The sequence below is a fragment of the Bacteroidales bacterium genome (assembly GCA_016707785.1).
In the GTDB taxonomy this organism is placed as follows: Bacteria; Bacteroidota; Bacteroidia; order Bacteroidales; family UBA4417; genus UBA4417.
The window spans coordinates 57,672-113,921 of sequence record JADJGZ010000057.1; the positions used below are offsets into that span (position 1 = coordinate 57,672).

A 56,250-nucleotide genomic window follows, 5' to 3' on the forward strand; every position below is an offset into this window, starting at 1 on the left:
GAAGTAGCCATGTATATCCTGAATTATATTGTTTCTAATTACGGAATCGATCCAACCATTACCAATGATATAAATAATAAACAAATCTGGTTTATGCCTTTGGTAAACCCAAATGGACATAAGATTGTGACTGATGAAGCAGACCTCTGGTGGAGGAAAAATATCCGGGACAATAATGCAAACGGCTTGCTTGATTCCGGTACCTCTGACGGTGTTGACTTAAACCGGAATTATGGCTGGGAATGGGGAGGAGAAGGAACCTCCACATCACCCACTGATATTACCTACTGCGGCCCTTCACCTTCCTCGGAACCTGAAACCATGTCAATGAAAAACTTAATGGACCAGCACCATTTTGTTGCAGGTATTACCTATCACAGCTACAGCGAACTGGTTTTGTTTCCTTATGGCTATGTTACGGAAGCCTTTGCTCCCGATCACTCAAGTTTGCAGGCACTGGCTGTAAGCATGGCAAACACCATTCCTTCTTCAAGTGGCGGATATTATACTCCTGATAAATCTTCAGGCCTCTACCCTGCTTCAGGGGTCACCGATGATTATGCCTATGGACAACGTGGCATTTTCTGTTATACCATTGAACTTGGAACCACCTTTATCCCTTCCGCCAGCCAGATCCCGGGAATTTGCTCAGGTAACCTTCAGGCTGCCCTCATCCTTCTTCACAGGGTGGATAAATCAACCCTTACAGGACTTGTAAAGGATGCCAATACATTTCTCCCGATAGAAGCAGAAGTGTTTGTTCAGGGAATTGACAATACAGGCGCATTCAGGGTTCCCTATACATCTGATGAAGCCTTCGGACGATATTACCGCATGCTGCCTGATGGCAACTACACAGTGACCTTTTCCTGCTTCGGTTATATCCCTCAGACCTTCAACAATGTGAATATTAATAACCTGGGACAAACCCTGCTGAATGTTAACCTGGTACCTGCACAGACGGTTACCGTCACCGGGACTGTCACCGACCTGGCAACAGGTTTACCTATACCGGGAACTACTATAGAAGTGGTGAACACTCCTTTGATTACTGCCACTTCCGGCACTGCTGGCGAGTATTCAATTGGCAATGTGCCGGAAGGAACGTTTAGTTTCCGTGTCAGTAAAATTGGTTATGCTACCATCACTCAGAACCTTACAGTGTCAGCTGCCAGCCATATCTTCAATTTCCAGCTGCAGGAAAGCGCTGCGTGGAGTTTCGAAACCGGGGTTTTTGAACCTCAGTGGACTTTTGGTGGCAATTTACCCTGGACCATTTCAACTGAAAGCCCTTATGACGGAAACTATTGCTCAAAGTCAGGAAATATTGCAGATAGTCAAAGCTCCGAAATGAGCCTGGAACTCTACCTCACTTCAGCCGGTACCGTTTCGTTTTTCAGAAAGGTTTCCTCAGAAAGCGGATACGATTACCTGAAGTTTTATATCGATAATGTACAGCAGGGACAATGGTCGGGGGCTGTTGCCTGGAGCGAAGTGAGCTATTCCGTAGCTGCCGGTTTGCATACCTTTAAATGGATTTATTCAAAAGATGGAAATACCGTTAGCGGAAGCGATTGCGCCTGGGTTGACAATATTCTCTTTCCACCTTATGCACCCATACCGGACCCTGCAAATATTGTGTTAAGCCCTTCTCAATTCACAAAAACCGTTGGACTGAATGGCACTGTCACCGATCTGTTAAGCATCTCCAATTCCGGGGAAACCGACCTTGCATTTACTGCCCAGGTTGAATATGCAGGAATGGCTGGTCGTTCCCAGGCAACAGTTTATCCATTAAATGCAAACTATAATACCGGAACCACAACCACATCTGCAAAAACCCAAACCAGCCTCGTGAAAGGATATCCAACAACTGAAGCAGGATGGATGAAATTTGACGTCAGTTCAATTCCTGACGGATCAACCATTAACTCAGTGGAATTCCATGGGTATGTGAATGCCACAAATTATCCATACTGGAATATCAATCCTGTAAGTGCTGATCCTTTAACCGCAACATCATCGGCTTTATATACTGATATTATGGCTGAATCAGCTACCGGTTATTACCTCTACCGTTCTGAAACCAGCACTTATGCTGCTGGTTGGAAAGTACACACTTTAGGTGGCAATGTAAATGCGAATCTTCAAACATCACTCGCACAGGACTGGTTTACCATTGGCATTATGGACAGGGATAACAGTGCTTCTTACTATATTGGATTCGATGGTTGGAATCAGACCAACAAACCCTACCTGGTGGTGGATTACACCTTTGTTCCAAGCTATACCTGGCTTAAAGTGAATGGATCGGGCACCACTTCCGGCACAGTGACACCGGGTAATAGTCAGTCGATCCCCTTAAATTTTGAAGCCGGTTTGCTTGCAGCAGGCACTTATAATGCCAATATCCGTATTACCAGCAACGACCCTGATCAGACTCAGGTACTGGTACCCTGTATCCTGAATATTTCAGCTGAAAGGAGCCTGCAAATCACGGTTTTACTTGAAGGTTTATATAATGGTGACGGGACCATGCGTAAGGCCCAGGATCTGAGTGGAGACCATTTCCCCGGGACTGTCGCTGATAAAGTGAATGTTGAATTACATGATGCCGCTAACTATTCAAGCATTGTATATTCCTCTGCCAATGTGGATCTGAATACCAATGGTGCTATCAGCCTGAGTATCCCTGCCACTCACAGCGGCTCCTATTATGTAACCGTGAAGCATAGAAACAGTGTCGAAATCACTACTGCAAACCCGGTTTCCTTTTCCGGGAGTTCGATTACCTACGATTTCAGCACTGCAGCTTCCCAGGCATTCGGGAACAACCTCAAACCTGCATCGGGAAAATACCTGATCTTTTGTGGTGATGCGAACCAGGATGGAGTCGTTGATTCAGCAGATATGACCGGACTTCAATCGGATGCCTCCGGTTTCATCTCAGGTTATCAGAATAATGACATCAATGGCGACGGAATCATTGATTCTGCTGACATGATATTAATGGATAATAATGCGAAAAATGCTGTAGGAGTGATACACCCTTAGTAGAAGTTTATTTTGTATAGAGGTTAATCATCCTTCTGGCATTCAGGTTTCCCAGCTTTTCTGCCATCAACCAATCCCGTAATGCTCCTTTTCGGTCACCGAGGGAGTATTTACAGGAACCTCTTCCTAGATAGGCATCGGCAAAAGCAGGATCAATAGTCAGGGCCGAATCAAAATCCCTTTTTGCTATTTTATAATTCCCAAGCAACGCATAAATATTGCCCCGGTTATTCAAGGCCTTGCTATAAAACGGGTCAAGGTTGATCGCGAGTGTATAAGAATCAATGGCTCCCTGTAAATCCTTTTGCCGGTATAATTCATTCCCCCGGTTAAAGTACTGCATTGCAGCATTCCTGTTTAACTGGGTCCCTTTTTCTTCTGCTTTTTCAACTTGCTTTTTATCCTTCCTCCCCTGCTTAATTTCAGATAGCGCCTGGGCGGCAATGATATCCTTCCCATGGGTTCTGGCCATCACTTCATCCAGGCATATCCCGGCGGAAAGAATGTCTCCACCCTGGAGAAAAAACATCCCAATGTTCCGGAAAAAATCCGTTGAATCATCCCTTCCTTTGCTTAACCAATCAGGGAAAGCCCTCCGGGCAGGATTCCCGGCAGCATATCTTTCAGGGGTGATTTGTTGAAACCTGAATGCTCCCAGGAATGTTGAAGGAATCAATTCAGGTATATCCCTGGCATACTCCTTTTCAGCCCATACCACAAATAGCCCATCAAGGTAAATCAATTTCCAGTCAGGCATTTGATAAAGCTGATGGGTCCATGGGTAGTATTTCAGGTAATTATAGACTATAAGCCGGGGATGATGTTTATTGATCAGTTTACCCAGCTTATTATTCCAACTTTCCATCAGTTCGAGATAGAGGGATTCATTCATCACCTCCAGCCGACCATCAATAAAAACCGGCTGGGAAAGTTTCCAGGATAACCAGCCACCTGTTCCAAGACTGTTCAGCAATTTCCCGTTTAATTTGTTTTTAAGAAGAAATTCTGAAGCATTCTCCGGCAGCTGATATTTGTTGATGCCAATTCCTGCTTTGTTATTGGTATGATCTGATTCATAGAAGGAGCCATTCAAGACCCGAAAGATTCCGGATCCAGACATAAATATCACGATCAAACCAACCGAAAAAACTAATGTTCCGGATCTGTAAAACCTCCATTTCACTGGTTGTTTCTTCGAAAAATATACGGATTCAAGATCCCTTAAAGATTCTCCCAGCACCGGGAAATTCATTATGGCAAAAAAGGGTATATTCCTAACCACCACAAGTGAAAGATATGTCGAAAGAAGCAATAATAACCATTCATGCAATCTCCTTTTTCTGTAGGTAAGCATATACAGAATAAAAGTTGCTGCCAGGAATACAAGGAACAGCATCTCAACAGCAGTATGCTTGTCTATAGCAAAAAAGGACTTGAATTCTGCAATATGCTGATGATAGATATTACTACTATTGAACCGGCTTAATAGACTAAATGGGAAAAACACACCATTGATGTGACCGGGATTCAGGAAGCAGGCTGCAAAAGCAATGAACATCCATAAGAACAGTAGCCAGTCCGGTTTCCTGTTTTTCCACCACAGACTGATGAAAAATATGCAAATGCCAGCCAATCCAAGAATAAAAAGCGAATGCACCTGGACCCAAACCAACATAATCAATGGCAGGAAAAATAAACGTTTCTTACCACGATGATAATATTGCTCAAGGATCAGCAGGATCAGGGAAAGGAATAGAAAACTGAAGATTTCCGGCCGAAGGATCAGCCTGGATTCAATGATCAGGAAAAAGAACAGCAATAATACAATGGATAATAATTCAGGAAGGTTGAAGTTCCGATATCGTATTAATGTAACACTGGCGAGAAATAAACCACAGACTATGAGCAGCAAACTCAATCCCTCATAACCAAGAACCCGGTAACAAGCATAAATGAAAACCTGGAAAGCCCAATGTGGATCTATATACCTGTTTTCACTTACGGTATAAGTGCTTTGGTCAACCGTTGGAACCTGAGCATTTTCAAGTATCCACCGGCCATATTTCAGGTGAAACCCAAGGTCGGGATCGGATAATTGCCTTGTTGATAAAATGATCACAAAAAGTATCACTATCCACAGGACTATTACCTTAAAAAATTTCATAAACTTTTAATGAAAGGCCTCGGAGAATTATTCCAATATTCAGTTACATCATTACTTACCATTTTGTTAAATCCGAGCGATAGTAAGATATTACTTTGGAAATCATCACATACCAAGCGCGCTTTTCTAATATTGATCTATCTTTTCACCAATTTGCGTTGCACAACACTATCAGTGCCAATGAATTCTATAACATACGCCGGCTCACCAGGCTTCTCTTCAAATTCCCTGAAAAGTATTTCAATTTTCAAAACATTAAGATTGGGGAAAGAGGCGGGGGGGGGGGGGGGGGCGGGGGTTCTCGGCGGCGGTCTGGAGCCTCTTCGTTTATTATTTACCCTTCCAAAGGCATGATAGTATTTAAGTTATAATAAAACGGGGCGGGGTAAATACCGTTTACTTCAGGAGTTAATTCGGGAGCATGGCATAGTTCGTTTTCCGGGTTTGGGGTGGGTTGGGGTAGCGGGGGGGGGCAACATCGTTAAAAAGCATCTTTGGTCTCTTTTACCTGTGAACCCTCTGAAATTACTATATTTTTCTATATTTGTTCATACCAGAACCCTAAACCCCTTCCCATGAAAAGATTTCTACTTCTCCTGGCTTTCAGCTATTTAATTTTCCCACTTTTTGCAGATGAACTGGTGCTTATCAGGATCAGGGATCATCAGAAACTTGAAGCACTCAGCAACGATGGCCGGCTTACCTTAAACTATTCTGGTCAGGGGTTTGTAATTGCCACACTTCATCAATCCTTTGAAAACGATTACATCTTACTTGAACCTACCGCATGGGAAAAGGGACAGGCCTACTTCCTCATCATTGCTCAGGAAGGCAATAACCGGGAGTACCGAAGCCAGGTAGAAAACATGGCAACCATTTTATTCCAGGATCCTGAAATAATGTTCATAAAAGCAAATGAACAACAGTTGCAGCAGTTGGAACCCCCTGTAAATGGGAGTCTGACCAGGATATTGAACCATAAGGTGACTCTTCCAAAAGAAACCAAAATGCAGGCATCAGCTGGTAAATCAACTGATCCATTCATTGTTGCCCGCATGGCTGAGGTGAATACCACCCTGATTCAGTCGAATATCCAACACCTGCAGGATTACGGGACCCGGAATGCCTATACGGCCCAATCGGTGCAAGCTCAGAACTGGATCAAGTTACAATTCGAAAATATGGGACTTAGCACTACCCTCTTCGATTTTACTATGCCCTCAGGCAGTGCCAGTGATAATGTAATCGCTACAAAAACCGGTACCCTTTATCCCAATGAATATGTGGTGATTGGCGGACATTACGATTCCTATACCGGTTCGAGCAGTGCCCCTGGTGCTGATGATAATGCAAGTGGAACCTGCGGAGTGCTGGAGGTTGCAAGGATCTTAGCCCCTTACACTTTCGACCGCACCATCATTTTCTGTGCTTTCTCGGGAGAAGAATATGGCCTTTATGGCAGTGCAGCTTATGCAACCTATTGTGACAATCTCAACATGGATATCATCGGTTACCTCAACATGGATATGGTAGGCTATCTTGAACCTTCCGGAAGCATCCATACCGACATGATTGCGCCTACCTCAGCACAATGGCTGGTTGATTTTTATACTACTGTTGTAAGTCTTTACCTGCCCACATTTACAGTCACTCCGGGAACCCTGACCGGAGGGGATAGCGACCATACCTCTTTCAACAACCATGGATATATGGGGATCTTTCCGTTTGAAGATAGCCAGAACTATAGTCCATACATACATACCGCCAATGATGTGATGGGAACCAGTGTGAATAGTATGGAGCAAGTAGGCGTTTTTACAAAGGCCATGGTAGCTACAACCATCAGCCTTGCCAACCTGGTGCCTCCACAGGCTGTTAGAATTCACGGGACAGTCACGGATTTCGTAACAGGCGCTCCTATCGCGGGAGCCACTGTTCAGGTGGTAAATACTTCCATTACTCCGGCGGTAACAAATGCAGCAGGAGGGTATACCTTTATCAATGTTGAAACCGGTTTCCAGACATTGCGTGTGAGTAAAATCGGTTATGCAACTGTGCAACAAACCGTTACAATTACTACTACAGATACAATTTTTAATTTCCAGTTACAGGAAAGCCCTGCCTGGAGTTTTGAAACCGGGGTTTTTGAATCCTTCTGGACTTTCGCAGGAAATTCCCCATGGACCATTTCAACAGAAGCACCCTATGATGGGCTTTATTGCTCAAAATCAGGTGTGATTGATCACAGCCAGTCGTCGGAAATGAGCCTACCGCTGAATGTCACATCAGCAGGCTATATATCATTTTTCAGGAAAGTTTCTTCCGAAAGCGGGTACGACTACCTAAAGTTTTATATCGATGGGGTGCAGCAGGGACAATGGTCGGGGACGGTAGCCTGGGGAGAAGTAAATTATGCCGTAACTGCAGGTTTACATACCTTCAAGTGGGTTTATTCAAAAGATGGTTCAGCAGTATCAGGCAGTGATTGTGCCTGGGTTGATTATATCATTTTCCCACCTTATGGACCCATTCCCGAACCTGCAAATATCGTGGTAAATCCCTCGCTGTTCAATATCAGTGTAGGATTAAACGGTGTGCATAATGACGGCCTCATGATTACCAATACAGGGGAATCCGACCTTACCTTCACTGCCACGGTTGAATACAGTGCTTCTCCCGGTAAATCATCGGCAACGGTTTATCCCTTAAATGCCAATTACAATACCGGGTCTACAACCAGTTCTGCCTTTACAGAAACAAGCCTGGTAAAGGGTTATCCTACCACCCAGGCCGGATGGATGAAATTTGATGTCAGTTCGATTCCTGATGGTTCCACCATTAACTCAGTAGAGTTTCACGGGTATGTGAATGCAACAAATTATCCTTATTGGAATATAAACCCTGTCACTGCAAACCCGCTTACTGCTACTCCATCTGCCTTGTATACTGATATTATGGCTGAATCCGCCGCCGGATATTACCTCTACCGCAGCGAAACCAGTACATATGCGCCGGGGTGGAAGACCCATATCCTGGGAGGTGCTGTAAATGCCAATCTACAGTCTGCATTGTCACAGGATGGCTTTACAATTGGGATCATGGATCGCGATAATAGTTCTACCTATTTCATCGGATTCGATGGCTGGAACCAGGCTAATAAACCCTACCTGGTGGTAGATTATACCTATGTTCCTGCTTATACCTGGCTGAAAGTGAATGGACTGGGAACAACCTCCGGAACCATACTTCCCGGGAATAACTTACAGATTCCTGTAGATTTCGACGCAAGTTCTCTGGCGGCTGGAACCTATACTGCCAATATCAGGATCAGCAGCAATGACCCTGATCAGTCCATCATACTGATTCCATGTACATTAACCATTTCTGCAGACCGCAATCTGCAAATTAGCCTTTTTCTTGAGGAGCTTTACCAGGGTGGAGGTTTGATGAGAAAAGCCCAGGATGCTTCGGGAGATCATTTTAATGGGACTGTTGCTGACCAGGTAAACATAGAATTACATGATGCCCTGGATTATAGCAACATCGTCTATACAGCAGGAAATGTAGATCTCAACACCAATGGCACACTTAACCTTCAAATCCCTGCAATCCATTCAGGTTCCTATTTTATAACCGTAAAACATCGGAATAGTATTGAAACAACTACCTCATCCCCTGTAAATTTCTCAGGAAGCACTATCATTTATGATTTTAGTACCGCAATTACCCAGGCTTATGGCAATAATCTGCTGCTATCAGGAGGAAAATTCCTGCTCTATGGAGGTGATGTAAACCAGGATGGAAATGTAGATTCAGGAGATGTGATCGTTTTATTGAATGACGCTTCTGCATTTACAAATGGGTATATTTCGAGCGATGTCAATGGCGATGGACTGATTGATGCTTCTGATATGATTATAGTAGATAATAATGCCAGCCGATTAATTCAGGCTATTTTACCGTAAAAGCAAGATTATTTACTATTTTTACATTTGCATCACTACTGTGATCATGAACTTGTTGTATTTTCTACAATCAACGGTAGAACTATTATTTTATTAACGCTATAAAATTTCAACTATGAAAGCAAATCTTCATTTTACAACCCTATTTATTTTTTGTCTGATTTTCATGGATCTCCATGCCAATAGCTGTGCTAGCGGATTATTTCATGACGATTTCACCTATTCAACAAATTGGCAAACCCAGGGAAATGGACAGATTTATATTGCCGATAGTGCCTGCCGGTTGGAGAATGCCTACTGTGGATCTTATAACAGGGTTTATAGTGTACTTAACAGATCTGTATCAGAAACTTACTGGAAGGCAGAGTGTGATTTTACTATCCTGACAGAAAACCCGGATGGTAATGGAACCGGATGTGTGGTAATGGCCTTAACAGCCGGAACTCTCGATTTCATGTCTTATGACATCACTCAGAACTATGAAGAAACTTACCAGGATGGGATAGCAGTAATTCTGATGTCGGATGGCTCAGATGACAACGATATCGATCATTGGTATTTTTTGATCGAAGGGAAAAAAGGCATAATACGTTCCTTTGATTTATCGTCTGTTATCTATGCAAATAGTGCCCAGTCACGATACTATGTGAGATTGGAAAGACTGAACATCGGCACAACTCAATTAAGCATCTTTTCAGATCCCGGTTTTACCCAGCACATTCCCGGTTCACCAGTAAATTTTGACATTGACCCCTCTATTTGCCGGCTCAATACCTTGCAACATGGAACCATCACACCCGGAATGTATTCAAGGTTAATCAATGCTACTTTCGATAATGACCTGGTTTGCGATGACCAGCTTAATGTTGGGACAGAAACCTTTTTAAGCAGCTTTAATTCCATAAATGTTTTTCCAAATCCGGGAACAACTGTCATTCGGTTGCAAACAGATAAAGGTGATGCCATTCCTGCAGGGACCCCATATAGGATTATCAGCCTGCTTGGCAAAGAAGTAAGCTCCAGGATCATGGGTATCGGGAACCAGGTAGATATCTCCGGTTTATCACAAGGCTTGTTCTTCCTGATCATTCAACACTCCCGCCGGACTTTCAGTATCCCGTTTGAAAAGACTTTTCCATAAAAGCGGATTAGATCTCTTTATTTTTTGACATTATCAAATCGCATATTTGTCCGACTTCCTGATTTCGGACAAATTCGAGTTTGTTAGTTTGTATTTATTAATTTAATTTTGTGTATATGTTTATTCTTCCTCCAAAACCCTTCATTTTTCATAGTAAAGTATATCGTTTATAGTTTGGCCCCGGAAAAATTGGTTTTTCTGGCCTTATTATAATTTTATATCTATCCATCAAACTTGTATTACATGAAACAACTCATCATTTCACTTGGGTTACTTCTGATTCTATCCCAAAATGTTAAATCCCAGGTATCTATTAATGCAGACGGTACTTCACCAGACAACTCAGCCATGCTGGACGTCAAATCAACCAGCCAGGGATTATTGATTCCCCGAATGACTATGGCTCAGCGAAATGCTATTGTTAGCCCTGCAACAGGTTTGATGGTTTATCAAACTGACAATCTTCCAGGATTCTTTATAATTCAGGAACAGCCTTCTACACCAGGGTGGGTGAGACAGGCTCTGGTTGGGGACTGACTGGCAATAGCAGGACTATGCTAGTACCAATTTATTGGAACGACAGATAACTTCACTTTTGATTTAGGGTTAATAACCAGAAACGGGTGGAATCGATTAAGCGCTCGATACCTCTCTGGGACCTCAATACGAATTTCAACCACAAATGGCAATAACAACGTTGCAATCGGGATCAATACCCTTTAAATTGTACCTGGTTAGAACAATTTCATCAATCGGACGCAAATACTTTAAGTCACAACAAGTCAGGTTCAAATACACTGCCCGGTTCGGCGGCTCTTAAATTAATACAAAGGATATAATAATACGGGCATCAGGGTAAGTTCTCTGCAGTCAAATACAACCAGGAACTTCAGAATAGTGCTATTGGAACCAATAACTCTTGAAAATAATACTACTGGTTAGAATAAATACAGCGATAGGAAATCATTCACTTTATTCCAACACAACTGGAAGAGATAATATGGCTTGTGGAAAAGAAGCACTTGCAAATAATACAACTGGATACCTCAACACTGCTAATGGATATCAGTCACTTTACTCCAACATAACTGGAAATGCTAATTCAGCAAATGGATATCAAACACTTTTCTCCAATACAGCAGGCTACGGGAATACTGCCCAGGGTTATCAATCACTTTACTACAACACGACAGGACAATTTAATACTGCCCAGGGTTATCAATCACTTAACTACAACACGACAGGGTGGCATAACAATGCCTATGGATATGTATCACTTTTCAACAACACGGATGGCGATTATAACAATGCATATGGTTCCTTTTCACTAGCTTACAATACAATTGGGAAGAAGAACACAGGTATTGGACACGGTGCACTTAATCATAATACAACTGGAAACAATAACACAGCCATTGGAGACGCTTCACTAAATCTCAATACAACTGGAAACGATAACACTGCCATTGGGGAGTCTTCTCTTATGAATTCAACAGGCAATTATAATTCAGCACTTGGTTCAAATTCACTAATATACAATACAACTGCTAAACAACTGAGTGTAGGTGTATCTGCTCTTCGTAATAACACAACAGGTGATTTTAACACCGCGGTGGGAACAAATTCTTTAATTAACAGCACAATTGGTTCTCATAATTGTGCAATGGGTGATTGGTCACTTTCAAGTTTGTCCACAGGATCCAATAATATAGGTATAGGATTCGACGCCCAAGTTCCTAATGCAGCAGGAGATAACCAGATACGTATGGGGAATTATGTAATTGGAGGATGGGAATCCAAAGTTGGCTGGTCCATAACTTCTGATAAAAGGCTGAAGAGATATTACCAAATCGGATCTTGGTTTAGAGTTTATCAACAAGCTTAATCCTGTTTCCTATACACGATTGAATGATGAAAAGCAAAAAACGGAATACGGCTTTATTGCCCAGGAATTGGAGGAAACGCTCCAACAACCTTGGAATCAGAAATCCTGGCATGATTACAAAAGATGATTCAGGAATGTATAGTGTCAAGGTACTAATGATCTTTTTGCACCCCGTGAAAGCAGCAGGAACAACAGGGTATTATTGAGGAAAGTAAAGCGAAGATTCAAAAACTTGAAGCAACGAATCAACAACTCGAAGAAAGGTTGAAGCTGATTGAAGAAAAATTAAAATAATTGAAAGGGGAAGAATGCAACTAAGGTTTCAGTTGTTCTATATTCCTTAAAATCAATACAGTTAATATGAAAAATGTATTACTCTTTGCAACTTTTTCCCTGATATTTAATCTTTCATCACTGGCCCAGGTAGCTATCAACTCTGATGGTTCCGATCCTGATAATTCAGCCATGCTGGATGTGAAATCCACTGACAAAGGATTTTTGCCACCACGCATGACAACCACTCAACGCAATGCTATTGCATCGCCAGCCACAGGTCTGGTAGTATTCGATACGGATTTTAACAGCCTTTTTACGCGCACCAGCACAGCCTGGGTACAGCTTGGTTCAGCCAGCACCTGGGGATTGACTGGTAATTCAGGCACTGATGCTACTACCAACTTTATCGGCACCACGGATAACCAGGATGTAATCATTAAAAGAAATAATGATAGGGCCGGATATATTGGAATATATAATACATCATTTGGTATAAGCTCTCTAAATCCTTCAAATACAGGGTTGTATAACACTGCCATCGGCGGAGGTTCACTCTTATCCAACACATCAGGAAATAATAATACGGCAGCAGGAAATGGCGCGCTTTTATTCAATACAACAGGATATAATAACACAGCTATTGGGGGAAACACTCTTCTTTCCAACACAAGCGGTTATAATAACACTGCTATTGGCAACCAATCACTCTACTCCAACACAACAGGAATTGATAACACTGCAAATGGAGTTAACGCACTTTTAGTTAACACAACTGGGAATGGTAATACTGCGAGTGGGAAGGATGCTCTTGCAAATAATATAACCGGTTTTTTTAACACTGCTAATGGCAATCAATCACTCTACTCCAACACAACGGGAAGTTATAACACTGCTAGTGGTTCATTTTCACTTTTTCATAACACTACAGGGATTCAAAACACGGCAATTGGCTACTATTCACTTGTCAACAACACAACAGGAAACAATAACACAGCAAATGGATACTACTCACTTAATAACAACACATCAGGAAATCAAAACACTGCGGTTGGCAACTATTCACTTAGTGACAACACAACGGGATATAGCAACACAGCCATCGGGGAGAGTTCACTTTTAAAAAACACAACCGGTTTTGCTAACTCTGCTGTTGGCAGCCATTCATTCACCTACAACACAACAGGAAGTTATAACACTGCTAATGGATTCTATTCACTTTATAATAATTCAAGTGGGATTGAAAATACGGCTGTTGGTGTCTATTCACTTTTTTACAACACAACTGGAAACAAAAACACAGCAAATGGTAGCAAGTCCCTTTATACCAACTCAACAGGAGTTCAGAACACAGCCATAGGCGAGTCTTCTCTTCATGCAAATACAACAGGCAATTATAATTCAGCACTCGGTTCAAATTCACTCATTTACAATACAACAGGTCAGCAAAATGTGGGTGCAGGTGTATCAGCTCTTCGTAATAACACAACAGGTGATTATAACACCTCAGTAGGGACAAATTCTTTATTTAACAGCACCAGCGGTTCTTATAACTGTGCTTTGGGTGAGTATTCCCTTTCGAACAACACCACTGGCTCCAATAACATTGGTATTGGGAATAACGCCCAGGTTCCCAGTGCGGTGGGAAACAACCAGGTTCGCATGGGTGACGGGTACATTTCGTATGCAGGAATCGAGGTCGGCTGGTCTATAACATCTGATAAAAGACTGAAGGCGGACATAAAGAAATCGAACCTTGGTCTGGATTTTATCAATACCCTGAATCCTGTATCCTATACACGCCTGAATGATGAAAATAAAAAAACAGAATATGGCTTTATTGCACAGGAGGTGGAAGCAGCTTTGACAGATGCCGGATCTGTGAATTCAGGCATTCTTACCGTTGATGATAAAGGATTCTACAGTATGCGCTATAATGACCTGATGGCACCCATGGTTAAAGCCATCCAGGAGTTGACCAAACAGAATGAAGAGCTCTTAAAACGAATAGAACAACTTGAAAATAAATAATCAATACTCCTATATCCTCTACTATGAAAAATCTATTTCTACTGGTATTGCTATTTTGTGGTATTGCTGCCGGCGCACAGGTTGCCGTAAATACCGATGGTTCCACCCCCGATAATTCAGCCATGCTGGATGTGAAATCCACCACCCAGGGATTCCTCTCACCCAGAATGACACTTGTTCAGCGCAATGCAATTATTAGTCCTGCAACAGGCCTGATGATCTTTCAAACTGATAACGTCCCCGGGTTTTACTATAACTCAGGAAGCAGTTCCACCCCGGTATGGGTAATGACAGGTACAGGTTCAGGATGGAGCTTGACTGGTAATAGCGGTACATCAAGTACTTCCAATTTCATTGGAACAACTGATAATGTAGCACTCTTATTCAGGGTTAACAACCAGAAAGCAGGTGGGATAGACCACAATTTATCAAATACTTCACTTGGATATCAGGCTTTAAATACGAATTCTACCGGGAATAGTAATATTGCTATTGGCAGGTCGGCTCTTCAACTCAATACCTACGGATCATTTAACTGCGCTACAGGAACAGATGCACTAGGTCAGAATACTTACGGAAGTTCAAACACGGCAAACGGCTTTGGTGCCCTGGCCAGTAATACAACTGGTGGTGTCAACACTGCTGTGGGTAATTATGCGCTACATTTTAGTACCACAGCATATTACAATACTGGAATTGGTGAATCATCTCTTTACCTAAATACAACAGGTGAAGATAATACGGCGATTGGATATAATGCTATGTATTACAATACCGTAGGAGATAACAACGTAGCAATTGGAGCAAGTGCCTTAAGTGATAACAAAGCAAATAGCTATAGTGTAGCTATAGGAACCTGGGCGATGGGGCATGCAGATAGCCGGATAACCGGCAGAGCAACCTATAATACCGCTATTGGATATCAAGCACTTCTTGGCAGTAATGTTTCTTCAAACAATACCGGACAATGGAATACAGCGACAGGCTATCAATCAATGTTGAATAACACTTCCGGTAGCGGGAATACCGCAACCGGAGTATCTTCATTATTATCAAATACTACAGGCTCAAATAATGCGGTTTATGGGGGCAATACATTGGCAACCAATACAACCGGCCAGGAAAATGCTGCCTTTGGCAACTGGGCAATGGAACTTAGTGAAACAGCAAATTATAATACAGCCTGTGGTTCACATGCATTAAGGTCAAATCTGTCTGGTAATTTCAATACTGCTGTCGGTCAGAATGCACTTTATTTTATTACATCAGGTGGATATAATACCGGCTTGGGTGAGAATGTTTATCCAATCTCCGGAATACTAAATAACTGGACAGGTATAGGTTCAAATGCAGGAAGTTCACTCAGTATAAGCAATTCAGTAGAACTGGGCAACACTTCCGTTACCCGTATCCAGGGCCAGGTACCAATGTCTTTATACAGCGATGAGCGTATCAAGGATAATATTGTTGCCAATGTACCCGGACTGGATTTCATCCTTAAACTTCGCCCGGTTACCTATAATCTGAACATCCACAGGCAAAATGAAATTCTGTACAAAGGCCAGAAGAATACCGAAGACTGGACTGGAAAGTACGATATCGAGAAAGTCAGAATGACAGGTTTCATTGCACAGGAAGTTGCTAAGGCATCAGCCGACATAGGCTATGATTTCAATGGGGTGGATAAACCGGAAACAGCTGATGGATTGTATAGCCTCAGGTATACAGAGTTTGTTATGCCACTGGTAAAGGCAGTGCAGGAACAACATGCCGTTATTGAATCTCAGAAATTTAAAGAATGAAGATCGCAGACTAGAGAAATTAGAAATGCTTATCTGCAGGTAATGACTTTCAACTGTTTTGTTTCAAAAAGAACCAAATTAAACTTTTATACGAACTTTTAGAAAAGACTTGAATGCAGAAACAAGCTATTTAGGAAAAGTTTTTATTTCTTTTTATGGCATTAGCCAATCAGCTTATGGCTCAGGTTGCCGTAAATACTGATGGTTCCGCCCCCGACAATTCAGCCATGCTGGATGTGAAATCCACCAGCAAGGGGTTGCTTATTCCCCGAATGACCCTGGCTCAACGCAATGCAATTATTAGTCCGGCAACAGGCCTGATGATCTTTCAAACTGATAACGTTCCCGGATTTTATTATAATTCAGCTTCCCCTGCAAGCCCGGCATGGGTTATGACAGGGACTGGCTCAGGATGGGGACTAAGTGGCAATAGCGGGACTTCTTCTAATACTAACTTTATAGGAACTACTGATAGTCAGCCTCTGATTTTTAAAGTTAACAATCAGAAGGCAGGTAAAGTAGAGTATAATACACAAAACACTTCATTTGGAACGCTAACGCTTAATGTTAACATGGGCGAAAACAATACAGCTGTAGGATATTATGCACTTAGTTCAAATGATAATGGTTATTTTAACACTGCAGTGGGATCAGAAGCTCTTAGTAACAATATTAGCGGAAATTCAAATACTGCTATTGGAAATAGCTCACTTGCTAACAACACTACCGGTGGTAAAAATACTGCTATTGGAGAACAAGCCCTCAGGTTAAATACTACAGGGGGCTATAATTCAGCCACTGGTTTTTATGCTCTCTTATCAAATACTACTGGATCTGATAATACCGCTTTTGGCTATGGAGCTTTGTATCATAATAAATCAAATAATCAAAGCACTGCAATAGGATACAATGCCATGTTTTATGCCGATAATAGAACAACAGGAAGAATTACCTATAATACCGCTATTGGATATGAAGCACTCAAAGGGAGTGCGAGTGCTGCAAATAATATTGGTCAATGGAATACAGCGGCAGGTTATCAATCAATGTTGAATAACACTTCAGGAAGCGGGAATACAGCAACCGGGGTATCTTCTTTATTAGCAAACACTACGGGCTCAAACAATGCGGTTTATGGCGGCAATACTTTGGCAACCAATACTGCCGGCCAGGAAAATGCTGCCTTTGGCAACTGGGCTATGGAACTGAATCAAACTGGTAATTATAATACTGCCTGTGGTTCTCACTCATTAAGATCAAACACAACTGGCTATTACAATACTGCTTTGGGATACCATGCATTGTATACAAATACCACGGGAAGCAACAATACCGGCATAGGTGAATATGCATTCCCAACTTCAACTGCAACTTCTAATTGGACAGGGATAGGGTCCAACGTAGGCAGTTCGCTCAGCATTAATAATTCTGTAGAACTGGGCAACACTTCCGTTACCCGGATCCAGGGCCAGGTCCCAATGTCAATATACAGCGATCAGCGTATCAAGGATAGTATTGTTGCCGATGTACCCGGACGGGAATGCATCCTGAAACTTCGCCCGGTTACCTATAATCTGCACATCCACAGGCAAAATGAAATTCTGTACAAAGGCCAGAAGAATACCGAAGACTGGACTGGAAAGTACGATATCGAGAAAGTCAGAATGACAGGTTTCATTGCCCAGGAAGTTGCTAAGGCATCAGCCGACATAGGCTATGATTTCAATGGGGTGGATAAACCGGAAACAGCTGATGGATTGTATGGGCTCAGGTATACTGAGTTTGTCATGCCATTGGTAAAGGCTGTGCAGGAGTTGAATGCCGTTAACGAAGAACAGAAAGTTCAGAATGATGAGCTGAAGCAAACCATTGTTTCTATGAGCGCCTCTATTGAAGAGATGAAGGCTCAGAATGAAAAGCTAATGCAAAGACTCGAAAAACTTGAATCCAAATAAGTCCTGTAAACAAGTAAGACCCATGAAAAATCTACTACTTATAATTCTCCTTTCCTTTGGATTAACGGTAGGCGCACAGGTTGCCATTAACACCGATGGATCTACCCCCGATAATTCAGCAATGCTGGATGTGAAATCCACCACCCAGGGATTTCTCTCTCCAAGAATGACCACTGCCCAGAAACTTGCCATTGCTTCACCTGCAACCGGACTTCTGGTTTTTGACACAGATTTGAATCAGTTTCAGGTATATACCGGAGCCACAGGCTGGATTTCACTGCTGGTTTCTTCTTCAGGATGGCTTACCACCGGAAATTCCGGCACCGTTGATGCGACAAATTTTATTGGTACTACGGATAACAAACCTTTGAATTTCAGGGTGTTTAATCAGAAAGCCGGCAGGATTGACAATGGATTGATGAATACCTTTCTGGGATATCAATCTGGAAATTCCAACACAATCGGTACAGTGAACACCTTTTTTGGATACCAGTCTGGTTTTGCCAACAACAGCGGAGGTAATAATTCAGCCTTTGGTAATCTTGCACTCAAATCGGACATAACAGGCAACCATAATACGGCAATCGGAAATGAAGCCCTTAACAGTGCAACCAGCGGACTAGGTGCAACGGCTATCGGCTCCAGGGCAATGTATTATGCGAACAGCAATGCGGGCTTAGGCACAGTTGCAAATGTTGCTGTCGGATTTGAAGCCTGCGCGGTTCGACTGCTCCTGCATCCAACACAGGCAACAACAATACGGCAATCGGCTTTCAATCCATGCTCAATAATACAATTGGTTCAAACAATGTAGGGCTTGGAACATCCACACTATTTAGTAACCAACTGGGAAGTCAGAATTCTTCAGTAGGATATAACTCCCAATATGCCAATACACAAGGCAGTAATAATAGTTCAGTGGGTTCCTACAGTCTGGCCTCCAACACAACCGGAGCAAGCAATACTGCTGTTGGACAGGCAGCGCTTTACTCCAATACAACCGGATCAAGTAACCTGGCTATCGGGCAAAATGCACTTTATTCATGTGTAACAGGGAGCTATGCCACAGCCGTCGGAACCAATGCAATGCAGTATGCGAATAATACAACCTCATCCTATAACAATTATAATACAGCATTAGGTTATGAAGCTTTAAGGGGATCAGTAACGGCATCTGCCAATACAGGCGGCGGAAATACAGCCTCAGGATACAGGTCGATGAGGACCATTACCACCGGGAATATGAACTCCGCCTTTGGACATGTGAGTATGTCAAATATCACAACAGGTTCATACAATCAGGCTTTTGGCTATCAAAGCCTGGGAAACAATACAACGGGTACCGACAATAATGCTTTCGGTGGCTATTCACTTGGTTTGAATACTTCCGGCATTGGCAATGTTGCTATTGGGAATAATGCAATGGGTCAAAATGTGACAGGGGGGCAGAATGTCTCAATGGGAATAAATTCCCTTTTTTGGAATGTTGCCGGATCACAGGCAACAGCTGTTGGAGCCTATGCCATGTCCAATGCCAGCAATTCAACTGTAGCTTTCAATAATTCAAACGTGGCTGTAGGATATAATGCGCTAAAAGGTTCAGATAATCCGGCATCTAATACAGGTAACTATAATGTTGCTATAGGGTCCAATTCATTAACTGTTACCTCAAGCGGAGGAAAAAATATTGCAGTCGGAACCTCCGCCCTGGGTGCCAACACTACCGGAAGCAGCAATATTGCTGCCGGGTACAATGCTCTTCAGTATAACCTGTCCGGCAACAATAATATAGCCGTCGGACCTCAAGCCCTTACCATGCTTAGCAGTGGAGGTCATAATATTGCAATTGGATCATTTGCTATGTATAATACCTCTACAAACAGCGGGAGCATTGCAATAGGAGACTCTGCACTCTTCCTGCTAAATGATGTGAACTCTGAGAAGTTTCTCACAGCAATTGGTAACAGAGCACTAAAAAATAACACCACTGGATCACACAACACAGCAATAGGAGACAAAAGCCTACCAACAATTACTCAGGTGTAGGGAATACTGCCTTAGGTGTCATTACATTACTGGCCAATCAGTCAGGGCACTATAATACTGCTGTAGGATTCAATGCCCTTTACGGAGTGACTGTACAGTCGAATAACACAGGCCTGGGAACTTCTGCAGGAGGAGCTATACTCAAGTTCAAATTCAACTTTTATTGGTGCAAGCAGTGGAACAAATTTAACGGGACTGCAAATAGCACAGCCTTGGGATATAGTGCTGTTGTGACAGCCTCCAGCCAGATCCGCATTGGGAATGTGGCAGTTACCAGCATTGGCGGATACGTCGGCTGGACCAATGTTTCAGATGGACGTTTCAAGAAGAATGTGAATGAAAATGTTGCCGGATTATCATTTATCAGCAAGTTAAAACCTGTAACCTATACCCTGGATCTCGAAGGAATTAATGCATTTCTGAAACCGGAAATGACAAGCAACCTGCAGGAAGCTGGCGATGATTCTGGCATTAAGGAAAAGGAACAGATTTACTACAGTGGATTCATTGCACAGGATGTAGAAAAGCTGCGCAGGAAACCGGGTATAATTTCAGTGGGGTGGATGCTCCGAAGAACGAAAAGGATCTGTATGGATTAAGATATTCGGAGTTTGTGGTTCCCCTAGTAAAAGCAGTGCAAGAGCTGAATAATACCAACCAGGAACAGAGTAAGATGATTAAAGAGCTACAGGCTGAGGTAGAATTGCTTAAAGCACAGATGCAACAAGCCGGGATAAGCAAATAGTTTTATTCTAAAAAGAGTTCGTGAAGAAGTCCGATTTTCTGAAGTCGGACTTCTTTGTATAGTATACCGAAGCTGAATAGGTTTGCGATCCGCCAACCGGCGGAGAAATTACTCTTCTCGGCATAAATCATTCTAATCAGCTTTGCGTTTGCAAACCTGCCAAGAATGAGTATAAATTAAAAGTTTATATTTATTTTTGTGCATATGTTTTTCCTTTAATACCAAAAACCCAATCTGGTTTCAAAGGGAACAGCTTTAAAAGTTCACATTTATAAATCCCCTCCAAACAAGAGGGCGAATTGATATTTATTAATACACATTTCATGAAAAAACTAATACTTACGCTTGGAGTTCTCATACTCTTGACCTTGTCAGCAAAAACACAGGTAGCGATTAATACTGATGGTGCAAGCCCTGATAATTCTGCCATGCTGGATGTTAAAGCCACAGATAAGGGTTTTCTTGTTCCCAGGATGACTCAGGCTCAGAAAACATCTGTTTCAAATCCTGCAACGGGGCTTATTATCTATCAAACCGATGGCTCCACAGGGCTCTACTATAATGCCGGGACAGCTGCAGTACCCGACTGGATTAAGGTTGGTTCAGGTAGCGGGCAATGGACAAGCAATGGCAGTAACCTATACTATAGTGCAGGAAATGTCGGGATTGGCACGAATGCCCCGTCAGCATTGCTGGAGGTTAATGGGGATGCTAAATTTAACGGGCATACAATTGGAAGAGGTGGTGGGAATATTTTAAATAACACCGCAATCGGAAGTCATGCTTTATACGATAACGAGACAGGGAGTAATAACATTGCTATAGGAAATGCTGCACTCCGTTTGAACAAGGCCGGTTCCCGGTCAGTCGCAATTGGTGCTAATGCATTGTATAAATCAAATAACCTGTTAACTCCCTATAACGCTGACAATATTGCGATAGGTTATTGCTCTATGTTAGGGCCATCATACATTGGAGGCAACATCACCGGTATTCAGAATACAGCTGTGGGTTCAGAGTCATTAGAAAGAATATCCTCAGGCTCTTCAAATGTGGCAGTAGGTTATACTGCAGGATATAACACCTCAAGTGGATTTCAGAACACTGCCGTCGGAGCCAGTTCTTTAACACAAAATGTAAATGGCTCGTATAATACAGCAATTGGCTATAATACTGGCCCAAATACATCGAACCTGTCCAATACAACCACCCTTGGTATCGATGCTTCTGCCACCGCTACCGACCAGGTTCGCATCGGCAATGTTTTTGTTAATTCTATCGGCGGCTATGTCAACTGGAGCAATATCTCCGATGGCCGCTTTAAGGAAAACCTGAGTGAAAATGTACCGGGGCTTTCCTTCATTACCCAGCTCCGTCCTGTTACCTACCGCCTGAACCGCAATGCCATCAATGCATATATCGGGGTTGATGCTGCATACAAAGGAGAGGCGATGAGTGGAATCACCTCTGGTTTTGTAGCCCAGGAAGTGGAGATGGCAGCTCAGCAATTGGGATATGATTTTTCAGGAGTGGATGCTCCGAAGAATGAGAAGGATGTGTATGCCCTGAGATATTCAGATTTTGTGGTGCCTTTGGTGAAGGCGGTGCAGGAACAGCAACAGCAAATCACAGATCTTAAAAATGACAATACAGAATTGAAATCAGTTATTGAAGAACTCAGAGCGATCAACCTTGCAATTGAGCAAAGGCTTAAAGCGCTTGAAAGCAATCCGGCGAAGTAATTATTATAATATCAATACAAACCAAAGATCTATATATCTGTTAGATTAACCATCAGAGCAATAGGGAGAAGAAGAAGGAAATGAACCTCCTTCTTTTTTCTTAAACTGGTCAGAAAATGAACCTGGCCAGAGTCACCAAACTTCCAAATCCCATATAAAAAACGCCAATGAAAAATCTCTTTATTATTGCTGCCCTTCTTCTTGGAATCAGCCTGCAGGCGCAGGTTTCAGTTAACACTGATGGCTCTGCTCCTGATAATTCAGCCATGCTGGATGTAAAAAGCAGTGATAAAGGGATACTGATACCCCGGATAACATTCGCACAGCGGAATGCCATTGTGAGTCCGGCTAACGGTTTAATGGTTTATCAGACGGATAATACACCCGGGTTTTATTACAATGCAGGAACATCTGCAAGCCCTGCATGGCAGATTGTAGGAACGGGCTCCGGATGGGGACTGGCTGGTAACAGCGGGACTGCTGCAGCATCCAACTTTATCGGGACCACCGATAACGTGCCTCTCACATTTAAGGTGAATAACCAGGTTGCCGGTAAAATTGACCCTGTCTCCAATACCTCCCTGGGCTATCAGTCGATGAACATCACAACAACAGGCATTGAAAATGCAGCATTCGGCTATCAGACACTTTCGACCAATACCGTGGGTAACCAGAATTCGGCATTTGGATTTCAATCGTTAAAATCAAATACCAACGGTAACTATAATACCGGAATTGGCCATTGGGCGATGTATTCCAATACCGTTGGCGATGACAATGTGGGTGTTGGATTGATGGCTTTGTTTACAAATTCTTCAGGACATCATAATTCGGCACTGGGAAATTTCTCACTTCGTTACAATACTAATGGCTATGGCAATAGCGCATTTGGCTTCAATGCTTTATACGATAATACTTCAGGACTTAATAATACTGGTCTCGGATTGAATTCACTTTCCTCCAATACCCTGGGAAATGACAACACAGCTGTGGGAAATTCATCCATGCTTTTTAATGTATCTGGAAATCAGAATACTGCATTTGGTAGTTATTCCCTGTATAACAATGCAACAGGTTCAAACAATACAGCAATTGGCTTTCAGTCAATCTACACAAGCAATTCTTCTGCCTACAATGTTGCCGTTGGCTATCAATCCATGTTTTGGACGAGCAGTGGCGACGAAAATACCGCCATTGGTTATCAGTCACTTCTTACCAACACAACCGGATACAGCAATGCTGCGGCAGGAATGCTGTCGATGTACTACAATACCACAGGGTATAGCAATGCAGCATTCGGGGCGAGGAGCTTGTATTCCAACACATCAGGCCACCACAACACCGCTATCGGGATGATGGCTATGCATGATAATACATTTGGTTATTCAAATACTGCCATAGGGAATGGCGCCATGTCGTTAAATACAAATGGCAACAATAATACAGCAGTTGGAACAGGGGCTTTGGCTTCCAGTTCTTCCGGAAGTGAAAATACTGCGATGGGAGTAAATGCCCTTGGAGGCAATAATACCGGTAACTACAGCATTGCCATTGGAGTGAACGCCCTGGGATCAAGTGCCTGGGGAAATGACAACACCGTGGGTGGCCATGCGGCTATGTATTACAACTTTACCGGCAATTACAATTCAGCCTGGGGACGAGAAGCCCTGTTGAACAGCACTTCAGATCATAATACCGGACTCGGGTACCATTCTGCCTGGGTTACAACCACCGGTTTTCAGAATACTGCCCTTGGATCGAACTCTCTGGTTAACAATACTACCGGTTCCTATAATACAGCAATCGGCTATAATACGGGCCCCAATTCAGCAAACCTAAGCAATACCACAACCTTGGGAATTGATGCCCGTGCTACAGCAACTGATCAGGTTCGCATTGGGAATATTTTCGTCAATTCCATCGGCGGCTATGTAAACTGGAGCAATATCTCCGATGGCCGCTTCAAGGAAAACCTGAGTGAAAATGTGCCCGGACTATCATTCATTACACAGCTTCGCCCGGTTACCTACCAACTGAATCGTAACGCCATCAATGCTTATCTGGGACAGGATGCATCCTATAAAGGCGAAGTCATGAGTGGAATTACTTCGGGATTTGTTGCCCAGGAAGTGGAAAAAGCAGCCCAGACTCTTGGATATGATTTTTCAGGTGTTGACGCACCTAAAAATGAAAAGGATTTATATGCATTAAGATATTCGGATTTTGTAGTACCATTGGTGAAGGCTGTTCAGGAATTGAATGCAGCAAATCTATCACAACAAAAGTTTATTGAACAACAAAAAATTGAACTGGCAGAAATGAAATCGAGACTGGAAAAGCTGGAGAACCGTTAGCAATTATACTCAATCGCAATGAATTAGCCCCAAAGGGGAGCCATTGGTTCAAAGCAAGATTCTTGCAGATTGAGTTATACCGGGGCGCACTGGTATTCTCCGCCAGCCGGCGGATCGCAAAATAATTCAACAACGGTAAACAAGAAATTCCTGGCATTTTATTTGGAATTCCTTTAATTCTATAGATGAAATAGTATGCGAAAGAAATACATCTGCTTATAAAGGTATATCTTAGAAAAGAATTAAAAATAATTGCAGTGTTTCAAAAAAAAATTCAATTAATAATTTTTCCAAATTAATTTTTTAATGATTCCAGTCCTTTGTCAGATAAGGGTTTCAATTATTTCCATTATAAAGTTTCAACGAAAACACCGATAGATAATTATAAATCAAGTGTATACAATTATCAGAATATTTCCTTATCTTTAAAAAAACTTTAATTTAGCAGTCATAAATAAATTAAAAAACAGGTATGAAGGCCATTAAATTTTCAGAAAAAGAATTAGAACTCCTGAAAGAACAATACCGCGAAGAGCTTGCCAGTGCTCAAAATTATGTTGAACAAATCAGGGAAATTCTAAAAAAATTAGGTTCTACACCAAAATCTCAAAAGAATTATCTGATGAGAAACCAGTAAAAAAAGAAAGAAAAAAAGAGCAAAAGAATAAAGCAATTGAGGTAAAAGTGCCAAAAAAACGTGGCCGTAAACCCAAAAGTCTGACACAATCAATAGCAGTGAAACCTGTTGTTGATGAACCAAAGACACCAAAAGTGCCTGGTAAAAGAGGCCGCAAACCAAAAGTTGCAGTCGCTGCTGTTGAATCTCCGGTAGTTGTTGCACCTGTGGCTCCAGTTAAAAAAGAGAGAAAAAAGACCGCTCCAAAAACTGTGAAGGTTACTGAACCGGTGGTTAAAGCAAAGCCCATCAAGAAACCGGTGGTTAAAAAAGTAGTAAGTGTTAAAGCCTCTGTGGGTGCAACACCTTCGAAGCCTGTGACCCAAAACGTTACTGCCCCTGCTCCAAAACCCGAAAAAAAAACAGTTAAGAAAATTGTTAAAAAAACAACTCCAACTAAAAAGGTAAAAGATGCTGCAAAGCCTGCTGAACCAAAGGTTGAAGGAGTTACCCCTCCTGCTGAAGGAACAAAATAATAATCTATTATTCCGAATAGGAAAAAAATAGAACTTCTTTGCCATCAAAAATGAAAAGCCTGCTATATTCGGCAGGCTTTTTAATTCTGTGCTATTTCATTTTGTGACTCCTAAGAATTCGGATGTTAAGGTATTTCTGACGCTGCAATGATACCGCTTCAAGCCAACAGCTTCTCATAGGGAGCTCTTACAAGGATATCCAACATTCACGCTCTAATGGGATTCATCATTTTTCCCATAAAAAGGATACTTCCATTTTTATTATCCCTGATAACAAAAAGAAAGGGGTGATCTGCCCTGAATTCCTTTGCAATTTCAATGGGCTTGGCACTTGTTTCCTTTACCATAATAACCGCTGTTGCAGCAGCAGCCTCTGTTCCCGCTTCATCAAGTTTTATAAATGCCTGATGGATCACCTTACTGATATATAGATCAGCAGCCGGCGACATGGCAGAAAAATCGGAAACAAATGGTGTGAAAGCATCGGGCATTCCCATGGAAGACAATTTTTCTTCCAGGTTGAATTTCGTTTCCATTTTGAATTTAGGAATGGAAACACTTACTTCCTGATTCATCATAGCAGTGGTCACAGAATTGAAATATTGATAATTGAATTTTTCCTCCAACCTTTTTATGCCTTCTTTTTCCCGCGGAAGAAAAATGATCAATGATGCCCGGCTCCCCTCATATGGAATTTCCAGCGCTTTCAATTCTGTGTCTTCATAATAATTATAGCCAGACAAGTCATTCATAAAGGGAAAAGTAACCTTCTCCTTTCCCGACAGGTAAAAGTTTTTTTCATCCGACAAATGTTTCATAAATGGATGGTTCCATGCACCATAGAAATAGATGGCATTCACCAGTACCAGTTTTGTATCCGGCGATAAATCATCAGGATTCAACAGGTTCTTGATTTTATCTTCTGTCTTCTCTTCCACCCAATGATTAATGTTGAGCCTGGCATTTTCTCTTTCAACTTCCTTCGAGAAATCCACATTCTTTATTTCAGGATTATACGCTGATGAAACAAGGTCGAGATAACTTTTATGAAAGGGATAATCCGCTTGTGCCCATAGTCCATTGGCCGTTCTTAATTTAAATTCAGTGTCTTTTTCTGAAATCAATTGATGGAGCAGCTTCTTGTAGTTATTATGAAAGTCTGCACCTTCACCAAAATAAAGTGTCTTTCGCATTTGCTCTGCAGTGCGCGATGAAGCCCCGGCGTAGGTCATGGCTAATGCTGTTGAGATGCTGAAAGGTGAATAAAAAAGATTGGAAGAAGATTGATTTCTCAGCTGATGAAACAGATCAAAAGAAAACTGATTATTACCGGCTACAATTTCCTTCTCAGGAGGTTCACTTTGTGAAATCAATGGAAAAAGCAGGAATAGCAATGGAAGGAGCAGGGTTTTCATAATTCAGAAGATTAAATTGCATTCATAAGATGCAATTCAATGGAAATTCCATAATGAAGACCAATACGAAAAGAATGAAATGTGATAGAAAACTCTAAATGCTGATTAAATAAGTATTTATCCTTTGTGGTTTTTGTGGATCATTTGTGGTTTTTGTGTTCGCTTACGGGCTGACTGGATTTACTTTCTACTGGAAAAAAAGTATTCCAAATAAAAAAAAGCACACAAATTTCACAAATGAAACACAAATAGACACAAATGATTCTTCGTTCGTCAGATGATAAGTAGGTGGATATTCAGAATACATTATGATGAAAAAATAATAAATATTAAACACTAAACGCTAAATTAATAAGTACTTATGGGTGGATAATTTATGGTTTGTTCCCTGACTCTAATCACGAACAGTGCAATTATCCCTTTGTGAAATCTACGTGACTTCGAGGTTTTGTGTCAAAAAAAATCCCGACACTAACAATGATTTCACAAAACTTAAACTGTCAGTCAGAAGGAAATAGCTTTTTTCTCACGATTGCTTTTCAAAGCAGCTTCGATCACGACCATTACCTTATAACCATCAATCGCGGTAACCGGCATGGGTTGATCATGGCGTAATGCCCCGAACACACCCTCATAAAAAGTCATATAATTCCCCTGTCTTGAAGGAATATAATCCCTGATGGTTTCCCCATTCTTTGTGTAATGAATCAGTCCTTTGCCTCCATCAGCCTCTTTCCCCCATTCGGAACCTTCTGGTTTAAAACCTTTTAAAAGCATCTCCTCCTGCACATCAGCCCTGGGTTTCAGAAATGAGCCCAGTGTGCCATGAAGTACATGCGAATATGCAGGTTCTTTTACAAAAAATCCCGACTTCAACCGGACTCTCTTATCAGCGTAATATAAAAGGATATCGAAATAATCATCTACCAGCGATTGCTTGCGAGTGATTCTCAAGTCTGCAAAAACAGCTTCTGGCATGCCGAAAAGGGAGATTGCCTGATCAATGGCATGAGGGCCTAAATCCATCAGCAAACCGGCACCTGCATTGGGTTCTTCTTTATGTTTCTTAGGGCTGACCTCCGGCCGATATCGTTCAAACCTGATTTCAGCTTCAATAATATCACCAAGAACCTTTGAGTTCAATACATCTAAGGCTGTTAGTAATTCACTATCCCAACGGCGATTCTGGTACACCCCGATTTTTAATCCTTTTTCTTCTGCCAACTTCGCCAAAGTTATCGCTTCAACAGTAGTGGTCGTAAAGGCTTTCTCAACAATGATATGTTTTCCGGCCTTCAGAACTTTTGAAGCATATTCGAAATGGGTGTAAGTTGGGGTGTTGACAACCACCAGTTCAATATTTTCATCAGCCACGACTTCCTCCAGGGATTCATAGGATTTAACCCCGGGATGATCCGCTTCTATTCCTTTATGGTTCCTCTCCCATGCACCAATAAGGTTAAATCCGCCATGAACCGACAGAAAAGGAGCATGAAATACTCTCCCGCTCATTCCATAAGACAATAAAGCAGTCCCGATTTTTTTCATACAAAATAGTTTCAGATGCTTGCCTGCAAAAATGCAATTAATGTCTGAAAATACACCGGATTTCTTCATTTTGCTGAAAAGTAAAACCGGCGTTTGATGTAATGAATGTGTCCGACTTCCTGAAATCGAACTTATATTTATGTTATTTCATATGTAGTTTCCTATATTTGTATTATAAAACCCAAATTCAATTTTTTTTAGTTACAAATCTACTGGTATTCCGGCAGCTTTTTTCAAGCCATAGTGTTGTTTTTCAGGCACTACTGTCAGAATCTGTGAAAAATAGCTTTATGAAAGGCCTTACTCTACTACTCCTCTTTCTGCTCACCTGCTCCTTATCTTTTTCACAAATTGCAGTTAATAATGATGGCACCCTGCCTGATCCTTCTGCAATGCTGGATATAAAATCCACATCGAAAGGGATGCTGATTCCAAGACTGACAACATCCCAACGTGATATGGTTGCCTCTCCTGCCACAGGGCTGCTCATTTACAACACCACTACCTTATCTTTTGATTATTATACCGGCTCCGGCTGGATAAAACTTGGAAAGGCCCTGCCAGAGGGAACCCAGGCAGGGGATATGCTTGTTTGGAATGGAAGCGATTGGCAGCCAGCTTCTTTTAAATATTATCACCTTGATCGTGATGGTGACACTTTTGGGGATCCGATCACATTAATTTACAGCCCGGTTCAACCTACAGGATATGTTCTGAATGACTGCGACAATGACGACAATGATCCTTTTTCAGGTGGTGGAGTCGTGAGAACTTATTACCCCGACAGAGATGGTGACGGGCATGGCGATCCAACCGGAACTCCTGCCCAGGGATGTATTGCTCCCCCGGGTTATGCGATGTTTAGTCAGGATGATTGCGATGACAACAATCCTCTTGTTTTTCCGGGTGCTGCTGAGCTCTGTGACAGCATCGATAATGATTGCGATGGAATTATCGATGAGAAGGTTACGCTGTTCATTGACCTTGACCAGGATATGTTCGGAGATCCCGGTAATTCAATTCAGTCCTGTATGCCTTTTCCTGCAGGATATGTTACAAATTCAATGGACTGCGACGATACCGATCCATTGACAAATCCGATGAATCCCTATGAAGCCTGTGATGGCAAGGATAATAACTGTAATGGAGATATTGATGAAAGTCCAACATTTGCTTTCTTCGACGGTGATTCTGACGGTTATGGAGATATTAACAATCCGATGCCATGGAACTGTGGACAGGCCCTGCCCCCGAATTATTCATTCAGTTTTAATGATTGTAATACCGAAAATCCTGCCATTAACCCTGGAGCAACAGAAATATGTGATGGAATAGATAATGATTGTGATGGCCAGGTAGATGAAGATGTAACAACACTCACTACGTTTTATGCTGATGCTGATAACGATGGATTTGGAGATATTGCGGTGACAACAGAAGCTGCTGGTTGCACCCCTCCAGCCGGTTATGCGAGCAATTCCATGGATTGTGACGACAATAATCCAAACATGAACCCTAATACTCAGGAAACCTGCAATGGAACTGATGATAACTGCAACGGAGTGATTGACGAAGGAGTGGCCTCTAACGGAAGTACCTCTTATTGGGATTATGACGGTGATGGATATGGTGATGCAAATCAACCGTTGACCCTTTGCTATGCCCAATGGGGTTACGTTGCCAATGCCGGTGATTGTGATGAATTCAATCCCGCTGTATATCCTGGTGCCACAGAAATTTGCGATGGGATAGATAATAACTGCAATGGACAGGTTGATGAGGATGTGGTTCTGCTTACCTGGTATTTCGATGCCGATAATGATGGCTACGGAGTGAATGATAACACAATTCAGGCGTCTTCTATGTGGGAATCCTGTTTTCCTTAATAAGTCCCGGTAATCCTGAGGATTGCGATGTTACAATGATTGCAATGGGAATGATTGTAATGACAATGTCCCCAATCCTACCATCTGTATCCAGGTGCCACACGATGGTTTGGAAATCCGGCAATGTCGGCTGTTTGCAATGGCCCCCGGATATGTGTAAGTGCAACTGACTGATGGATGATAAGGCAGTTCATTCCCAACCCAACAATCTGGCAATATCGCAATAACTGCGATGGGCTGACAGATGATAATATGCTCTACCCTGGCAGATGCGATGGTGACGGATATGGCCTTCAGTTTCGTGACGGGATGCAACCGGTTTACCATGCAAGGGGATATGTTCCAATCCGGCGATTCATCCTGATGCGCCAGAAATCTGTGGTAACGGTATCGATGAGAATTGTGATGGATATATTACCAATCCGACCATCTGGTACCTGGATGCTGATAACGACGGTTTTGGGAATCCGGCAATAAGTCAGAATGTCTGTGATGGACCGGCTGGCTATGTTTCAAATAATGCCGACTGTGATGATAGCAACCTGGTGGTATATCCGGGAGCGACTGAGGTGTGCGACGGCTTCGACAACAATTGCGACGGCTTTATAGATTATCTTGTCGTTGGAGCTCCCATTTGGTACTTGGATAATGATAACGATGGTTATGGAACAAACAACTATTTTTACCAGGGTTGCACAGACAGGAGTTTCAACTAATGGTGATTGCAATGATTCCCATCCTTATGTTCATCCTAATGCACCAGAAATCTGTGGTAACTCGCTTGATGATAATTGCAATGGAATATTTGATGAAGCAGGATGCCAGTAATCCAGACATGTTGACTTTGATTGACCATATTTTATTAATGAAATATCCCTCTAATGAGAACTCGGATTTACTCTCTCCTGACTTTTTTAATCCTGGGCATCACAGGTTTTGCCCAGGTAGGTATTAACACTGATGGTTCCCTACCCCACAATTCAGCAATGCTGGATGTGAAATCGACAGGGAAGGGTGTTTTACTCCCACGAATGACTTACAATGAATTGGTTGCCATCAGCAGTCCGGCGGAAGGCTTGATGGCCTTTTGCACCGATTGTGGGCCCAGTTCCACTGGAACCCTGGTTATCTATTCGAGTGGTATTTGGAACACTCTAAATGTTAACTGCTTAACCCCGATTCATCCTATTGCAGGGTTGCATGGAGTAACTTCCTACCAGGTTCTATGGGTGTGGAGTACAGTACCGGGAGCAACCGGTTATAAATGGAACACCTGGAACAATTATTCGAATGCAACCGACATGGGCACCACCACCATGAAAATGGAAACCGGACTTGCCTGCAATACAGCATATGACAGATATGTATGGGCATACAACGCATGTGGACAGTCAGAGCCAGTGATCCTGAATCAAACAACAATGGTGGCTTCATCACCGGTTTCGGCACTCTAATGTTACCAGTCCTAACCAGGTAGTATGGAACTGGAATGCAGTTCCCGGGGCTATCGGTTACAAATGGGGTACTACGAATGTTTATGCCAATGCAACAGATATGGGGACGGCAATTTCCAAAACCGAAACCGGTCTCACCTGCCAGACGCTCTATACCCGATATGTGTGGGCATATAACAGTTGTGGATACTCCAGTCCAACCACCCTTGCACAGACCACCTCTCAGCTGCCGCTTGCACCTTTTGCAGCGACCCACACTTCAACCTCTTCGCAAATAACCTGGAATTGGAACCCTGTAACTTCTGCCCTTGGCTATAAGATCAATACTGTTAATGATTACACCACTGCAACTGATCTTGGCCTGGTTACATCAAAAACCGAAACCGGACTCCCATGCAACACTGCACAAACACGGTATATCTGGGCTTATGGCACTTGTGGAAATTCGACAGTTACAACAATGACATTTTCTACTGTTGCTGCACCTCCTTCAGCAACTGCAGGAACACATGTACCTACAACCACTTCTATTGTCTGGAACTGGAATACAGTAACCGGTGCCACCGGATATAAATGGAACACCACAAATAATTATGCCACTGCTACGAACATGGGAACAGTAACGAGTAAAACTGAGACTGCTCTTACCTGCAATACTCCTTACACCCGCTATATCTGGGCATATAATTCATGTGGAAATTCAATTGAAACTACCCTGGTTCAATCGACATCCATGAGTAATATCCCTGCAACACCAAATGCCGGGACACATTCATTTACAGCTACTTCAATTACCTGGAAATGGAATGCAGTAAGTGGAGCAGCAGGATATAAATGGAGCACATCCAATGATTATTCTACTGCTACAAATATGGGAACGGCAACCACAAAGGCTGAAACAGGACTCTTTTGCGGAACCACCTATAACAGGTATGTATGGGCCTATACTTCCTGTGGGGTATCGGTTCCGGTAACCCTGACCCAGGCAACTGTTTGGTGTTTATGGACCTGCGGCGATTCTATTACTGATGCACGTGATAATAAGCGATACGCAACCGTTTCCATCAATTCAAAATGCTGGATGGCTCAAAATCTGAATTATGGAACAAAGATCAATACTACCGTCAATCAGACCAATAACTCCTTGCCTGAAAAATACTGCATCGGTAATAATGAATCAGCATGTAGCACTTATGGGGCACATTATCAATGGGACGAAATGATGAATTATACGGTTGCTAGTTCTACCAATCCTAGTGGACGACAAGGATTATGCCCTGAAGGATGGCATATCCCAAGCGATGCTGAATACTGTGAAATGGAGACGTTTCTTGACCCCACTGTGAGTTGCGCCAGTTATAATTATGACCGGTACAGATGCTGGTGGACAAATGAAAACTACCGGAACTTCACAATGGGATTCACCAAATACAGGCGCCACCAATGCAAGTGGTTTCAGTGCTCTTCCAGCAGGAACTCTTGGATCGAATGGTAACTGGACTGGTGTACATACTTTTACACTATTCTGGACCACAAGTGAGGTAGTCACTACAGGTGACATAGCCGCAGCCAGCCATGAACTCCGAAATGACGCAGCCCAGGTAGGACGGTATTACCACTATAAGTCAGATGTTATGTCCGTTCGATGTGTAAGAGATTAAAACTGAGTTATTCATTGACTTTAAAAGACATCACTCTTTTTGCTTTACAAACTTGTATTACACAGTCATTCTATATGAATTCAAAACTAAAGACTTTATCACTGATTCTGTTATTCTGTCTGATTGAAATGCATTCATTTGCCCAGATAGGAATTAACACTGATGGCTCAAACCCTCACAATTCAGCCATGCTGGATGTAAAATCCAATAGCAAGGGAATCCTTCCTCCACGGATGACATACAGCCAGATACAGGATATTCAGTCGCCGGCTGAAGGGCTGTTTGTTTTCTGTACCAATTGCGGTCCCACAGGTGACGGATCACTTGCCATGTTCATGGGTGGAAAATGGAATCTGATGACAAGTTCTTGCTTGCCTCCCGCTCCCCAACTCAGAGGCACATATTGCCGGTTCCAGCCAGATTACCTGGAACTGGGAGCCAGTGCCGGGTGCAATGGGTTACAGGTTCAATACCTGGAATAACCTTTTGACTGCTATCTTTCTCGACACCAATAGTTTTTATATTGAATCATTCCTGAATTGCAATACATCGGAAACCCGTTACCTTTGGGCCTATGATGCTTGCGGAACCTCCCTCCCGTCATTTATCCCAATCAACTGCGGTAACCCCTGCCTTACCTGGTGCTGGAGTCTCTTTAGCATATCCACACCAGATCACATGGAACTGGACAGCCTCCCAGGGAGCAACCGGATACAAATGGAACACCTCTAACAACTATGCAACTGCAGTTGATGTAGGGAATAATCTCACGAAAACTGAAACCGGACTTAACTGTAATACTGTGTATAAGCGCTATGTATGGGCTTATAACAGCTGTGGGAATTCCAATGCTATCTCCTGAAACATTTCAACAACCACAGCACCCACTTCTCCTTCAGCCGGAACCCATGTGGCTAACACAACTGAAATCACCTGGAACTGGAATCCGGTTACAGGAGCCGCAGGGTATAAATGGAATACCGTGAATAACTTTGCTACCGCCCAGGATATGGGCACATCAGCAACAAAAACTGAAACCGGATTAGCCTGTAACAACAGTTTTACCAGGTATATCTGGGCTTATAGCAATTGTGGGAATTCTGTGGTAACCCCAATCAGTCAGTCCACAATTAAACTACCACTTGCTCCTGTAACTGCTACTCATTCTGCTACACCGACTTCTATTATCTGGAACTGGAACCCGGTAGCCGGAGCTGCCGGATATAAATGGAATACGTCAAACAATTATGCTACCGCCCAGGATATGGGAAGTGCAACCTCAAAAACAGAAGGTGGTCTGGTTTGCAATTCCCCCTATACCCGTTATGTATGGGCCTATAGCAGTTGCGGTTCATCAATAGCCGTCGCCCTCACCCAGGCTACTCCCATGACGAATATACCAGCAGCACCGGTTGAAGGTTCACATACATTTTCGACCAGTACTATCACGTGGAAATGGCTGGCTGTTTCAGGAGCAATCGGTTACAAATGGAATACAGTTAATGACTACGCCTCTGCTACTGATATGGGATTACTTCTCCAAAAGACAGAAACCGGGCTTTCCTGTGCAACTACCTATAACCGTTATGTGTGGGCTTACTCTTCATGCGGTTATTCATCCGTAACCCCGATTTCCCAGACTACAATCTGGTGCCTCTGGACCTGTGGACAACCGATCATTGATTCGAGGGATGGGAAGGAGTATAACACGGTGCTCATTGACTCTCAATGCTGGTTGGCTGAAAATTTGAACATTGGTACGCGAATCAATGGCTCTGATAATCAAACCAATAATGGAGTGATACAGAAGTATTGCATGAATGATCTCGAATCGAACTGCTCAATATATGGTGGACTATACCAATGGGATGAGATGATGAATTACACTTCATCAAGCAGTGCGAATCCTAGCGGCCGGCAGGGTATTTGCCCGGAAGGCTGGCATATCCCTTCCTTAAATGAATTGTGCCAGATGCAAACTTTCCTGGATCCAACTATGCTATGCTCAACTGATGATGCGAACTCGGTACTGATGTTGGTGGCCAAATGAAAGAAACAGGCACCCTACACTGGATGTCCTAACACCGGAGCTACAAATACCAGCGGATTTACTGCCCTGGGTGCGTAAAAGGAATTTTGATGGCACTTTTTCTCTTAACGCTTCCTCTTTTCGGTCTTCCAAGATAAGTGTCGTATTTGGATTTGATAGGACCAATTCTATTGTTCTTAATAATTATTCATCCAAAATCAGCCATCTTCAAATAACATCCAAAGATTTAGGAAATTCAGTAAGGTGTGTAAGGGATTAAACATAACCTTTTAAATGAAATACAATTTTCGCTTCCTTCTGATATGGGTTTCGTTTCTTTGGGGAAGGAGATTCGTAATACATTCGTGAATTCGTGGCTTAAAACCTTCCTTTAATGTTGCCACGAATGCGCGAATAAAAGAACGAATGAGATTCGTAATACATTCGTGAATTCGTGGCTAAAAACCTCTCTCCCATTAAGATTGGAATCAACCTAAAAGTATCCTTTTGTAGTTCAGTCTAAGTTCTCCAAAATTAACCAGCAGGGCTAGTTTATTCTGTGAGACTTTCAGGTAATTGATGCACTGTGCAATAAATCCCTCCGGAATAGAAGAGACTCCTTTTACCTCCAGGATAATCCCATCGTAAACAACAAAATCAGCATAAAATCGATGAGGCAAAATAATATCCTTGTAATTCACAACATACTCTTTCTCTCGCTCAAATGGAATATTTGCTTTTTTGAATTCATACTCAAGGGCATCCTTATAAACGATTTCCAGGAATCCGGCCCCTAATTGATTGTGCACATCCATACAAATACCAATAATGGAATAGCTTTCGTCTTTTAATACTATATCGCTCATAATTAATATATTAAATAAATAATACCTTCAAAACCAGAATAAAAAAATGCAACGAATACACGAATAAATGTAGGAATAAAATTCGTTCTACATATGTGCATTAGTGGCTAAAAACCTTCCCATTTCAAGTAATGTTGCCACGAATGCGCGAATAAAAGAACGAATGAGATTCGTAATACATTCGTGAATTCGTGGCTAAAAAACCTTCCCATTTCTTTAATGTTGCCACGAATGCGCGAATAAAAGAACGAATGAGATTCGTAATACATTCGTGAATTCGTGGCTAAAAACCTTCCCATTTCATTTTAATGTTGCCACGAATGCACGAATAAAAGAACGAATGAGATTCGTGATACATTCGTGAATTCGTGGCTTAAAACCTTCCATTTTTAATGTTGCCACGAATGCGCGAATAAAAGAACGAATGAGATTCGTAATACATTCGTGAATTCGTGGCTTAAACCTCTTCGGTTCGGTGAACTAACCACCAGACGTTTTGCCTCCGGAAATCCCGAAATAACCGGCCAGCAGGCCAAGCCCCATCACCATTGCCTCATTGAATCCGCGGGTTTCAATAGAAAAGCCAATCAGCACAATCCCCAGTCCCCAGTAAGCAACAGCAGCAATTAATCCCAAAATGCTGCCCATAGCCAGCGGACGAAAACGCACCTTTTTCTTTCCCAGCAGATTTTTACCCAGGGCACCAATCAATCCTCCCAGCAAGGCAAGCAAAAGGAAAAGCCATGGAAACACTGCTTTCAGCTCAAGGACATTACTTCTGTATTTCTGATTGACCGCCTTAATCTCAATATTTCCAATACTTTCCGACCGCAAGTTCACAATTGTTGGCTGATCACCAACCACTACAATCCTTGAAGAATCAAGGCTGCCGAGAGAGGTTTCAATCCCCAAAGGAATGGCCTTATTCCCGGAAACACCCTTCAGAGAAATATGAACCGGGATGGTCTGAATGCCCATGCCCTGTATCCGGGTACGCGCAGAACTCAATACAATAGCAGGTTCTACACCTAGTTTCTTTGGATATCCCAGCGGATTGCTCACAGTAAGTATCTTCACTTCCACTGAATCCAAGGCTTCAACAGACTGAACACTTATATCCAGGGGTGGCCAGTTTATGGATTGAATTTGCAATGGTTTGGAAATGGTACCATATGAAACCAGTATTTCTTCCGGATTTGACAGTTTCTTCTGGCTGGGTTGGGAGGTTCCTTCATTGTTCACTTCTAAGGGGATAAACCGGATACTCCCCTCAAAAAGTTTCCTTGCAAAATCATACTTCAGCGGAGCTGCATCAATAAACAGAATCCTGTAAGCAATCTGCAAACCCGTTACTGATTCCTTGGCATAATACAGTTCAGGAACCATGAAGACCCTTTCATTGCCTGTTGTGTTGATCATGCCCTGAAGCACTGATTGATCAACACGGCTGATAGCTTGCCCGGTTTGAGCCACCGCCTTTTCCTCCCCTTCCTTAAGCCTGAAACTGCTGACTCGTTCCACCCTAGCCGAAGTGTCCTTAACCTCTGTTAGATCATTGCTTACCTTAAAGGCCACTTTCTGCTGCAACAACTGCGGACTGATCAGGCGTTGCCTTGTAATAGTACGTTGGGCATTTAAAAGTGTGGAGATAAATAGTATTAATATGATGGAAAAACAGAGACTTTTCATGGTTGATTAAATTGGATTATAAATACTAAAGATTTCATTCCCTTTCATTCAAACGCACTGAATCCTACAAAAGATAAAGTTAAACAAATAAAACTCCCTTTTTGATCAGTCTTATTGGATGGAACCTTAAGTTGTTTTATAAAAACTCTATGTTTGGATGAGCCAATTCTTGTTTGCCTGATCCTTTAAACATAACGCCTACTGCTTGCTTTCCCCTGCTTTGGATGGAGAAAGAATAAAGTCAAGGGTTAAGCCTGGGAATTAGCACAAAAAGTGTGAACTCCCCAGCCTTCGGTCAGGGATTACAGGTTATGTATAAAGCTGAAATGAATAGAAAAGTCAGTGAATTCATACAAATAAAGCAGCCTTCTTTTTGAGAAAACCTTTTGCCAGAATTTAGGCAGAAGAAATAAAGGGAATTCCAGCTATAGGAACCGAGTTTAAAGACCAGGCTTATTACTGAATAATCAGGCTCCGGGTAATGGAACCTTTATCGGTTAACAAACGTAAAGTGTAATTTCCTGAAGTTTTTCCCTTTAAAGAAATACGGTAAGTAGTTTGAAAATGACCGGGAATAAAAGTATCTGTATGAATGCCCTGGCTGGTAAATATTTCCACTTTGTACACCTTGTAATTGCTGGCTTCTATAAATACTTCATTATGTGCTGGATTGGGGAATAACATTATTCCGCTTTCTGAAATAGGATCCTGGATTCCCGAATAAAGCTGAATATACACGTATTCGCAGGAAGATGCCGTATTGCATGCATTTGACACGGTAAGGCAAACCAAGTAATTCCCGGCTTCGGAATAAATGTGGACAGGATTAATTTGATTTGAAGTCTGACCATCACCAAAATCCCATAAAACACTTTCAGCAGATAAAGCAAGATTCTCAAATTGAACCGCAAAATTTCCCTGATAATTATAGGTAAAACTGCTGACCAATGGCTTGAATACATCAATCCTGTCACAATAGGTATCCTCTCCACATTCATTTTGAACAGTAAGGCAAACCAGATAATTCCCTTCATTTTCATAAATATGGGTCGGATTCTGTTCCAAAGATATTTGACCATCCCCGAAATCCCATAACCACGAACTTGTCATCCCGTTTCCATGATTTGTAAGATCAGTGAATTGAACCGGTGAATAGGTACAGAAGGTGGTGGTGAACGTAAATAATGCTGCTGGAACAGAACCCACAGAAACAAGGTGCGTCACCGTATTGAAGCAACCCAGGGTATCGGTCACTGAAAGCGATACAGTATACAATCCTGATTGGTTATACATATGATCAGGTTTCGGAAGAGTAGAGGTGCTTCCATCCCCGAAATCCCAATACCAGGTAGCAATGGATCCGGGATTCATCACCATGGTATCCGGGCTGAAGTGAATTATTTCCCTCATGCAAGCGGTTGAATAGGTAAAATCAAGCGACAAAACATTACTGATTACCTGCTTGACAATGGTATCTGTACAACCTGAAAGACTGGTTACGATGAGGCTGACATTAAAAGTGCCTACAACGCTGTAAATATGTATAGGATCAGAAAGCAAAGAGGTATTATTCACACCTGATGCCGGATCACCGAAATTCCAGTTCCAGCCAACGATATCACCTCCTCCATTAGGTGATGAAAGGTCGCCGAAAACCACTGCCTGGTTTGCACAGTTAGCGGAATAAACAAAATTTGCCTCAGGAACTGGTGTGGTGGCAACAACCTGGGTTCTTGTGTTGAGATATCCCTGGTTGTTAATGGCTGTGAGTGAAACATTGTAAGTCCCGGGATAGGAAAACAAATGCTGAACATTGGGATTATTAGGGAAATTAATGGTATCAACTGCTGAACCATCACCAAAGTTCCAGATCCATTGCTGGATGTAACCCGAAGCTGTGCTTGATAAATCAGTGAAATATACGGCCTCATTTGAACAGCCTGCATCGGCAAAGAAATATGCATTCACAAGATTTTGCGCATAATGCAGTAAAGTAGGCAATCCTACTTTCGATAAGCCGCTCCCAAGGGAAATGGCTGCATCTGCATAATTACATGCGGTTCCTGATAATTCAGGAGAATTAATCACTCCTAAATTAGAACTTCCTGTATTAGGCCTGTCGTAAAGGGCAACATATATCTTCCCGTCCGGGCCCAGTTGCATAGCACCGGGAGCCATAACAGGAGTAGCAATTAAGATGTTCGTGTAAACCGAGAGGTCAATCTGGTAGATCTGCTTAATATCATAGGATACATTGACATAAAGTTTTGAATTATCGCCCGAGAATTCCACTCCATAAGTTGCATCCGGATAAGAAAAACCCTGGTTGTAAGAGACCATTCCCGTAGCCTTATCAAAATGATAGATTTCAGCTCGCTTTTGATGGTAGGTAGCCATAGCCAGCAAGCTACCATCAGGTGAAGCCTTTAAACTGCCCTGGGGCCCGGTGATTGCAGGCCCTGTGGCACTAACCACCGGATTGTTAACAAATCCTGCTGAGGTGATCAGGTAGCTTTTGAAAATATTGTTGTCTCTTTCATGAATAATGACCCAGATATCCTGTTGATTTTCATGAAAAACTGCAGACATTTTCTCCGTACAACCCTCCTGAATAAATACATTTTTCGCAGTGACTGCACCTAAACCATTGTTCTGGGTCATATCTACAATTGAATATGAAAAAGTGCCATTGCTGTAAGCATAATCCAGTGTAAAAATCAGGTATTGTGCATTGGTACCAGGAAAGGGAATTATAAGTGCCGATTGTGTAGTATGAGAGTTGCCCATCAGTCCAAATCCGTTATTCATGATGTTGTGATCCGCATCGTACACCATTACACCATCCGTGTAAAACAGCAATTCACCACTACTGTTACACATTGAAGCTGTCCCTTCAAAAGTATCCAGCATACCATCCTCAAGATAAACAGGTGAGCCTGTGTTAAAATCAAGTCCGGCATGGGTACCGAAATACCATATGTTCCCCTGATTTTGTGCTGAACCAAAAAGAAATAGAAATAATGCGATGATAAGAAAAAATGATTTCATAGCCTGGAAATTAGGATTATCAAACAAATATAGTGATGAATGATATTTAAAGATAATGATTGCTTTCAAATTATGAAGGTGCCCATTTCCAATGTGTGCACCTATTTTCACAAATTTGATGAATTGGCAATTTAGACCTGAGTATTCTTGCAAAAGTGTGACTGAGGCGTGATTGTAATCAGTTTCTCCCAGGCTGCGCCAGCCACAAAATGAGCATTCATTCGAAGACCCAGTGGGTAACTGTTTTCCCATATAGGTTCACAGCAGATTATTTCACCGCAATGACGCGAAGGATGCGCAAAGACGCTATCGATTGTATAAAATGACTATATCCTAAAAACCATCAAATTTATTTCTAGAATCCTTACTAATAGGCATGAGACTACCTTCGACATCACCAGTGAAATCCCTGCCCGACTGTGAATACAGTCGGGGAACCTGGATTTAAAGTTTAGCATTGAACTACAGGGTGTGTGATTGGGGAAATAAAAAAAGCAGCACTGGGGGCCTATTTAGCGGGGTGTGATGGGTAAAAGCAGCACTCTCGCGCTGCTTTGTAGCCCCACCAGGAATCGAACCTGGATTTAAAGTTTAGGAAACTTCCGTTCTATCCATTGAACTACAGGGCCTCCATTGTAATTTACCCCTGGTTTAAAGTTTAGTCCCGTCGCTTTACGGGATATCCATTGAACTACAGGGCAAAAAGTAACCTTTTCAGGTTACTGAATATATATTGTGTCCGTCATTTGACGGAACGTAGGGCAATCTGGTCGTGAGCCCGGGGACCCGCCCGATCCAAAAAGCGGTGCAAAGATAATGAGATTACTTTAATTTTTCACTATGTTTGTCAATCCTATGGCCGAAATCAAATGAATGGTAACGATCCACTAAGGCTCCTCCGGAATGGATTGCTGTTTAGTCAGAATATCCGTCTGACCAAACCCCTTCTCAAACTTATGCGCCTGAACCGTCTTGAGGATCTCATGTCAACCGGTTGCGGCGGACAAGGGACTACTTTCATTGACCAATTGTTCCGCAAGCTTGAAATTACCCTGGAAATCAGTCCCGACGACCTGAACCGAATCCCCAAAACCGGGCCTTTTATCGTAGTAGCCAATCATCCTTTTGGCGGACTTGATGACCTGGTTTTACTTCGCATTATCTCAGGAATCAGGCAGGATTTTCGGATTTTCTCCAACCCTGTACTGGAAAAATTCAATTGCCTCGAACCTTACTTCCTTCCGGGTACAGCATTTTCATCCATCGGGAGCCACCGATCCACAACAGAACAACTTCTGAACATAGCTCATTACCTGCAATCGGGTGGTTGCGTTGGAATTTTCCCTTCCGGTAAAGTGTCCGGCTACGATATAAACTCCAATAACATTACCGATTCCAAATGGGGTAACCCGGTACTGAGATTTATCAGGAGTTCGGGTGTGCCAGTAGTCCCGGTCTACTTTAAAGGGGGCAATAGCCTCTTTTTCCAGTTGCTGGGAATGATCCACCCTTCCCTTCAGAAATTCCAGCTCTCATCAGAACTACTCAATAAAAAAAATTCCTCCATCGAACTACGTATCGGCAACCCAATCCCTGTTAAAGATCAGCAGGAATTTACCGATATCGAGCGCTTCGGAAGGTACCTCCGCGCTAAAACCTATGCCCTGGGAACCTCTCTTGAAGTGAAAAAATTCTTTACCAAAGTGGACGAACATCTCCCAATAGCAGAGGAGATCATAGCCGCAATCCCTTCGGAAATCCTACATGCCGAGATTGAAAAACTATCCCATGACCGGCTTTTATTCGAAGTTGCACCGTTTAAAGTGTATTGTAGCCCTGCGATTGAAATCCCTAATCTCATTCTGGAAATTGGAAGACTTCGCGAAGAAACATTCCGTCAGGTTGGAGAGGGAACAAATAAAAAAATCGACCTGGATGAATATGACCTTTATTACAGGCACCTTTTTATCTGGGATACAGAAGCCCTTCAATTGGTAGGAGCCTACAGACTTGGAATGGGGGCTGAAATCCTTGCCAAATACGGGATAAAAGGATTTTATATTCACAGCCTTTACAGGATCAGCGAAGGACTGCGGCCTGTTATGGGGACAGCCATCGAACTTGGACGATCATTCATCGTTGCTTCGTATCAGCGTAAACCCCTATCTTTGTATTGCCTTTGGAAAGGCATACTGTATTTTCTGCTTAAACTCCCTGAATACCGCTACCTCTTAGGCCCTGTAAGCATCAGTAACCGTTTTTCCGATTTCTCCAGAAGCCTGATGATCGAATATATCATGCTTCATTATTTTGATCATCAAATGGCGGAATTTGTGAAACCCAGGAATCCTTTCAGAATGAATACAGGGGATGTAGATGTGGAAATCCTGCTGGAAGGATCAAGGGACATAGGTAAGTTTGATAAACATATCAGGGATGTGGATTTTGAAGACGCAGGAATGCCCGTTCTATTGAAAAAATACCTCGGTTTAAATGGTAAAATTGTTTCATTTAACCTGGATCCTGATTTCAATGACGCACTGGATGGATTATTGGTCCTCGACCTCATGAATGTTCCTATGCAGGTAATTACCAGCCTTTCCAAGGAAATAAATGATGATTCCATCCTCGAAAGATTTAATCCTGACAGGCAGGGATTTAGTAAGTAATCACAGAGTTTTTGAATCCTAATGAATTATCGGCCAACCCCTGGTGCATCTTCGATTCAAAACAGGCACTTTATTCATATTCTGAAATCGAATTAACACCCAATGCATGAAGTACATTGATGTTCATAAATCTATTAAGGAAAGTAAATCTGCTTTTCTCAAAAAACTACCCCGCTTTGTTATTAACTGGATTGCAAAAATCATTTGCCAGGATGAATTAAACTATGTGCTGGATAAATTCAAGGACTGCCAGGGAGGAGATTTTCACAGGAGTGTAATGAAAGAACTCAATTTAACCCTGGTGGTTGACGGACTTGAGAATCTTCCTGACAAAAACAAGTGCTTTTTCATGGCAAACCATCCCTTCGGGATTTTGGATGGTTTAGCCCTTACAAAGACAGTGATTGAGAAATATGGTGATTTCAGAGCCATTGGGAATGAAGCTTTTGAGCTTATCCCTAACCTCCGCCCCTACATCGCCCTGGTGAATCCTTATGGATTAAGTTCAAAACAGTATGTGCTGGAACTTGAAAAGGTGTACCAGTCGGACATTGCCATTACTCATTTCCCTGCAGGAGAAGTTTCAAGACATTATCACGGTAAGATACAGGACCGGGCTTGGCAGAAGAGCTTTATCACCCGGGCCATCAGCTGCGAACGGGATATTGTCCCTTTCTATTTCCACGGCCGTAATTCAAGATTATTCTATGGCATTAACCTGGTGAGACGATTTTTTGGCATAAAGCTCAATATCGAACTTATGCTTTTACCCCGTGAGTTCTTCAGGAAAAGAAACAGTACTATCCGGTTTACCATAGGGAAACCCATTCCCTGGCAGACTTTCGATACATCACATACCCATGTTCAGTGGGCTGAAAAGGTAAAAGAACATGTGTATTCACTTGCTGCCGCCGATGGAAGCACAAAGGAATTTACAGTGCGTACACCAAAGTGATAATGCTCTGTCACCATCATCCGAAAACATAAATAGTTTGCACTACTTGATTTCTCTGAGTCTATAGGAATTAGTGGCATAATTGCATTGCCAAAAAAGAACTTACTAAGGGAGAGTTTGCCGGTAGGTACCCCCAACCCCCTATAAACAGGGGGCTTTAACCGGTTCTTTTAATGGCAGAATTACCTTAAGGCAAATTGTGCCTTATAAGACAATCCACTCCCTCCCTACTTGTAGGGAGGGCTGGGGTGGGTAAACTTTTTCGCCTTTAATACAATCTGTGAGTATTGCTTACCTGATTTCAGAACCCGGTCCGAATGCCTCAGTGGGAGTAACAAAGCAAAGTTTCCCTTCTTTATTCTCAGCCATAAGGATCATCCCTTTGGATTCAATCCCTTTCAGGTTGCGGGGAGCAAGGTTAAGCAACAAGACTACTTTTTGCCCGATGATCTCTTCCGGATTATAATGTTCAGCAATCCCTGAAACAACGGTTCTTTTATCGATGCCGGTATCAATGGTGAGCTTCAGTAATTTTTGTGTTTTGGCCACTTTCTCAGCTTCCAGTATCACCCCCACTCTCAGGTCAATTTTACCAAAATCATCATAACTGATCTCCGGTTTCGATGGATTAATAGGTGTAGCTTCTGCCTCATTGGCTGCTTTTGTATCGAGTAACTTCTGGACCTGGGCTGCAATCACATCATCCTCAATTCTTTCGAAAAGCAGAGAGGCCGTGTTTAACTGGTGGCCATCAGGGAGCAGATCGGCTGATCCGGCTTGATTCCATTTGAACGGACCAATGTTCAGCATGCCCAGGAGCTTTGTAGCAGTAAAAGGCAGAAAGGGCTCACCAAGAACCGATAGATTGGCACAAATCTGTAGTGAAATATTCAGGTTAGTACCTACCTGTTCGGGATTTGTGGCAAATACTTTCCAGGGCTCAGTATCAGTCAGGTACTTATTCCCGAGACGTGCCAGGTTCATCAGTTCATTCAATGCCTCCCTGAAACGGTAACTCTCAATGCTGGAAGCAATTTTGCCGGGGAAAATGGCAATATCTGCCAAAACCTGTTTATCGTAATCAGATAAAGCTGCCCTTGGAGGGATTTTCCCGCCAAAATACTTATGGGTGAGTACCAGTGTGCGGTTCACAAAATTTCCAAGGATCGATAGTAACTCGCTATTGTTGCGGGTCTGGAAATCTTTCCATGTGAAATCATTATCTTTTGTTTCCGGAGCATTCGCTGCCAGCACATACCTCAATACATCCTGTTTCCCCGGGAAATCAACCAGGTATTCATGCAACCAGACTGCCCAGTTGCGGGAAGTGGAAATTTTATCGCCTTCAAGATTCAGGAACTCATTGGCCGGCACATTGTCGGGGAGGATATAACTTCCTTCAGCCTTCAGCATAGCGGGAAAAATGATACAATGGAAAACGATATTATCTTTTCCAATAAAATGGACCAGTTTGGTGTCCTGCGACTTCCAGTAGGGTTCCCAGTCTTTTCCTGTTTTCTCCGACCATTCCCTGGTAGCAGATATATAACCAATGGGTGCATCAAACCATACGTATAACACTTTCCCTTCCGAACCTTCCACCGGCACTTTAACACCCCAATCCAGGTCGCGGGTTACGGCACGGGGTTGAAGTCCGCTATCGAGCCATGATTTGCATTGCCCGTAAACATTGGTTTTCCAGTCTTCTTTATGCGATTCCAGTATCCATTCCTTTAACCATCCTTCGTACCTGTCGAGGGGCAGGAACCAATGTTTGGTTTCTTTCATAACAGGAACATTGCCACTCAAAGCCGATTTGGGGTTGATTAATTCAGTAGCACTCAGGGTAGATCCACAACTTTCGCACTGGTCGCCATAAGCCCGTTCAAAGCCACATCTCGGACAAGTCCCGGTAATATAACGGTCAGCAAGGAAATGCTTCGATTCTACATCGTAATACTGCTCACTGAACTGTTCAATGAACTCATGCTGATCATAAAGCTTACGGAAAAAGGCAGATGCTGTTTCATGATGGATGGGTGCAGAAGTTCTGCTATAAACATCGAAAGCGATTCCAAATTCTTCAAACGACTTCTTAATGATTTCATGATATTTATCCACCACCTGCTGAGGGGTGAGCCCTTCTTTACGTGCACGGATCGTAATAGGAACTCCATGCTCATCACTACCCCCGATAAAGATTACATCAGCACCTATTGAGCGCATATAACGGACATAAATATCAGCAGGTACATAAACACCGGCCAAATGCCCGATATGGATAGGCCCGTTCGCATAGGGAAGGGCTGAAGTAACGGTGATCCGCTTGTAATTCTTCTGATCGCTCATGATAGTGTCTGCCTTGTGTTTGATTAGCGCTGCAAAGATAAGGATTCCTGAAAATGAACACCTCTCCTCTTAAGAAGCATGATTCTCATCAAAAATTAAGATATTATACAGTAGGTATCAAAAGAAATTCTATCTTGTTTTCCGTGTTTTGATTAAAATCTAATCATTTTAAAGTCAATGAACGGGGAAAAAGACGGGTTCAAAGATATGTATGTCAAGTCGGCTCTGCATTATCATACTTCAGAGATGCCTTGCCATTGGGATGTTAATGCATACAGGGGATGTGGGCATGGCTGCCGTTATTGTTTTGCCCAGTATACCCATGAATACATTGAAGCCGGAAACTTTTTTGATCATATTTTCGTCAAGAGAAACATTGCTGAAATCCTTGATAAAGAGCTTGGCAAAAAGTCGTGGGGCAAGCAGCGGATTAACCTCTCGGGAGTAACTGATGCCTATCAACCCCTGGAAGCAACAACGAAGCTGATGCCCTTGATCTGGAAAGTATTGATCAAACATAAAAATCCCGTTATCCTTTCAACCAAATCCTCACTGATCCTTCGCGATATTGAATTAATCAGCGAACTGGCTTCACTTACTTCTGTATGTATTACCTGTTCCATTACCATCATGGATGAAAACCTCCGCAAGCTGATAGAGCCGGGAGCTGCTCCAACTGAAGATCGCTTTAAGGTACTGGAGGCTTTTGGAAAGGTGGGGTGCAAGACGAGTGTTTTATTAACTCCCGTAATGCCTGGTATTAATGATTCGATGAGCAACCTTGAAACTATCTACCAGAAATCCTCTGAAACCGGCGTTACAGGCATCTCACCCTGGCCCCTAAACCTCAGGGGAAATACAAAAAGCCGGTTTTTCAGTTTCCTGAAATTGCATTTCCCGGAACTTCTCCCCAGGTACCAGCAATTATTCAAAGGCTGGCATGTAGATAAGAGCTATTCCGATGAACTCAGGGAAAAAGTACAGTTTCTTCGCGAAAAATATGGAATTCCCGGGGTTAGCCTTCCTCCTGAAGAACAGAAAATCGCCGTAGTACAGCTCAGCTTGTTTGATTAGAAAATTGTTTCAGGCAAAATCAAACTCTGATATTGCCTGATAGCATTTCAGAAAAGATTAAATCCACGCTGATTTTCCTTATTTTTACCATAAAATTGAAGGAATGATCAGCCCACCCTATCTCAAGTCAGGCGATAAGATTGCCATTGTGGCACCTGCCCGAAAGGTCAGCCCTGCCGAGATAGAGCCTGCTATTAAGATATTCAGGGATTGGGGGTTACAGGTGGTTACAGGACCACACCTGTTTGGCGATCATCATCAGTATTCCGGGATAGATGCAGAACGGACCGCTGATATGCAAATGATGCTTGACGACCCGGAAATCAGGGCCATATTCCCGGCAAGGGGTGGTTATGGTACGCTCAGGATCATTGATCAGCTTGACTTCAGCAAATTCTGCATCAGCCCTAAGTGGATCGTGGGTTTTTCTGATGCTACAGTGTTTCACTCTCACATTCATACCCAATTCGGGATTGAAACGCTGCATGCAGCCATGCCATTCTCCTATGGCACTGACGGCGCTGATAGCTACAACCTTTCCACCCTTAAAAAAGCACTTTTTGGAGAGGAAATGCAATTTTCGCTTCCGGCTATGGAGCAAAACAGATACGGGGAAGCTGAAGGAATACTGGTAGGAGGAAATCTTTCCATTCTTTATGCCCTGAATGGTTCCGCTTCCGATCTGAATACCGAAGGAAAAATCCTTTTCATTGAGGATCTTGATGAATACCTTTATCATATCGACCGGATGATGTTAAACCTGAAACGATCCGGCAAACTGCATTCACTTGCAGGACTAATCGTTGGCGGGATGTCGAAAATGAACGACAATGCTGTTCCATTTGGAAAAACCGCCGAAAACATCATCAGGGAAGCAGTTGCTGAATATGATTACCCTGTTTGTTTTGGATTTCCTGCAGGCCATGTTCCTGATAACCGGGCACTCATAATGGGAAAGACCGTTAATATGGTTGTTGGCGAAAACGGTTCATCCATTACTTTTTCAAATGCTGCAACCTTCAGCAAGGGAACAAAACTACCCCGGATCATAAAACCTCTTTTAATATTTCTTGCATTCTTTGTATTTATCTATCTGCTTTATTCACTTTTAATTCCTGTTATTCAATAGTTTTATGGCAACACATAATGACCTTGGAAAAAACGGCGAAAATATCGCTGCGAATTATCTTTTGAAATCAGGCTACGATATCCTGGCCCGCAATTGGCGTTATAACCGCGATGAAATCGATATCATTGCAAAATCAGGTGAATGGCTGGTTATTGTTGAAGTAAAAACACGGACTTCTGCCTGGTTCGGGGAGCCCGAAATGGCTGTAACCCCTTTGAAACAGCGATCCATGGTGAGAGCTGCAGAAGGTTATATAAAAGAACAGGATTATAAGGGAGAAACCCGCTTTGATGTGATTGGGATTCTGTTTGATAAGGAAAAAGTTTCTTTGAACCATATTCGGGATGCATTCTTACCCTGGTAATATGCATGGGTAGCAACATCAAGTGGAATGGCCACTAGTGTCCAACTTTCCGGAATCAAATCTTAAAAGGGATATCACCCTGCATGAAACACAAACAAAGGTTTACCGGTTTCAGAATAAATCTTCCGTGTCATGCTTGGAGCAAAAAGCTTTTCCAGAGGTCCTTTCTTATGATTTATCACTGCTATGGCATCAATCTCATTATTCCTGATATAAGATTCAAGGCCATGTAGTATATCATCACTCACCATCATTGAAAAAATCACTTTGTTATCTGCATATTCCTGTGAGAGATGCCTTTTCAATTCTTCCATTTTAACAGGATCCCAGGGTTTCTTGGCACCTACGCTAACATGCACACAATGCAGCTGTATTTTCAATGGAGCAATCATGGTGAGCAAACGGTTGATTACACCATAATCTGAAGGATCAAAATCGGTGGCATACATCATTTTATTAATATCATCCATACTCTTCACCGATTTATCTGGGATAGCAAGAACAGGAATATTGGAATTCTCAATCACTCTTGTTGTCACTCTTCCCATAGGATGACTTCCTTTGGTGAGCCCAATTGTTCCCATGATAATGATAGCGGGACGATATTTTCTGCTATACTCTACAATTTCCTCTGAAGCCTCTCCATTGGAAAGACCGATAGAAATTTTTACGTCCCTGATTTTCTCATTTAGGCACCAGGCATTAAGTTTCTCTTCCAGTTTTACCAGGTTGATCCGCGCATTTTTTTCAATTTCCCTTAGACTGCTGGACAATTTCACCTGATATGAGTAATGCTCATCATAGGGCGTTATATCGATGGCAGGATTATAAAAAACATGCAAGAGTTTGACCTCAGCTTTGTACTTATGTGCAAGGCTAATTGCGAATCGGGATGCATGCAATGAAAGTGTGGAAAAATCTACAGGAACAAGTATCCGCCTGATTACACCGATATTTCTAAAGGCTTTCTCTTTTGCCACCCCATAACTGTTGATGGTTTGATCAATGAGTGAAATTGCCTTTGCCACATCTTTTTCCTGGACTCGCAGATCTGCTGCATGTATAGGTTGAACAGAATCCTTTGGAACTAAAAAACAATCAATTCCTTCCGTTTGCAATTGTATTTGAAGAAGCATCGCCCGGGAATATGGGAAAGTACCGACAGTAATAATGCGTTGAGTCATTGTTTTCATAGAACCCCCTTTTTAGGCCTGTTCCGGAATATGCCGTTTACACAAATATAATAAAAAAAAGTCGTTTTTTTTCAAATACGGGTGTTTATTTTGTGCTTTTAACAAAGATTATCGGTTTTAATGCTTTTCGGATCATTTGAATCAGAGACGAATTTGATTGTTCTGATACCTGATTTTAGAATTGCATAAAATATTTGTTTTCTGGACTTTATAGTCTCTGCAGCTGTGCCCTTTGAAGGAAGGATAAAAGGTATCGTTTAGTTCGTACCTTTGCAAAAATCTAGCATCTGGTATGGAACGCAAAGCACGGCCTGGAAAGGCAAGTCCTGACAAATCAACTTCAAAATCTTCCAAAAAGCCCAAAGGAAAAGTAACCGGTCGAGCCGGAGCCCGCTCTCCTAAAGGGAGTGTGCGAAAAGAGCCACTTCGCCCTGCTCCGGGTAAAAGAACTGAACCTGATGTAGATTCAACCATTGATTCACCAGTAACCAGGACACAAAATCCCCGGGAAGACCGACCTGCCAGAACCCCAAAAACCAGAGAAGACCGTCCGGGCCGCACCTCTTTTGCCAGGGATGATCGCCCTGCAAGAACACCAAAACCAAGAGAAGATCGTAAGCCAGCTGACAGGGAAGATCGCTCCGAAAGAACTTATAAACCCAGGGAAGATCGTAAGCCAGCTGATAGGGAAGATCGCTCTGAAAGAACTTATAAACCCAGGGAAGATCGTAAGCCAGCTGACAGGGAAGATCGCACCGAAAGACCTTATAAATCCAGGGAAGATCGTAAACCTGCTGACAGGGAGGATCGCACCGAAAGAACCTATAAACCCAGGAAGAAGATCATCTGCAGGGAAGAACGCTCGGAGAGAACCTATAAGCCAAGAGAAGATCGTAAGCCAGCTGACAGGGAAGAACGCTCCGAAAGACCTTATAAATCCAGGGAAGATCGCCCCGGCCGCACATCAGCTGACAGGGAAGATCGCCCCAAAAGAGACTATAAACCCAGGGAAGATCGTAAAGGTCCATCAGGAGATGATAGTCGCACGAAACGCCCCTTTGCAGGAAAGAAGGAAGGATATGGCCGTCCAAAAAGAGATGGTGGAGGTTACGATGCTAAAAAACCAACCGCAAACACTTCCTCCGGACGGGGTGAAGAGGGCTTGATCAGGTTGAATAAGTATATTGCCAATTCAGGGGTTTGTTCCCGCAGGGAGGCTGACGACCTTATCCAGGCAGGGGTAGTCATGGTGAATGGTAAAGTGGTTACTGAACTCGGAACAAAAGTTTCTTCTTCGGATAAAGTGCAATATGATAATCATACCATCCGCAATGAAAGGCATGTGTATGTGCTTCTGAATAAACCAAAAGGTTACATTACAACCACTGATGACCCATATGATCGCAAGACCGTGATGTCACTGGTTGCAGATGCCTGTAAAGAACGGATTTACCCGGTAGGTCGCCTCGACCGGAATACCACCGGTTTATTGCTACTTACCAATGACGGAGAAATTGCAAAGAAGCTTACCCATCCAAGGCATAAGGTGAAGAAAGTGTATCATGTGGAAGTCGACAAAGCAGTGACTAAAAGCGATATGATCAAAATAGCGACTGAAGGTGTGGAACTCGAGGATGGTGTTGCTGTAGTGGATGAAGTCGCATATGCAGAAGGAGGAAGCAAAAAGGAGGTAGGTGTTGAATTGCATTCAGGAAAAAACCGGATTGTAAGGCGCATCTTCGAAGCTTTGGGATATGAAGTCATAAAACTTGACCGTCTTGTCTTTGCCGGGTTAACCAAAAAAGACCTTCCAAGAGGTAAGTGGAGATTACTGACAGAGCATGAAGTGAATTACCTGAAAATGCTTAAATAGAGCGTAAATTCACTTGACCAGGTTGTCTACAAAGGGCTGTATCAAGAGACGGTTTTTTTACCGCAATGACGCAAGGGGAGCGCAAAGACGCTTTTGACCTTATTTGAAAGCAGAAGACTTTTTCAAATTAGTGAAATAAAATAGCAACTAATTCTGAAGTTTCTGATTTTACAAATCTGCTTAATTCTTCCTGTTCGTAATTTCTTCCTATAATTGCAGCCAAGGTAAACTGGTTATAACTCGCCACAAATACATAAATATATAATGATATGGCGATTAATAAATCGATATCTTGCTATACATATGTAATATAATATAGATATGGCGAATAATATAAGTATTATTCGCCATATCTATCTACCAACTAAAGATGTGGCGAACTATGCTTGTCAAATATTATAAAAGAACAGAATATCCAATTCCTGATACAGAACCAACCACAAAAAAAAGAGCCCTGAAGTTCAGGACTCTTTTGTACCCGGGGCCGGGATCGAACCGGCACGTACTCACGTACATCGGTTTTTGAGACCGACGCGTCTACCAATTCCGCCACCTGGGCAAATGGTGTGCAAATTTACAAAAATTACAATCCAACAATGGATTATTCTTTAACGAATTGAATTTCCTAAGGTGATTTTTTCCATCTGTACTTTTCAAATACTTTCTTCTTTTAAGGGCAGACAGTCTTTCTTCAATGCTATACTTGTTCAGTTAACCCGCTAAGGATTCATAGTTTGTGGCAGATACAGCAAAGGTAACGGAGCTTAGGATGAGAACTTTATTTATCTAATTTTGATTCTGAAAATGCTCTCATTTATTCATGAATAAATCCAGATATGCCCGGCATTCTTGAAGAAACCTTCACCTTGTTGAAATCCCACTATGGAGAGCGTTTCAATGATATTACAATAGAGAAAGTGAATGCGGGAATTTTTATGACACTTGTTAAACTTTCAACAGGTTATAGTGGTATTTCCATTACCGATATTGACACAAAAGAAGGTTGTTATCATTCCAGAGATAAATATTTCGGTCCTTTTTCACCTGGAAAAGTTCACGGGCAAAAAATTGCTGATCTTTTTAATCAAACAGAAGGGAATAAATTGCTGGATGTGTTAAAACTTTCGGTAATGAATGCAATTTCTGCTGAAATTATTGCTCACTCAGCGTATAAAATCATTGAAAATGCTGACCCGGCAGATCAACTTGACCTGAGTACTCCTAAAAATGTGGTAATCGTTGGAGCTTTTCAATCTTATATAAAAAGATTTTCCGATAGTATTCACCATCTTTCAGTACTTGAATTGAATAAAAAGGCTCTGGCACCTGATCAGTATAAATATTTCGTCCCGACGTCAAAAGCGAAAGCTGCCATGAAATCTGCGGACATCATTATAATTACAGGTTCAACCATTTTAAATAATACGCTTGATGCACTGCTGGCTAGTTCCCCTTCAACAGCAACAGTAATAGTTGTTGGCCCATCGTCAAGCCTTATCCCGGATATCCTTTTTGAAAAAGGTGTTAATATTATTGGAGCTACACAGGTTATTGATGCCGACTTAGCCTGCACACTGATCAGTGAAGGTGCCACCGGGTACCATCTTTTTAAATCATGCGCCAGGAAAATTTGCCTGCTTAAAGATTAGTGGTGAAAAATTGAACTGAAACAATCCAGACTTGAATCCCATTAAAGAAATCCACTTAAAATAATCTCAATGACTGAAAGCAATCCCATGTTTGAAAATTGTGAAATCGATTCGGCAGTGGTGCACCACATCGGCTACAAGCCAACAGATGATGGCATCATTTTCTCGAAATCATCTCTACATTTGAACGGGAATACTCATAATAACCTTCTCACCTATTTCCTGACTTCCTTTAAATTTGAGGAATACTTCAACCTTTACCATGATTCGGACCTGAAACTGAATGAGGTTTATTCCTTCGTTACTCAAATTTTCAATGATCCGGATTCATTATATGATCAGTCGGTACATATTGCTAAACACCTGTATGAACAATCCAACCACCCGAAAATCAAAGTCGGGGAACTGTTTGTAGTGTATTTCCGTGGTTGCCAGATCGGAAGGGAAACTGTTGATGCGGTTGGCTTATTTAAAGCAGAAACCAAGGATACTTTTCTAAAAGTACTGCCGGGTTCAGATGGATTTGTGATTGAGAGTGAACTCGGCTTTAATATTAACAAATTGGATAAAGGCTGCCTGATCTTTAATTCTGAAGCTGAAAAGGGCTACCTGGTTTCCATTGTCGATTCAGTCAGTCGCTCAACTGATGCGCAGTATTGGGTGGACCAGTTCCTTCATCTAAAGCCCAGGAATGACGAATACTACCAGACAAAAAATGTTCTGAACCTGTGCAAGAGCTTTGTGATTAATAAAATGCCTGAAGAATATGAGGTTTCAAAAGCCGACCAGGTGGAAATGCTTAATAAATCGGTGAAATTCTTCAAGGAAAGCGAGGAATTCGACATGGATGATTTTGCCTCTGAGGTGCTTTCAGACCCCGGTATGATTAATAGCTTTAAATCTTACAAATCAACCTTTGAAGAAGAAAAGGACGTTCAGATCACCGACAACTTTTCCATATCAGAAGCCGCTCTCAAAAAACAAAGCCGGGTATTCAAAAGCATTATCAAGCTGGATAAGAATTTTCATATTTATATTCATGGGGATAAGCAGAATATTGTGAAGGGATTTGATCAGGAAAGCGGATTGC

41 protein-coding genes, 2 tRNA genes and 1 pseudogene (1 of these 44 cut by a window edge) are annotated in these 56,250 nt (G+C 42.3%); 34 read left to right on the forward strand and 10 right to left on the reverse strand.

Going from position 1 to position 56,250, the window contains the following annotated elements; genetic code table 11:
- On the forward strand, positions 1-3,054 hold the 3' portion of the coding sequence (locus tag IPH84_19015; GenBank protein ID MBK7175255.1) for a carboxypeptidase regulatory-like domain-containing protein. The gene continues 519 nt to the left of window position 1, outside the view; only the last 3,054 of its 3,573 coding nucleotides appear in the window; its start codon lies off the left edge, out of view; its stop codon occupies positions 3,052-3,054.
- A gap of 7 nt (positions 3,055-3,061) precedes the next feature.
- Here IPH84_19015 and IPH84_19020 read toward each other — a convergent pair whose 3' ends face one another.
- Positions 3,062-5,218, reverse strand: a complete 2,157-nt coding sequence (locus IPH84_19020) for a tetratricopeptide repeat protein (protein ID MBK7175256.1) — start codon at positions 5,216-5,218, stop codon at positions 3,062-3,064.
- 575 nt (positions 5,219-5,793) lie between these two features.
- Between IPH84_19020 and IPH84_19025 the strand changes: the two genes are divergently transcribed.
- The 15 genes from IPH84_19025 to IPH84_19095 all read left to right on the forward strand — a co-directional run bounded on the left by IPH84_19025 (position 5,794) and on the right by IPH84_19095 (position 26,309).
- Positions 5,794-9,183 carry a M28 family peptidase gene (locus IPH84_19025; GenBank protein ID MBK7175257.1) on the forward strand — a complete coding sequence of 1,130 codons (3,390 nt, stop codon included), beginning with the start codon at positions 5,794-5,796 and terminating at the stop codon, positions 9,181-9,183.
- 115 nt (positions 9,184-9,298) lie between these two features.
- On the forward strand, positions 9,299-10,324 hold the full coding sequence (locus IPH84_19030) for a T9SS type A sorting domain-containing protein (GenBank protein MBK7175258.1): 1,026 nt from the start codon (positions 9,299-9,301) through the stop codon (positions 10,322-10,324).
- A 243-nt stretch (positions 10,325-10,567) separates the two neighbouring features.
- Entirely contained in the window at positions 10,568-10,861 is a 294-nt protein-coding gene (locus tag IPH84_19035; protein ID MBK7175259.1) for a hypothetical protein, read from the forward strand.
- Between the two features lie 382 nt (positions 10,862-11,243).
- Positions 11,244-12,209, forward strand: a complete 966-nt coding sequence (locus tag IPH84_19040) for a hypothetical protein (protein MBK7175260.1) — start codon at positions 11,244-11,246, stop codon at positions 12,207-12,209.
- Positions 12,166-12,336: a tail fiber domain-containing protein gene (locus IPH84_19045; protein ID MBK7175261.1), complete on the forward strand. Its 171-nt coding sequence runs from the start codon at positions 12,166-12,168 to the stop codon at positions 12,334-12,336. Before IPH84_19040 ends, IPH84_19045 begins: the two co-directional genes overlap by 44 nt.
- Before the next feature lie 233 nt (positions 12,337-12,569).
- Complete coding sequence (locus tag IPH84_19050; protein ID MBK7175262.1) at positions 12,570-14,513, forward strand: tail fiber domain-containing protein; 1,944 nt, start codon at positions 12,570-12,572, stop codon at positions 14,511-14,513.
- Positions 14,514-14,536: 23 nt separating this feature from the next.
- The gene (locus IPH84_19055) at positions 14,537-16,315 is read left to right on the forward strand and encodes a tail fiber domain-containing protein (protein MBK7175263.1); all 1,779 of its coding nucleotides are present in this window, start codon (positions 14,537-14,539) and stop codon (positions 16,313-16,315) included.
- A gap of 155 nt (positions 16,316-16,470) precedes the next feature.
- Entirely contained in the window at positions 16,471-18,270 is a 1,800-nt protein-coding gene (locus IPH84_19060) for a tail fiber domain-containing protein (GenBank protein MBK7175264.1), read from the forward strand.
- A gap of 22 nt (positions 18,271-18,292) precedes the next feature.
- The gene (locus IPH84_19065) at positions 18,293-19,084 is read left to right on the forward strand and encodes a hypothetical protein (protein ID MBK7175265.1); all 792 of its coding nucleotides are present in this window, start codon (positions 18,293-18,295) and stop codon (positions 19,082-19,084) included.
- A complete protein-coding gene (locus IPH84_19070; GenBank protein MBK7175266.1) occupies positions 19,051-20,316 on the forward strand; it encodes a hypothetical protein in 1,266 nt (421 codons plus the stop codon). Before IPH84_19065 ends, IPH84_19070 begins: the two co-directional genes overlap by 34 nt.
- An 86-nt stretch (positions 20,317-20,402) precedes the next feature.
- Positions 20,403-20,915 (forward strand): tail fiber domain-containing protein, encoded by a 513-nt coding sequence (locus IPH84_19075; GenBank protein ID MBK7175267.1) that lies wholly within the window; start codon positions 20,403-20,405, stop codon positions 20,913-20,915.
- 469 nt (positions 20,916-21,384) lie between these two features.
- A complete protein-coding gene (locus IPH84_19080; GenBank protein ID MBK7175268.1) occupies positions 21,385-22,803 on the forward strand; it encodes a tail fiber domain-containing protein in 1,419 nt (472 codons plus the stop codon).
- 167 nt (positions 22,804-22,970) lie between these two features.
- Positions 22,971-25,157 (forward strand): tail fiber domain-containing protein, encoded by a 2,187-nt coding sequence (locus tag IPH84_19085; GenBank protein ID MBK7175269.1) that lies wholly within the window; start codon positions 22,971-22,973, stop codon positions 25,155-25,157.
- A gap of 472 nt (positions 25,158-25,629) precedes the next feature.
- The gene (locus IPH84_19090) at positions 25,630-25,794 is read left to right on the forward strand and encodes a hypothetical protein (GenBank protein ID MBK7175270.1); all 165 of its coding nucleotides are present in this window, start codon (positions 25,630-25,632) and stop codon (positions 25,792-25,794) included.
- 47 nt (positions 25,795-25,841) lie between these two features.
- Entirely contained in the window at positions 25,842-26,309 is a 468-nt protein-coding gene (locus IPH84_19095) for a hypothetical protein (GenBank protein MBK7175271.1), read from the forward strand.
- A 206-nt stretch (positions 26,310-26,515) separates the two neighbouring features.
- Here the strand turns inward: IPH84_19095 and IPH84_19100 are convergent, their stop codons facing one another.
- Together IPH84_19100 and IPH84_19105 are read right to left on the reverse strand one after the other, a co-directional pair.
- Positions 26,516-27,724 (reverse strand): serpin family protein, encoded by a 1,209-nt coding sequence (locus IPH84_19100; GenBank protein ID MBK7175272.1) that lies wholly within the window; start codon positions 27,722-27,724, stop codon positions 26,516-26,518.
- 504 nt (positions 27,725-28,228) lie between these two features.
- Positions 28,229-29,272: a Gfo/Idh/MocA family oxidoreductase gene (locus IPH84_19105; protein ID MBK7175273.1), complete on the reverse strand. Its 1,044-nt coding sequence runs from the start codon at positions 29,270-29,272 to the stop codon at positions 28,229-28,231.
- Positions 29,273-29,562: 290 nt separating this feature from the next.
- Here IPH84_19105 and IPH84_19110 point away from each other — a divergent pair, with 290 nt between their 5' ends.
- The 10 genes and pseudogenes from IPH84_19110 to IPH84_19155 all read left to right on the forward strand — a co-directional run bounded on the left by IPH84_19110 (position 29,563) and on the right by IPH84_19155 (position 36,323).
- Entirely contained in the window at positions 29,563-31,158 is a 1,596-nt protein-coding gene (locus IPH84_19110) for a putative metal-binding motif-containing protein (protein ID MBK7175274.1), read from the forward strand.
- A gap of 335 nt (positions 31,159-31,493) precedes the next feature.
- Positions 31,494-31,568, forward strand: a pseudogene (locus IPH84_19115) (putative metal-binding motif-containing protein).
- 135 nt (positions 31,569-31,703) lie between these two features.
- Positions 31,704-31,874 (forward strand): putative metal-binding motif-containing protein, encoded by a 171-nt coding sequence (locus IPH84_19120; GenBank protein MBK7175275.1) that lies wholly within the window; start codon positions 31,704-31,706, stop codon positions 31,872-31,874.
- Positions 31,807-31,986, forward strand: coding sequence for a putative metal-binding motif-containing protein (locus IPH84_19125; protein MBK7175276.1), 180 nt, complete (start codon positions 31,807-31,809; stop codon positions 31,984-31,986). Before IPH84_19120 ends, IPH84_19125 begins: the two co-directional genes overlap by 68 nt.
- Before the next feature lie 53 nt (positions 31,987-32,039).
- Positions 32,040-32,612 carry a hypothetical protein gene (locus tag IPH84_19130; protein ID MBK7175277.1) on the forward strand — a complete coding sequence of 191 codons (573 nt, stop codon included), beginning with the start codon at positions 32,040-32,042 and terminating at the stop codon, positions 32,610-32,612.
- A 100-nt stretch (positions 32,613-32,712) separates the two neighbouring features.
- On the forward strand, positions 32,713-34,107 hold the full coding sequence (locus IPH84_19135; protein MBK7175278.1) for a hypothetical protein: 1,395 nt from the start codon (positions 32,713-32,715) through the stop codon (positions 34,105-34,107).
- Positions 34,004-34,273, forward strand: coding sequence for a hypothetical protein (locus tag IPH84_19140; GenBank protein ID MBK7175279.1), 270 nt, complete (start codon positions 34,004-34,006; stop codon positions 34,271-34,273). The genes IPH84_19135 and IPH84_19140 overlap by 104 nt, the downstream gene beginning before the upstream one ends.
- A gap of 74 nt (positions 34,274-34,347) precedes the next feature.
- Positions 34,348-34,755, forward strand: coding sequence for a hypothetical protein (locus tag IPH84_19145; protein ID MBK7175280.1), 408 nt, complete (start codon positions 34,348-34,350; stop codon positions 34,753-34,755).
- A 92-nt stretch (positions 34,756-34,847) separates the two neighbouring features.
- Positions 34,848-35,135 (forward strand): hypothetical protein, encoded by a 288-nt coding sequence (locus IPH84_19150; GenBank protein ID MBK7175281.1) that lies wholly within the window; start codon positions 34,848-34,850, stop codon positions 35,133-35,135.
- Between the two features lie 48 nt (positions 35,136-35,183).
- Positions 35,184-36,323 carry a hypothetical protein gene (locus tag IPH84_19155; GenBank protein ID MBK7175282.1) on the forward strand — a complete coding sequence of 380 codons (1,140 nt, stop codon included), beginning with the start codon at positions 35,184-35,186 and terminating at the stop codon, positions 36,321-36,323.
- 467 nt (positions 36,324-36,790) lie between these two features.
- Here IPH84_19155 and IPH84_19160 read toward each other — a convergent pair whose 3' ends face one another.
- The 4 genes from IPH84_19160 to IPH84_19175 form a co-directional block, all read right to left on the reverse strand.
- Positions 36,791-37,168, reverse strand: coding sequence for a GxxExxY protein (locus tag IPH84_19160; protein MBK7175283.1), 378 nt, complete (start codon positions 37,166-37,168; stop codon positions 36,791-36,793).
- Positions 37,169-37,648: 480 nt separating this feature from the next.
- Positions 37,649-38,857, reverse strand: a complete 1,209-nt coding sequence (locus tag IPH84_19165) for a hypothetical protein (protein MBK7175284.1) — start codon at positions 38,855-38,857, stop codon at positions 37,649-37,651.
- Between the two features lie 456 nt (positions 38,858-39,313).
- Positions 39,314-41,905, reverse strand: a complete 2,592-nt coding sequence (locus IPH84_19170) for a PKD domain-containing protein (protein ID MBK7175285.1) — start codon at positions 41,903-41,905, stop codon at positions 39,314-39,316.
- A 557-nt stretch (positions 41,906-42,462) separates the two neighbouring features.
- Positions 42,463-42,534: transfer RNA gene (locus tag IPH84_19175), tRNA-Arg, on the reverse strand.
- 240 nt (positions 42,535-42,774) lie between these two features.
- On the opposite strand from IPH84_19175, the gene IPH84_19180 reads away from it, so the two are divergent.
- Together IPH84_19180 and IPH84_19185 are read left to right on the forward strand one after the other, a co-directional pair.
- Positions 42,775-44,574 carry a lysophospholipid acyltransferase family protein gene (locus tag IPH84_19180; GenBank protein MBK7175286.1) on the forward strand — a complete coding sequence of 600 codons (1,800 nt, stop codon included), beginning with the start codon at positions 42,775-42,777 and terminating at the stop codon, positions 44,572-44,574.
- A 106-nt stretch (positions 44,575-44,680) separates the two neighbouring features.
- On the forward strand, positions 44,681-45,529 hold the full coding sequence (locus IPH84_19185) for a glycerol acyltransferase (protein ID MBK7175287.1): 849 nt from the start codon (positions 44,681-44,683) through the stop codon (positions 45,527-45,529).
- Between the two features lie 291 nt (positions 45,530-45,820).
- Here IPH84_19185 and metG read toward each other — a convergent pair whose 3' ends face one another.
- On the reverse strand, positions 45,821-47,878 hold the full coding sequence (gene metG / locus IPH84_19190) for a methionine--tRNA ligase (protein ID MBK7175288.1): 2,058 nt from the start codon (positions 47,876-47,878) through the stop codon (positions 45,821-45,823).
- 177 nt (positions 47,879-48,055) lie between these two features.
- On the opposite strand from metG, the gene IPH84_19195 reads away from it, so the two are divergent.
- From IPH84_19195 to IPH84_19205, 3 genes are all read left to right on the forward strand, one after another.
- Positions 48,056-48,952 carry a radical SAM protein gene (locus IPH84_19195; GenBank protein MBK7175289.1) on the forward strand — a complete coding sequence of 299 codons (897 nt, stop codon included), beginning with the start codon at positions 48,056-48,058 and terminating at the stop codon, positions 48,950-48,952.
- Between the two features lie 103 nt (positions 48,953-49,055).
- Positions 49,056-50,081 (forward strand): LD-carboxypeptidase, encoded by a 1,026-nt coding sequence (locus tag IPH84_19200; protein ID MBK7175290.1) that lies wholly within the window; start codon positions 49,056-49,058, stop codon positions 50,079-50,081.
- Between the two features lie 4 nt (positions 50,082-50,085).
- Positions 50,086-50,445: a YraN family protein gene (locus IPH84_19205; GenBank protein MBK7175291.1), complete on the forward strand. Its 360-nt coding sequence runs from the start codon at positions 50,086-50,088 to the stop codon at positions 50,443-50,445.
- A 74-nt stretch (positions 50,446-50,519) separates the two neighbouring features.
- Here IPH84_19205 and IPH84_19210 read toward each other — a convergent pair whose 3' ends face one another.
- Complete coding sequence (locus tag IPH84_19210; protein ID MBK7175292.1) at positions 50,520-51,638, reverse strand: universal stress protein; 1,119 nt, start codon at positions 51,636-51,638, stop codon at positions 50,520-50,522.
- 292 nt (positions 51,639-51,930) lie between these two features.
- Between IPH84_19210 and IPH84_19215 the strand changes: the two genes are divergently transcribed.
- Positions 51,931-53,511 (forward strand): pseudouridine synthase, encoded by a 1,581-nt coding sequence (locus tag IPH84_19215; GenBank protein ID MBK7175293.1) that lies wholly within the window; start codon positions 51,931-51,933, stop codon positions 53,509-53,511.
- Positions 53,512-53,986: 475 nt separating this feature from the next.
- On the opposite strand, the gene IPH84_19220 is transcribed toward IPH84_19215, so the two are convergent.
- Positions 53,987-54,070, reverse strand: a tRNA-Leu gene (locus IPH84_19220).
- A 277-nt stretch (positions 54,071-54,347) separates the two neighbouring features.
- Between IPH84_19220 and IPH84_19225 the strand changes: the two genes are divergently transcribed.
- Positions 54,348-55,160 carry a DUF364 domain-containing protein gene (locus IPH84_19225; GenBank protein ID MBK7175294.1) on the forward strand — a complete coding sequence of 271 codons (813 nt, stop codon included), beginning with the start codon at positions 54,348-54,350 and terminating at the stop codon, positions 55,158-55,160.
- Between the two features lie 87 nt (positions 55,161-55,247).
- Positions 55,248-56,250, forward strand: a 1,003-nt coding sequence (locus IPH84_19230; protein ID MBK7175295.1) for a nucleoid-associated protein, incomplete at its 3' end; no start/stop codon positions are given.

What these genes read in the sequence shown, in the direction of transcription:
- IPH84_19160 (MBK7175283.1), bottom strand. Translation starts at nt 37,168, where the DNA reads ATGAGCGATATAGTATTAAAAGACGAAAGCTATTCCATTATTGGTATT.
- metG (MBK7175288.1), bottom strand. Translation starts at nt 47,878, where the DNA reads ATGAGCGATCAGAAGAATTACAAGCGGATCACCGTTACTTCAGCCCTT.
- IPH84_19165 (MBK7175284.1), bottom strand. Translation starts at nt 38,857, where the DNA reads ATGAAAAGTCTCTGTTTTTCCATCATATTAATACTATTTATCTCCACA.
- IPH84_19150 (MBK7175281.1), top strand. Translation starts at nt 34,848, where the DNA reads ATGATGCTTGCGGAACCTCCCTCCCGTCATTTATCCCAATCAACTGCG.
- IPH84_19140 (MBK7175279.1), top strand. Translation starts at nt 34,004, where the DNA reads ATGAAAACTACCGGAACTTCACAATGGGATTCACCAAATACAGGCGCC.
- IPH84_19145 (MBK7175280.1), top strand. Translation starts at nt 34,348, where the DNA reads ATGAATTCAAAACTAAAGACTTTATCACTGATTCTGTTATTCTGTCTG.
- IPH84_19205 (MBK7175291.1), top strand. Translation starts at nt 50,086, where the DNA reads ATGGCAACACATAATGACCTTGGAAAAAACGGCGAAAATATCGCTGCG.
- IPH84_19225 (MBK7175294.1), top strand. Translation starts at nt 54,348, where the DNA reads ATGCCCGGCATTCTTGAAGAAACCTTCACCTTGTTGAAATCCCACTAT.
- IPH84_19050 (MBK7175262.1), top strand. Translation starts at nt 12,570, where the DNA reads ATGAAAAATGTATTACTCTTTGCAACTTTTTCCCTGATATTTAATCTT.
- IPH84_19030 (MBK7175258.1), top strand. Translation starts at nt 9,299, where the DNA reads ATGAAAGCAAATCTTCATTTTACAACCCTATTTATTTTTTGTCTGATT.
- IPH84_19105 (MBK7175273.1), bottom strand. Translation starts at nt 29,272, where the DNA reads ATGAAAAAAATCGGGACTGCTTTATTGTCTTATGGAATGAGCGGGAGA.
- IPH84_19090 (MBK7175270.1), top strand. Translation starts at nt 25,630, where the DNA reads ATGAAGGCCATTAAATTTTCAGAAAAAGAATTAGAACTCCTGAAAGAA.
- IPH84_19200 (MBK7175290.1), top strand. Translation starts at nt 49,056, where the DNA reads ATGATCAGCCCACCCTATCTCAAGTCAGGCGATAAGATTGCCATTGTG.
- IPH84_19170 (MBK7175285.1), bottom strand. Translation starts at nt 41,905, where the DNA reads ATGAAATCATTTTTTCTTATCATCGCATTATTTCTATTTCTTTTTGGT.
- IPH84_19110 (MBK7175274.1), top strand. Translation starts at nt 29,563, where the DNA reads ATGAAAGGCCTTACTCTACTACTCCTCTTTCTGCTCACCTGCTCCTTA.
- IPH84_19180 (MBK7175286.1), top strand. Translation starts at nt 42,775, where the DNA reads ATGAATGGTAACGATCCACTAAGGCTCCTCCGGAATGGATTGCTGTTT.
- IPH84_19100 (MBK7175272.1), bottom strand. Translation starts at nt 27,724, where the DNA reads ATGAAAACCCTGCTCCTTCCATTGCTATTCCTGCTTTTTCCATTGATT.
- IPH84_19035 (MBK7175259.1), top strand. Translation starts at nt 10,568, where the DNA reads ATGAAACAACTCATCATTTCACTTGGGTTACTTCTGATTCTATCCCAA.
- IPH84_19025 (MBK7175257.1), top strand. Translation starts at nt 5,794, where the DNA reads ATGAAAAGATTTCTACTTCTCCTGGCTTTCAGCTATTTAATTTTCCCA.
- IPH84_19125 (MBK7175276.1), top strand. Translation starts at nt 31,807, where the DNA reads ATGATAACGATGGTTATGGAACAAACAACTATTTTTACCAGGGTTGCA.
- IPH84_19195 (MBK7175289.1), top strand. Translation starts at nt 48,056, where the DNA reads ATGAACGGGGAAAAAGACGGGTTCAAAGATATGTATGTCAAGTCGGCT.
- IPH84_19070 (MBK7175266.1), top strand. Translation starts at nt 19,051, where the DNA reads ATGCTCAATAATACAATTGGTTCAAACAATGTAGGGCTTGGAACATCC.
- IPH84_19215 (MBK7175293.1), top strand. Translation starts at nt 51,931, where the DNA reads ATGGAACGCAAAGCACGGCCTGGAAAGGCAAGTCCTGACAAATCAACT.
- IPH84_19130 (MBK7175277.1), top strand. Translation starts at nt 32,040, where the DNA reads ATGAGAACTCGGATTTACTCTCTCCTGACTTTTTTAATCCTGGGCATC.
- IPH84_19210 (MBK7175292.1), bottom strand. Translation starts at nt 51,638, where the DNA reads ATGAAAACAATGACTCAACGCATTATTACTGTCGGTACTTTCCCATAT.
- IPH84_19080 (MBK7175268.1), top strand. Translation starts at nt 21,385, where the DNA reads ATGAAAAAACTAATACTTACGCTTGGAGTTCTCATACTCTTGACCTTG.
- IPH84_19020 (MBK7175256.1), bottom strand. Translation starts at nt 5,218, where the DNA reads ATGAAATTTTTTAAGGTAATAGTCCTGTGGATAGTGATACTTTTTGTG.
- IPH84_19185 (MBK7175287.1), top strand. Translation starts at nt 44,681, where the DNA reads ATGAAGTACATTGATGTTCATAAATCTATTAAGGAAAGTAAATCTGCT.
- IPH84_19060 (MBK7175264.1), top strand. Translation starts at nt 16,471, where the DNA reads ATGGCATTAGCCAATCAGCTTATGGCTCAGGTTGCCGTAAATACTGAT.
- IPH84_19085 (MBK7175269.1), top strand. Translation starts at nt 22,971, where the DNA reads ATGAAAAATCTCTTTATTATTGCTGCCCTTCTTCTTGGAATCAGCCTG.
- IPH84_19055 (MBK7175263.1), top strand. Translation starts at nt 14,537, where the DNA reads ATGAAAAATCTATTTCTACTGGTATTGCTATTTTGTGGTATTGCTGCC.
- IPH84_19135 (MBK7175278.1), top strand. Translation starts at nt 32,713, where the DNA reads ATGGGGACGGCAATTTCCAAAACCGAAACCGGTCTCACCTGCCAGACG.
- IPH84_19065 (MBK7175265.1), top strand. Translation starts at nt 18,293, where the DNA reads ATGAAAAATCTACTACTTATAATTCTCCTTTCCTTTGGATTAACGGTA.